The sequence below is a fragment of the Emticicia sp. 17c genome (assembly GCF_037153985.1).
In the GTDB taxonomy this organism is placed as follows: domain Bacteria; phylum Bacteroidota; class Bacteroidia; order Cytophagales; family Spirosomataceae; genus Emticicia.
Genome location: NZ_JBBAYI010000003.1, coordinates 115343 through 173013, shown reverse-complemented (window position 1 = coordinate 173013; position 57671 = coordinate 115343). Strand labels below are relative to the sequence as shown.

Genomic DNA, 57671 nt, shown 5'->3' with positions numbered 1-57671 from the left:
TACTGGCCGAAATAGAAAAACTGGTGACTAATGTTGGCATTATTAATAAAGGAAAAATGCTCTTTGAAGATACCCTTGACGAGCTATTGAAACGCCAGTATCAGACCTCAGCCGTATACTTCGACACCGCTAATAACCAAGCGGCACTGCAACTGATGCACAATAAAAAAGTTGATGCCAGAATTGAAAAAGAAAGAATTGTGGTGCCTCAACTTGCTAAAGAGGTGATAGCCGAGCTTAACCGCGACCTCGTAGCGAATAGTATAGATGTGTATGGTATCAGACCTCTGGATAATGACCTTGAAAGCATTTTTATGAATTTAACCAATAACTGATTATGATAAGCTTTATTAATAGTTTTAAGAGCGAATGGCTCAAAAAAAAAGGTACAGTGGCATTCTGGCTTGTTATTATAGGTAGTTTTTTTATTCCTTTAATCATGACCGCCCGCGGCTTGTTTTACCCCGAAACTTTTGCAGCCGAAGCCAAAAGCTCGTTTTTCTGGCAGGCTGGTATGAACCGGAACTGGCAGTTAATGGCATTTTTCCTGCTACCTATGGGAGTAGTTATGGCTACAAGCCTTATTACACAAATCGAGTTCAGAAACAACACATGGAAACAACTGCACACAAGCCCACAAAGCTATCCGGTTGTTTTTCTGAGCAAACTTTCGGTTATAATTGTAATGTTACTGCAATTTTTCCTGCTTTTCAATGTAGGGATATATCTTTCGGGGGTAATTCCAAGCCTTGTTTATACCGACATTGATTATCCGCAACAAGCCTTTCCGTTTAAAGATTTTCTGAAGGTAACCGCGTTGTTTTTTATAGATTGTTTACCTATTGTTGCTTTTCAATATCTGGTTAGTTTACAATTCAAAAATTTTCTTGTTCCCTTAGGTGCTGGTATTGGTTTACTTATTGCTTCGCTCATAGCCGTACAATGGAAATACGGTTATACAATTCCGTATACATATTGCCCCTATAATTTTCTCGCATTAAGGCCATCTAACGGAGGGGCATTTCCGGCCGTAAATATTCATTATATGGCATTGGCTTATTTTGTGGGCTTTACAATTGTTAGTTATTTATTGTATATTACAAAACGCGAAAAGGGCTGATAACTAAACTTTAGAGAATGATATGAAAAAAATGGTTATTGTTTTTTTGCATATAGGCTACTGGCTATTATATCTGATATTGTTATTTATTATTATGATGTGCCTGTACATAGGAAGCCAATTCAGAACATCACCGTTTTTTTTAGACATCCGATTTGAAATTTTTTTCTCAGCCTTTGCTATATTTCCTGCCGTATTAGGCTTTTATTCGTTCTATAATTTTCTTTTTGATAGATTTTTGCTTCGGCGGAATATCCTTTTACTATTTGTCTTGGGTATTACTTTTTCGTACATAATCAGTTTTATCAGTGCTGCGCTTATCTCTGTATTGCATATATTTAATATTGGCCCCAGTATATTTGGTAATAAACTGAGCGCAGTGGTATCAATAATGACAATAATTGCCATTATTGCAGTATTAAACGGTGGTATGGGCTTATTGGTTAAAGGTTTTATCAGGTGGTACGGCGATTTGAAACTGAAAGAAGAACTGCTCACAAAAAACTTTGAGATGGAACTGGCCTTGATTAAGTCGCAGATTAGCCCGCATTTTTTGTTTAATACACTTAATAATATTGATGTACTTATTACAAAAAATGCGGCAAAGGCATCGGTATATCTCAATAAACTGTCTGATATTATGCGGTTTATGCTTTACGAAACCAAGTCAGAAAAGGTAGATTTGGAAAAAGAAATAGCTTACATTGAAAAATATATCGATTTACAGCGAATCAGAAGGGCTAACCCTAATTTTGTTGAGTTTATTATGGCAGGTGAAACAGGTGGTAAACAAATTTCGCCTATGATTCTGTTACCTTTTATCGAAAATGCCTTTAAACATGCCGATAATAAAAAGAATGAGCATATTATCAGAATCAGAATTGAAACAGATACCCACTTACTTGTATTTGAGTGTGAAAACAAATATTCAGATTCGGCTTTGAAACAAGAGTTCAGTGGTCTTGGTAATGAACTTATTAAAAGGCGTCTGGCATTGCTTTATCCTGATAAGCATACTTTGCTGATAAATAAAAATGCTGAGATTTATTACGTGAAATTAATAATACATATTGATGAAAATTAGTTGTATTCTTGTAGAAGACGAGCCTTTAGCATTAGAGCGGCTTGAAAATTATGTTCAGAAACTACCATTTCTGAACTTACTGGCTACATTCGACAATGCCATTGATGCACTGATTTTTCTGAAAACCCAGCAGGTTGACCTGCTTTTTCTTGATATTAATCTGGGCGATTTTTCTGGCATTAAACTACTCGAAACCAGTAATATTAAAAGTCAGGTAATACTCACAACAGCCTATCATGAATATGCCATTAAAGGGTTTGATTTAAAAGTAACCGACTATCTGTTAAAACCTTTTACGTTTGAACGCTTTGTACAGGCCGTTGAGCGAGTACAACAACACTTCTCTAAAATAGAAGTAGTTAAGCCAGTCATGAATTTTATGTTTATCAGAACTGAATATCGGCTTGAAAAAGTTTTTTTTGACGAGGTTCTTTTTATTGAAGGCAAAGGAGATTACAGGCGGATTCATACACTTACAAAGAAAATCATGACCCTTCAGACTTTTACCGAGTTTGAACAGGAAATTCCACCTTCGGTTATTTGTCGTGTGCATAAATCATATATGGTAGCTATTGCCAGAATCGATTCTATTGAAAAAGACCGTATTCGTATTAATAATATACTTATCCCTATTTCGGATAGTTACAGGCAGGTATTTTATGAAACCATTAATCAGACAACAAAATAACAGTATGGCCCAAAATGTCATTTTATTGTCTGCCGGTATTACATGATTTCTGCTAATTTTGTAGCAGAAATCTAAACAGAATGGCCGCAAAAAAAATAGTATTTATGCTTTTACCTGAGATTCAACTCCTTGATTTGGCAGGAGCTGACCAAGTATTTTATGAAGCTATTTGTTATGGTTCTGACCTCAAAATTGAATATTGCTCTATTGAAAATTCAATCAGTACTTCTACCTTATTACCTATTGGTCAGGTAAAAAGGTTTACCGAAATTGTTTTTCAGGAGGGAGATTACCTGATTATACCCGGAGCTGAAACGTCCTATCTGTTATCAGACGGTTTTCGGGTAAAGAAAGAGTTGTTTGAGTGGCTCAAAATGGCATATATGCAAAAGATAATCCTTTGCTCAATTTGTACGGGTGCTTTTGTTTTAGCATTGGCTGGGTTGCTAGACGGGCGAAAATGTACGACCCACTGGAAACGTACTGCACACTTACAAACACTTTTTCCGAAAACAGAAGTAGTTGAAAATATCTTGTTTATTGAAGACGAACGTATTCTGACAAGTGCCGGTGTAACGTCGGGTATTGATTTGGCTTTGCATATCATCAGTAAACTTGAAGACGATGCTTTTGCGTATAAGGTGGCACGTGAGTTAGTGATTTATATGCGGCGGCAAGGTACACACGCGCAGCAAAGTATATTTTTGCAATACCGTAATCATATTCATTCGGGTATCCATAAAGTGCAAGACTGGCTTCAGGACAACATCAGTCAGAAATCATCATTGCCCGAATTAGCCGAAATTGCCTGCATGAGTACAAGAAACCTGACGAGGGTTTTTAAAAAGGAAACAGGTATTTCAATTAATGATTTTACTACGCTAATCAGAAAAGAAAAAATAAAAGCACTCGTTAAAAACCCTGACATGACCCAAAGCCAGATAGCCCGTCATTGTGGTTTAAAAAGCGAAAGGCAGGTAATAAGGCTAATGAAACAACTCTAGCCTGTAATGTTATTACAAAGATTCTGTAAATTATGAAAAAGCTATTGCCCAAAATAGGGCAGGCTACACTATACATATTATTCTTAAACAGATAACAGCATGAAACGCACTGATATTTTTCCTATGCCGGAATACTTCGACAGGTACATTAATCTGGCCGAAGATACTGATTTGCAAGAGGCTTTAAAAATAAGTCTGGATGAACTGAATTACCTGCCTTTGGACCAATGGAGGCAAATAGGCGACAAGGTTTATGCCCCTGCCAAATGGACAATCAAGGATATTCTTCAGCATATAATCGATACTGAAAGAGTTTTTATGTATCGAGCTTTGTGCTTTGCCAGAGGCGAAACCGCTCGAATGCCATCCTTTGAAGAAGACGAATATGCCCGAAATGCTGCCGGAGTAAATCGCTCATTAGATGACCTGATTGAAGAATTAAAAATAATCAGGGCTTCTGCCATAGCCATGTTTCATTCATTTACGGATGAAATGTTGCTCCAGACAGGACTTTCATTTAAAGGAACATATTCAGTGCTGGCCATTGGGTTTATTATTGCGGGGCATCAACGTTGGCACTTCAATATTATTCAGGAGCGTTATGCTTCGTTGGCTAATGGCTGAAACTGTTCGCACGTGTAAAAGTGCGAACAGGATTTCGTTACGGAATGATGGTTGCAATCACTCTTTTGTATCTGCTTAATGCAGGTTGGCCTTTGTCGCTTACTTTTAAAATGAAATGGATAGTTTGCGGAGTTTCAACCTTAGGGGCTGTAAATGGTACACGATACATATTGGGGGCATACGGGCGAAAACTGATATTGCCCTGATAAGTACCTGCTTCCCGATACTGAAACCAGAAATAGCTCAACGCATCGCCGTCGGGGTCAGTGGTTCCTTTGGCATCCAGAAAAAACTGCTCACCCGATTTTACTGTGATATTTTCAGCATGATTTAGTTTAGGAACAGGCGGATGATTAGCCGCCGTATAAGGTTGGTAGGTCCAGTCCATACGTGCGGCAAAATCATTTTGAAAATCTTCACGCCAGCGCATAATTGTTTCAAGATTGCCAACATAAGTTTTTTTATCAACAGACGACACCAACGAATCATTAGCGTTGGTCCATATAGGGTGGCTTTCGGGTTCTTCCTGATGCGGAACTTTAAAGTACGGGTTGGGCTTGGGTTTTTCAAATACGGGGGTATAAAATTCATACCTACCTCCCCAGCCACCATAATTCGGATGTTCGGGGTTATTAAGTCCATTAGAAATTAACCCTAAAAAAGTAGGGGTGTCTCCTTCCATGCCATAGGCTACATCAGGGTACATGGTTCCTAATACGCTATGCCCTTGTTGAATATGTTCAGTTAACCATTGATTCGAGAAAACCGCATTATTAAACCCTGCCGACTGCGCATTAATACCCCTCCATGTCGCTTTCTCGTAAGTATAACCAGGAGTAACAGTAAAAAATATAGTAGGAAAAGTCTTCCGAATCCACGGATTTGAATCGTCTTGGTCTGAAATCGTATTGACACGTATCTTATCGTAGAGTTTCTGCGCTTCGGTAGTAGATTTGGTCTGCTTTATTTTCCAGAGTGCCTGTGCCAGACAATTACTGCCACCCCACACACAAAACCATACAGGGCGGGAATCGTTTTTTTCTAATACCCTGATAATCCATTCCGAGCCTTCTGAGTCTTTACCTTCACCTACACCTTCCATGCCATATTTCTCAAGCCCTTTTTTTATTCTTGTTTTTAATTCTGCGGCAGTCGGATACCCCCTTTCATGTTTAAGTAAATTGGGTTGTACCTTTCCGTAAGCATCAATAATAGCATGAATGCTTTCTACGGCAGCCCAGTTTTTCTGGTGAATAGAGGTAGTTGCTATTAAGCCTTCAATATCCCATTGATTGGCATAAGTCAGAAAACGAACCATCGACTGTGAGTCATCGGGGTCGGCTTCAATGTCAGTCAAGACTACCACTCTTAATTTTGTCTGATTCTGGGCCATTAATCCAGTTTGTAGAAATAAAATAAAAAGCAAGAAGGATACGTATTTCATGGAGAAGTAAGAGGTAATGTTCATAATAAAATTCAGATTAGGGGCGTACGCGCTAAAGCTATGCTTCTTTCAGGTATCAAAGCTAATACAGGTATTTCAAATAAACCAGTTTTCTTTGCTCATTATAATGGGCTTAATGAAAAGATGTATTGCTTGAGAATCAATAAAGATAAAGACAGATTTTCTAGTAGTAATTTATTAAATATCAGCATAATTTATGATAAGTTTGCCTAAAAAGCTGCCTGTAAATACTTAGTTAGTAGTCAGCGGCCTGATATGTTTAATAAACCCAACCAGAATATGAAAATAAAAACATTTGTTGCTTTTGTTGTGAGTTTAGGTATTTTAGGGTCAGTACAAATGGTTCTCGCGCAGACTCCAGTAAAGCCGCGGACGATTGTGACAACTGATGGCGAACTGGATGATGTGGACTCCTTTATAAGGATGCTGTTATATGCTAATGAATTTAAGCTGGAAGGGCTGATTTATAGTAGTTCTCAATGGCATTATAAAGGTGACGAAAAAGGTACCAGATTTACATCTGAAATGGAGTCTACGGCTAAACGTTATGGAGAAAGAACCGAACTCCGTTGGCCCGGTACCACATGGATGCAAGAGTTATTGCAGGAGTATGCCAAAGTGCAGCCTAATCTTGCCAGACACGCACAAGGATACCCCACCGCTGAGGCTTTAAAGCAACTGGTTAAAGTGGGTAATATTGACTTTGAAGGAGAAATGATTAAAGTAACCGAGGGCTCAGAGTTAATTAAGGATGTATTGTTAGATAATAATCCTCAGCCTGTGTATTTGCAGGTATGGGGAGGCACCAACACAATTGCCCGTGCCTTGAAATCAATCGAAGAAACATATAAAGGGAAGGCCAACTGGTCGCAGATTTATGAAAAGGTATCAAAAAAAGCAATTATATATACTGTTCTTGACCAAGATGCCACCTACAAAAAGTATGTGGAACCTCATTGGCCCAACATAAGGGTTTTTTATAATGCCAACCAGTTCTGGTGTCTGGCCTACCCGTGGACATTCGTCGTGCCTACCGAATTACAGCCATTCCTTAGGGGTGGTTTTATGAGTAAGAATATTATTCATAACCACGGGCCATTACTAGCTAAATATTACTCTTGGGGAGATGGAAAAAAAATTGTAGGTGACCCCGAACATACACAAGGAACGCTCGAGGATATGAATAAAAATAAAATGACGCAGTTTGATTTTATTTCGGAAGGAGACTCGCCTGCTTATTTTCAACTACTGGATGTTGGGCTTATGAACCTTAATAACCCTGAATATGGTGGTTGGGGAGGCAGAATGGTGCAATCAACCACTAATCCGAATCGTTGGGAAGATAACGCTAACCTGACAGATTATAACTACTTTACCAAAAAACAAGATGCGTCATTTCCGCAAACACGCTGGATTGAAGCTCTGCAACTAGATTTTGCCGCTCGTGCCGACTGGTGCATAAAATCTTATAAAGAAGCAAACCACGCTCCTAAAATTACTACCAGAGAAGGAAACATAAGGAAAGTAAAAGCAGGTGAAAAATTAATGATAACGGCTTCCTACACTGACCCTGATGCTAACACTGTGGCTTTCAGTTTCTGGCAATATGCCGAAGCAGGTACGTCACCCGAAAAAGTAAGCATTATACAAAAGCAACATATAGCTCATATTGAAGTGCCGGCTACTGCAAAAGCTGGTGATACTATTCATATAATTGTGGAAGGAAAAGATAACGGAATACCCTCGTTGATTCGTTATCAGCGCGTAATCTTACAGATAGTTGAATAATAAACATGATTGGTCTTTCATTGGGTTATATTGCCCCATGAAAGACCCCAAATCATTCGTTTTTAAGGCTTAAAGTAGGCCATAATTCAGGAATATTTTTTCCAGCGTTAGCCAGTCAACCATCTGACCATTAATTTCTCGGCAAGGTATGAGCGGAATCCCCGTAGCTATATCATCAATAAATACTTCGTTGTTCAGGGCAAAGGTTTTCGGATTAAATGCCGTAGGGTAATATTTTTGCGGAGAATATTCTCTTACAGGTACATGATGGTGTATTAAAAAATCGGTTGCTTCTGTAAAGCTATTATTCGCAAGTTCAATCCGTTTGGTATTCAATATAATATGATGCCCCTTCTCATGAAGTTTACTGATAACTTCAATGGCGTGTGGGTTGAGCATACCTATATGCGGATACGCGTGCTCAACAATAGTCCCATCAAAATCAAGCCAGATGGTTATCTCGTCGTTCATTTGTAATAGTATGGTTATGAACAAATATAACAAAAACCAGACATACGTTAATGGCAGTCTTTGAGAATGGAATAAAACTGAAGCATCTGAAAAATATCATTATCTTGAATAGCCTTTTCGGCATTCTGGATATGGTTCTGTAATTTCAGCGCACCCGAAAGGCCGATATTATCGGGTAAAGACTCATAAAGATTTATAAGGCTCTGGACGCGATTAATTTCGGCAAGAAGCCCGTCGGCCAGACTTAACGACCGATTTGGAGGTTGGATGGAAATTTTCATGCAAAAGTTATTTTAGTTAATAAAGATAGAACCTACACACAGGCAGTTATAATATATCTGCGAATCCATACTCGTATAATTTTAATTTTTCATGAAAAACTGGCATGCTTTCCATGAATCTATCTTTATCTTATAGCAAATTTCTATCCAAACTCAATTAGGCTAACATATTTTTTATCAGGCTTTTACGTATATTGTAGCCACTCATTTAGGCTTTTGCACTATATGTAGTAAAAGAGAATTATAGCTCTCCTTCATAAGCCGAAAAGGCAATTAAGGCGCCGTCGCCTAGTTCAATTTCGTCCCCGAACATTAGCTCATAAGGCATTCCCAAAACCTGTAATTTTAAGGTCGTATTGTTTTCTTTTAAAATTTTTGTTCGGTTATGGCTTTGAGGCAAGCCTCCTTCATCAACATATAAAAAGTATTTTCTAGCCGATTTGTCAAATTTAATAGTAGCATGATTCCGGCTCACCGAAAGGCTTTTATCTCCTTTGGTTTCGTCATACTGAGTGTCGTCTTTCTCCAGAAAAACAATATCATTGATTCTTGTACGGCCCGAATTGAGTCTGGGTCGGTATCCGCGCCCAATCCTGAACTCTATCTTCTGGTCTGGGTTTAGAACATACGTTTGTTGCGAGGCTTGCCCATCAAGTACAATAATGCTAGCAAGGTAGGCTTTGGCAGTATCTTTTAATGCCGACTGGTTTTTCAGAATATCAAGACCAAAGTTGCCTTCCGAAAACCTGCAAGCAGGCAGTGTATCCTGAACAATCACAAATTCAAAAGTCCAGTCAGAGCTAAGCCGAATATAGTTATCGGCTAATTCTTTTTGTAGTATATCATTTTTAAACTTACTTGGTAATTCCTCAAATAATGCTACACGTGTAATTTCCAGTTCTTCGGTAGTTTTACATAAAACATAGAGTTTTAAGCCTGTGCCTATACTTTCTTTTTCATCAATGTATGGTTTGAGAGATTTCAGAATAAACCTGCATATTTCATTGCGTTTTTGTGGGGCAGGGGGCATAGCCGGTGGTTCAATACCTTTTTTGGCGTTAGGGGTTGGTTCCTGACGGGGTGGTGTTTCGATGCCAAAAGATGCTTCCTGCTCATTTTCAGGAACAATATTAAGGATTTTTTTTAGCTGGCTCAGAAGTTTCATGGTAGGTTTATTAAAATGTTCCTAAGTATCCTTTTTGTTTTAAAATGGGGGCTATATGTTCGTTAGCTAGTTTAATAGCCTTAGCTGATGATTCTCCAAGCTCGATTCTGACACAGGTTACAGTATGAGAGTCGCCCGAAGGAGTAGGGGCAAAAAATACATACCATCCGTCATATCGTTTACGACCATTGATTCGCCTTTCGGGTGTACCAGATTTACCAGCTACCTTGCTGATGCTTATTTTGGGGGCTTTCCCTTCTCCATTCGATTGGTCTATCATAAATGATGTTAGTTGTTCGGCATAATCGGTTTCTTTTGCTAAGGCAATGCCAGTGGCTATTTTTTGCTTTATGCCCCCTTTTTGTAGTATGTATCTTGAAGGCTGAAAAATGCCATTATTGGCAATAGTCCCTGCCATACGTGCCAACGAAACAGGCGTAGCCGTAAGTTGGCCTTGCCCCCAAGATAAACCCGAAAACTCGCTGCTGTATTTTTTCTTTCCCTGAAACTTCGTGTAAAAGTCTCTGTTTTTTACAAAAGAAGAGTCAGTCCAATGTTTCAAGAAACTTTCCCGATTTTGTGGCGTATGTGTGTCATGAAAATAATATCCGCCCACGTAGTCGATATTCATACCTGTGGAGAGGTATAAATCGGCCATTTCATTATCAAGTTTATTATCATTAGCTAGCTGTATGAAATAAATATTGCTTGATTCCACAATAGCTTTTCTCATGTCAATATTTGCTTTAGGTTCGTCAGCCCGAATAATATAATCGAATCTATCATAACGAATATCCGAGGCTTTACTACCCAGTTTATTAAAGGCTGCCATTGCCGTTAATATTTTAGCCGTAGAGCCCGGGGCTGTGGCGTAGGTCATTCCTAAATCTCGTTCAGCAATAAGATGATTCAGGTGATAAATTTCTTTTTCTGACAACACCATTTCGTCAGGGGCTTTCAGGTTAGGCAGAGGGTTAATAGCCGAAGCAAGCACATCCCCCGTACTGGCATCTAAAACAACTACCGATACTCTTTTATTTTTAAATTCAGAGCTTTCAATAGCTGCTTGTATTGCCACCTGCAAGGAGGCATCAATGCTCAGTTGTATATCGCGGTTTTTGGCACGTAAAGAAGCTATCTGTTCACTTTCCAGCCCTTCTTTCATCATATCGGCTAATACCGAATAATCGTAGGCTACAACGGTTACTTCTTTACTGATAGGTTTTGAGAAACGGTTTGGTCTGAAACGGGTTGTAATAATTGCAGATTTTTCGGGTTTGGTATCAAAGCCACGTAGTTCGGACAAATGCCTTGCCTCGGCAAAGTATCCGCCTGCCTGCGACCACAGCAATTTGGTGTTAAAGTCGCCCGTCCAGAAGAATGTGTGGGCTTCAAACGGATAATATCTGCTCGCCTTTTTTCGCATCACTTGCGCTAACTGGTCTGAACTCAGCCCCGAATTAAGCAAAGAGTCCTGATTAGCTTTGATGGTTTCTAACGAACTGGTAGCTAAAACCAGATTATTACGGTCATAAATGTTGCCTGCCGCCAGTGCTTTTGTGAAAATTTCGATGCGAGGATTATAACTGTATATAGGTAAACCATTACGGTTCAAGACTCTGGCTGGCTGAACAATATATTTTCTGGAAGAAATAAGCTGAATGTTTAAAAGTTGTATCGTTAAAATGATAACTCCGACAAAACAACTAACAATTGTGGCAAAAATAACTGGGTCATAGTTTGCATGGATGTGCTTTTGCTGAACCTCTGTTGCTTCTAGTCGGGAAACGCCTATTACAATACCCATAGCGGCAAGATTTACAATCAGAGAGACTTTTCCGTAACTCAGGAACGGGACGCTGATACCTGTTAGAGGTAATAAACCTATGGAGCCACAAGCTATAATGAAAAACTGTATACCCAATGATAAAGCAATGCCTGTACAGAGGTAAAAAGCAAAGGGCTGTCCTGCCCGACGGGCATATAAAATAATACGGTGTATTAATATACCAAACAATAAAAATATAGATAAAAGACCAAAAAAGCCTAGTTCTTCGCCAATACTCGGCAATATCATATCGGTATGTGCGGCGGGCATAGTATTGGCAAATCCTTTTCCTGGCCCTTGACCTGCAATACCACCCGATGAGAGTGTCCAGTAAGCATGGGCCAGATGGTCGCCACCGCCACCTTCTACATTGTTATTCCACGGGTTAAGCCACATCTCTTTCCGTTGAGCAAGACGTTCGCCTACTGATGGAATCTTGTCACCAAAGGTAAAAGCTGCAATGATAATCATAAGAATAACAGGAGCTTCGGCAAAGATTGACCACCACCATAACAGCCGCGTGGTCTGAAAAAGCTTTTTGCCTATTAGCCAACCTATGGCTATCACAAGCGTAATAATAGTAGCCAATAGTGGGCTAGGCAGAAACTTCAATAAAAGAGCGTATATCAGCCCAGTGCAGAGTGTAACAATTAAATTACCTCGAGCAATGCTGTAAAAAAACAGAAAAGTGAAACAAACGACCAGAGCAGGGCCCATATCACCCATTTTTAAATAAATCAGAATCAAAGCCAGTGTTCCGGCCAACACACCTATATTGGCCCAGAAACGCCATCGGGCATCGCTTAGGCTTCGGATGTTTTTTTCGTTAGCAGCAAAAAAGCAGGCAAAAAATACCAGTAGAAAATACTTGGTTAATTCGCTTGGCTGAACATCAACTCCTGCAATCGACAAGTTAACTTTTACGCCACTTCCTTCGGGGCCTCTGCCCCAAATCATGACTGTTAAGGCCATTATAAGGCCCAGAGCCAACCATGTAAAGCCTTGTAGCTGATAGGTGTTCTTGTCAATAGTATTGCCCAATTGGCCTTTAAAAAGAGATTTATACCTGACATTGCTTAGTATATCAAAATACCATAAGCGGGTATACCATTTGCTGATTGGTAAATAAGAAACCATCACCATACCTACTAAACCCAAGCCAATACCCCACAGAGTATGATACCCATAGAGGGTGTCTTGTAAAGGGTTTTGAATGCTGAACAGTATCACCAGCGAAATACCCGTCAAGAGCATCAGAATAGCTAGTAGGGTAGCATCTTGAAAAAAACGGGTATAGCTCCAGAAGATATATAAGCCTCCGAACAGACTGAAAAAGATAATAATAAGGTTAAGGTATGCCTGATTAAAAGCCTTTGGGGTACGTACAGTTAAAACTTTGTCGTCTTTAAGCTGGCTGTAAACAGTTGAGCCAATAAGCCTGATTTTATGAGGCTGCCCAATAAAACTAAAGTCAAGGTCTTTGGTAAGGCCGCCGTCGATAGTTCCTTGCCGAGTGCCAAACTCCAGACCGGGTTTAAGAGGAATAACACTGTAAGAAGAATCCTGAGATAAACCTCGAAAAATAAACTTGCCATTGGCATCGGTTCGGGCATATATATTTTCTTCAGGGGCAATTTCGTCGGTCAGGCTCTGGCTGTGTTTCCTTAGTTGTACAAGAATACCTGTCATTGGCTGGCCATCCTCTTTCTGGTGTACTGTTCCACTAATACTTAGGCTTCCGGCCTGACCAACTTCAGACGGATAATGCTTTGGGGACAATAACTCTTGTTCGTAGAGTTTCTCATCAAAGCCCATTCTTTGCCGAGAAACCTCCAAACGACTCTGAAAATCCTTCCCACCTATGGGGCTTTTTATAGCGGTAGGTGCCAGAATCTGGAAATCACGTTTGTTAATAGCTCCGAGGTTTTCAAGTTGTTTATGTTCAGCAACCTTAGCCGATAATGAATCTGCAATGAGCGTAATATCTTTGTCGTCGGGGTAATAATTCCGTAGAATTTTTTTCAGAGCCTCGCTATCTAATCCCTCTGCCAGATTGATTGCGCGCCCTTCGGCATAATCTTGTTGTGTTTTGGCAAGGTTAGGCTGCAAATTAAAATGTAAGCGAATAAACAGAACAAATAAAATACCGATAGCACCTATAATAAGTATATTATTGATTCTGTTAGCTTTTTCAGTTTGATTCATGAATATTTCAGGTGAGTTAGCCGTGGTATGTGAGAAAAATTACTGTTCAGCTTGTAGCCTTTTCAGGTTTCGGGTAGCAAAATCAAATCCTTGTTCGTCGGATAATTTGTAGAGCCTGATAGCTTCGTCAAGGTCTTGCTCTACGCCAAGTCCTTTTTCATAAAGTTGCCCAAGATTGTTCTGGGCATACATATTGCCTTTTTTTACTGCTTTTTTATAAAGGTTTGCGGCTTCGTCGTAATTAAGTTCTACGCCTAATCCTTTTTCGTACATTAAGCCCAGATTATTCATTCCGTTGGAATTTCCCTGATCGGCTGATAAGCGGAATAACTCAACAGCCTTTTCGTAACTTTTTTCGATGCCATTGCCATATTTATACATTAAGCCCATGTTCACCTGCCCGTCAGAGTTGCCTTCGTCTGCCGACTCTCGTAGCCATTTAATCGCTTTTTCATAATTCTTCTTTACGCCATAGCCATTTTTATACATTAAACCCAGTTTGTTTTTGCCTTCGGCATTGCCTTCTTTAGCCGAGGCTAAATAGTATCTGAATGCTTTAGTGAAGTCACGGTTTTTATATGCCTCAATGCCCGCAGCTAAATTGTCGGTAACAAGGGGTGTTGTTTGTGTGGAGGTGCTGGCGGGTTTGGGAGCATTGGCAGTTATTTTCTGATATACAGAAAAAACAATAAACGCAAATACGGCTGCAAAAAGTACCCATACCAGATAATACTCTTTTAAAATATTGACATTTCTGTAAATAGTTTTCTTGATAGGCTCTCCTTTAAGCGTCGATTTATTAGGTTTGTCTTCGGTTATTTTTCTCTTTGGCGAAGGCATTGTTTGTTTATGCGACGAAGCCGTAGAGGGGTTTGCCTGAGCCTGTCCGGCGTCTGACTTCTGAAAATCAACGAACGATTCCGTTAGTTCGTGTTTTAAATCACTAACATCGCTAAGGCGTTCATCGGCTTTTTTACTTAATAGCTTATAAACCAGTTCTTTTAACCTGACCGGAAAGTCTGCTTCAATAGGTGGCGGAGGAGAAGCCATAATTTGGTCCAGAAACTTACGGAAACTCACTTTGTCGCTCTCAAAAGGAACGCGCCCGGTCATACATTCATATAAAACTACGCCTAATGAATAAAAATCAGAGGCTTTGTTTACCAGTTCTGGTGTATCAAACTGCTCGGGTGAGGCATAATCAAACGTCATTAATGATTGCCCCGTAATGGTTTTAGGTTGTTCTCTGATTTTGGCAATGCCAAAATCGGTTAACAAGAAATGCAACTGCCCGTCTGGAAGAGAGCGGTAGAGAATATTTTCAGGCTTAATATCCCGATGTACCACGCCTTTCTCGTGAATGGTTTTTAGTGCGTCGGCTATCTGTAATCCTAAACTGATAATAATATCAATAGATAAAACGCCTTTTTCGTTAAGTACTTTGCGTAAATCGCCGCCCTCAACCAAATCCATTACAATGTAAGGTAGTTTTGCATTTAAGCACACTTCCCTGATAGCCACAATATTAGGGTGTTTAATATCGGTCATTATTCTGGACTCCTGCTGGAAGCGTCTGAGGGTATCGGCGTTGGTTTCAATAGTAAAATGTTTGATAGCTACTAAATCACCGGTTTTTATATGACGTGCCTTACGCACCTGAGCATTTCCTTTACCCAGATTACTAATGATTTGGTATCCGACAAAATTTGTATTGAAACTATCAGTTGGCATAAACTATTTTATTTTTTTGAATACTGGGAATAATCATACCCTAACTCTTTAAGTCTGTCGATGGCCGACTGATAGCCTTGTTCGGCAGAACGCTTGTAATAGCGGAGAGCTTTTGTCATGTCCTGTGCAATTATTACGTTATTATCTATCGACCGACCGTAGTCATAAAATACCCCTAGGTTGTATTCTGCAATGGAATTGCCTTTGATAGCACCTTTTTCAAACCAGTTTTTGGCTTCCAGATAATCTTTACTAACCCCTTCACCAATATCATACATATAACCCACGTAATTTTCTGCATAGCCATCAGAGGACTGGTCAGCAGCATATTTAAAATATTCCAGTGCCTGCGCATAATTTTTTTCTTTATAGTACTGGTCTGCTAATGCGTAATAGTCTACGGCAGCAACGGTATCGATAGGCGTAGCAGTAGTGTCGGCTGCAGCCATCATCGTAGAGTCAACAGCGGTAGAGTCTGCGTATTCACTGTTTTTGTCAGGAACCAATGAAATAATAGTGAAGCCTGCAATAATAATTACGATGGCTATACCTAAAAAAAGCAACAGGTCTTTGTTCTTTTTCTCATTTTTATCGTCGTTAATCACCGTTTGCTGGTTAGGCTTGGGAGGTGGTGGCGTAATTTTGTCTTTAGGTGGTATATATCTTTCTGTATGAGGTGTGTCATCTTTACTAGAAATATCATCAAAGATAAACACCTCAGTTTTGCCAGTGTCACTGCCATCATATTCATCCCATTCAATATCTGCGTTTTTAAGTAACCTTTTCAGGGTCTGAGGGTTATTAATTCTCTTGGTAGCCTGTTTTTCAAGCAAACCATTAATGACTGTTTTCAGGCTTTTCGGAAAGAAACCTTCAATATTTAATGGGGGAGGAGCTAAGGTTTCAATACTTTTACTTAAAGCCCCGATGCCCTTTGAGCCTAACGGAAAAGGCACTTGGCCACTCAGGCATTGGTACAATACTACCCCTAATGAATAGAAATCGGTTGCACCTGAAAGATTCTCAAGGTCATGAAACTGTTCAGGAGAAGCATATTCATAGGTCATCGGCGACTGCCCCGTAACCGTCGAAGGTTGTTCACGTAATTTGGCAATACCAAAATCAGTTAACAGGAAATGAAGTTCATCATTCTGTAATTTCCTGTACATGATGTTGGCAGGCTTTATGTCGCGGTGAATAATGCCTTTAGCATGGATTTCTTTGAGGGCATCGGCTATCTGCAAGCCCAGACGGATAATTGTAGGAACATCAAGCGTTTTTTGTTTTTTCAGAAGGCTGTCTAAGTCGCCTCCTTCAATGAGTTCCATAACTATATAAGGCAGGTCGGCATCAAAATGTACTTCTTTCAGTTTAACAATATTCTTATGGTTAAGGTCAGTCATGATAGCTGACTCCTGTTGAAAACGACGAATAGTGTCGGCATCGGCATTAAATGAAAAATGTTTAATGGCAACCAGTTCTCCCGTATTTTTATTACGGGCTTTCAGAACTCTTGCATTACTTTTGCCAAGTTCGCTTAATATTTCATAGCCAGGAAAATACTGATTAAAGTTTTCTGTTGCCATAAGGGTAAGTGTTTATTGAATGCTGTTACCAGCATAGTATACGGTTTAGTTGTTTAATCTATAAATCTATATTTTTAATGCCTAATGCTGAATAGCTACTGGTTTACTTAAAAATGAAACTCTCATTCTTAAGCGTGTCTTTAGGTACTAAAATGCTTACTTTTTCATTTACCTGACTGAATATTACATCCTGAAAGCGGATTTCTGTATTCTTTTTGGTGCTAAAACCTGTACTGAAACGACTTATTATCAGGTTTTTTAAAAAAAATCTGGTGTTTTCTTCTAACACAAAAGCAACATCAGCTTTGACCGTTACAGGCAATATTACAATTGGTTTGTCTTTTGCAATCAGTTCAAAGGTATCTTTAATGACAACGGGCTGAGCTAAATAAAGGGTGTCGCCCAACTCATTGGCTGATAGTATCAGTTGTTTATTTTTGTTTTTTATTGCATTGACTATGAGCGAATCTAGGTTTATCAATGTTTTTTTTGCGCTTAAAGTATCAGAACCTACTGTTGTGGTAACAGCAACTGCCTGCGCAGAATTAGTAACTTTTGGTGGGTTATTAAGCGACCACACATATACCGCTGCTGCTATAATGGCTACAAGCATGATAATGAGCGGAAGCCGCCAGACATTCTTCTTAGATTTTCTAGATTCAGGTTCAGATACAGGTTTTTCGTTGGTTTGTTTGCGTGCAGAAGTCTTTTCTGTTTCAGGGTATAAGACTTTCACTGAGAATGCGTCTGTTATTTTCTTAGAAGCCGTAGCGGATACAAGACTTTCGTTTTTAGCCAGTACGATTGTTATATTATCTTTTCCTCCGGCTTCGTTTGCAAGCTGAATCAGTTTAAGTACTTTTATCTCTAAATCAGAATGTTCTGCCAGAACTTCACTGATTTGCTTTTGCATGAGCATATCGGTAAGCCCATCGCTACATAATAAAACAATATCTTGCGGCAGAAAATCAGTAGTAGCCGAATCAAGGAAGTCAATATCATCTACTTTATGAATCTGTGAACCTACATCTCTCAGAATTTCATTTCTACGTGGGTGATTCATGGCTTCTTCTTCCGAAATCATGTTTTCATCTTCTCTGATACCCACCAGCGAATGGTCTTTTGTGAGTTTTTCCAAAACTCCGGCTCTGAAACGATAAAGCCGTGAGTCGCCTACATGAACAATATGCAATTTCTGCTTTTCGGTGTCAACAATGGCTGTTGTTAACACACAGCACATATTCGAAAACTTGAAATCTTTTTGTCTTTCTCGGTAAATACTATTATTGGCCTGAACTACGGCCTCTTCAAGCATTTTCAGAGGCTCGCCATTCTGTTTCTCCATGTAAGTTTCAATACTTGCACGGGCAATGTCGGCAGCAGTTTCGCCACCGTAGTAACCGCCAACCCCATCAATAGCTGCCAACAGGGCTATGTTTTTATTAGCCCATATATACTTACAGATAAACTTATCCTGATTATCTTTTCTGTTTTTTCCGGTGTCAGTATTGCCAACAATCCTGAGTTTTTCCATAGCTTATCTGGGCAGTTTTTTAAAATGAGCATATACGACGATACCTGTAAATACCAAAAGTGCAAGCGAGATAACAAAATCAATCATGAGTTTATAGGATTGTTGAACTTTAATAGGTAGGCTATTTTCTGCTGTTGAATGTAAGCGTAACATCGCCGTTCAGAAGCAGTTTGGTTTTTACAAGGGGTAAATCATGCCATACCGGATTGCTCAAGTCTGACTGCGGAAGGAGTTCTTCGTTCAGGCGGGTTTCGTGTCGGCTAAAATTCGTAATCTGGAAAACCTGTCTGGTTTCGTTATACTTAATGCGGGCATGAGGGTTAGACACATACGGAGAGTCAATGAGAAAATAATTGTCAAACTGAGCATTTTCTGGTTCTTTTCGGGCAATTACAATCTCTTTTTCCTTCATTGAATAATTATCTTCCATATCGTTATGGCTGATATGAACATGAATTTCAGCATAAACAGTATCGTGGTTGTAGGTAATTACCTTGTTTCCGTTAGCCTTATTTACAGGCGGACTATCGATGTCAATTTTCATAGCAAATTTGCCATCATTTCGGAAATCGATATGTAGAAAATGGTTAAGGTTAATATCCATTTTCTCATAATAATTAGTCGATTTCTTAGGCTTCATTGTTACTTTAACGGTATTGGTCTGGCTTGGTATGGCATCTTTAAGCCCCGTGATAGTACCTAAAATCATTACGTCTCCCTGACCTATAATTTCGTCGTTGAACTCTACGCCTGGCGCAAACTGAAAAACCCAATTCGAGGCAATCGGTATTACATTCGGATACTTTGCTTTATACTCATTAATTTTTTTGTAAAAACCCTTAACTGCCTCATGCACTAAGGCAATAAAAGTAGGTTGGCGTGATTGATACACGTCAGGATGTAGAATGACAATAAAATTGGCATTAAACAAGAGGCTTTCGCCTAATGATTCTTTCTTGATGGAAGCCTCCAGATTAGTAATTAAATCTTTCAGAATCATTTCGTTGGTTACTTCTGAAATCTTTGATTTTTGGTTTTTTTCCAGACTGGAAGGAATTATTTTCTCCTTAATCACTGAAAATAAGCTCATATCAATAAGTAGTTATGTATATTACGTAATATAGCGCGGAATGTAAATTCTGCAATAGCAAACAAAGTTTATCAATAAAGTCGGGGATAAGTTATAGTAATAGCAAAATGAAAAGAACCACAAGCCAATATTGCTTATTTATGATACATTATTGGGTATCAGTAATATTGCTTTATTTTAATTACACTAACGAGAAAACTTGATGATTGATATACGTATCTCTTTTAAATTTTTCAATTTATTGCTTGAACGGTATAAATTACACTTGAATTTTATTCAAGGAGTAACTATTGAAGTGTTAGCCAGCTTCTGAATTGATAAATATAATAAAAACAATCAGGGAAAATAGCTTTAGCTAGTGTATTTATTTGCTTAATACTTATTCTCTGAAAAAGGTTACGAAGAAATATGCCAATGAAGAAAATTTATTTAGAAATGAATATTTAAACTCATCAAAATATCGGAATCATAAGCGTAGTAAACGAGTTGAAAATAGTAGTAGAGTAATAATTACTCTACTACTATTGGCTGAATAATTTCATCTAATAATTTCGCAAGAACTATTTCGGCGTTCTGTTCGTTAAGCATATCTAAATGCTCACCAAAAAGCTCTATGGGTTCAACTTCTTTAAAATAGGGTTTCCAATGCGCCCCGTTTTTATCAAGCGTAGAGTTGTTACAACCAAAATATAAGAGTTTTCCGGCAAAGTATGAAGGAGTATGAGTGTTATATATATGCCACAAAAAGGTTTGATTATTTTTGATTTTTAATGCTTGGTTGCTGTTCTTCTCAACTTTATGGATAATTCTCTTGATAAATTCAGAATGATTATAAAAAAAATTGATAGTATTATTGAATAAATCGCCTCTTTTGAAAAAAGAAACAGTTTTTCTGAAAAAATCATTAAAAAACGGCTTTTTTCTGTATTTCTCCCTTCCCTCGATAATTCCGATAATACTATATTGCTCAACAGAAATGCTAGTAATAATATGATTCATAATAATAGCACCTGAACAAATACCAAGTATACCTATATTACTTTTGTCAGACTGAGGTATTTGTTGTAATATGTAATCTGTGGCATAAGCTAAGGTTCTGTTATCGGGGTGGGTATCGCTTATTTTCGGATAAGTAATGATTCGTATTGTGGCGTGTTCGGCCAGTTTCTTCAGAAATACCCTTGTGGCTTCTGCAGTGCCATACAATGCAGGGAAAATGTAAATAATGTTTTCGTGCGAGGCCTGTTTCTGGAGGTTTAAACCCTGTAAAAACGTATGAATTTCTTCTGGAGACATTTCTCCATGTATCCAGTCGGTAGGTAAGGTAGTATTAAGGTCAGACTCTAACTGTACCAGAAAATTAACGGCATTTAATGAGTCTCCACCGGCATCTTTCCACCTGATATTTTTATCAAAAGAATGCTCATCTAAGAACTTACTCCATACTTGCCGAAGAGTAGTATAAATGTAATCTTGTTCAGCATTATTTGTCTTATAGCCGGTTTGGGGTGTGCTTACCAGTGCTTCGGCCAGTAGTTTTAATGCTTTGCTATCATTCTTGAAGTTATGTAACAAAGGAATTTCATCTACCTGAATACACCTTTGCGGAATCATGTAAGCGGGTAGTTTTTCGGATAGCCAGTTTTTGAGTATAATTTCAGGTATTTGTGTGTGGCTAATGTAAAAAGCAAACATTGAGTTATGCTTGTCGGTGGTATGCAGTACTACTCCGCAACGTTCAATCGACGGATGGTTCATCAGTATTCCCTCAATTTCGCTGAGTTCAACCCTATAACCATTTATTTTAACCTGATTATCTTTACGTCCCAGAAATTCGAGTAGTCCTTCAGAATTAATTCTGCCTAAATCACCCGTTCTGAAAGTTCTCAGAGTGGTATCATGAGGCTTAATGCTAAACGAAAGAGCAGTTTGCTCGGGATTTTTCCAATATCCTAGTGATATAAACGGGCTACTGACCGTTATTTCGCCAGCCTCACCATCGGGTACAGGTTGGCCTGCTTCGTCAAGCAATTGCATGGTTCGGTCGGCAACTGCATAACCTAACGGAATTAATTCCTGATTAATCACTGTTTCATGGTTAATAAACCATTGCCGATAAATGGTCGCTATTTCTGTGGCTCCTATCCCGACGTACAGTAGGCAGTCGGACTGAAAAAAGCTCTTGTATAAGTCTACATCAGTATTATAAATTCTGTCGCCTGCCAGATAAATAAGCCTCACAGAGCTAAAAGCAGCTTTTTCAGGGTTTAATTTCAGAAAAGTTCTGAAAATATTAGGTATTGAATGATAAATCGTGATTTTTTCCTGACTTATAAAATCATCTAAGTTATAAAAGCCAGTCTTTTTCAGGTTTTTTATTATTAGCGTTGCTCCATTTAATAATGCCCCATAAATATCTCTGATAGCCCCGTTAACACTCGGAGAGTACAGAAGCGTAAGGCGGTCGTTATCTGATAAATGTACCGAATTGGTATACTGCATTACATCATGTAACAGATTGCGCTGGTTCTGATAAACACCTTTGGGAACACCCGTCGAACCAGAAGTGTAAATAATATAAGCTATATTATCGGCTGAGGCCGTAACATTATTAAGTGCGGTATCAGATATAGTTAAATTATCAATATAGATGCTGGTAAGCGTAGTTTCAAATACTGGGGTGTCGGTAGTAGTAATAATACACTTAAGACCAGACTGCTCAATAATTAAACGATTGCGAGCAATTGGCAAATCTATGTCTAAAGGCACATAGGGGCAGCCAGTAGCCAGCGAAGCCAACATGGCAACCGGAAAAAAAACGTTGTTAGGTAGGGCTATGCCTACGGGTTCTTTAGTTGCATTGGTTTTTTGCAAGGCAATGGCTATTGTTATTGCCCATTGATATACTTCCTGATAGGTAAGCTGTTGGTTATCACATTTCAGCGCAATTTTGTCAGGGTTTCTCTGAACAACTTCACTAAAAAGCTGGAAAACAGGCTTATTAAGCCACGATTCTTCAAATTTTCTGAAACGGATACTAACAGGCCCTTGAAAATCTAGTTTCATTTTAATACATAGTTTTTAGAGACACTCATCCATTTCAAAATACTTTCTTCGGGGAAATCGAGCGGCAAAACACAGCCTGCGGTAATCATATTACCCGGTGTAGTCTGGGCAATTAAACGGTGCATTTCGTGGTCATGCTGGCATTTTTCCATCTCTGAAGCTGGTAGCCCTACTAATAATCTGGATGCGTATTTCTTTAATACTATTGGCGAAATAGTTATTTCAGGGGTATATTCATAATGAATAAAACAATTTGACGGGATACTGCCCAAAGAGAGGTAAACATCGGCCCCGTGAATATGAAAAATATTGTAGAGCAGATTTTTACAGGCATTAAGACACCGTTCGTCAGAGTCTTTACCGAATTTTTCATATAATTCAGGTGTTAAGGCTCCGTGTCTCATGTGTTGTGTAACAAAATAAATACCTTGTGAACCTGCCTCTATTAACTGGCCGATAACATATAGCGTATTTTGCGTAATTTGCTCAATTCCTGCCAGTACTTTGTCGGGATATTGCTGTATATGCTCCAGAAAAATAGGTAAGCCAGCTATTTGTATAGCCTGCGAAACAGGGCAAAAAACGGTTGACATCACAGGCGTATTATCGGTTTTTTGCTCATATACAAGTTGGCATGCACCCACTATTTCCTGCATTAACGCAGGTTGTTTTTTAGAAAAATCAGGAAGCGTAAGCCAGTTGTCAGGTGTGTTGATAACCGTCTTTTTAATGATTCGACGGCCCAGGAAATCACCTTCCCAAGCATCAGTTATGCCATGGCATACTGCCTGCCAGCTACCTGCGGGGGTAATTTTGATGAAATCACAGTTGAATTTTTTTTGGAAATTCAGGGTTTGCTTGGCTAGCAGTTCTGCTTTTTGGTCAGCAATCGGGTGATGCTTCCAGAAAGAGACAAGCCTTTGCGTGTGTAAAGTTTCTTGATTTAGAAAAGCCATTTAAGTAATTTTTGAGTCCCAGTATAATAAATACTGAATGTATTGGTGTGATTACAAAGGAGTACAAATCTATATAAAAGCCGCTGTAATACAGATTTATAATGCTTAAAAAAAAATTAACGAATAATAAATGAGGTAATTTCAACGATGAATATCCTGACCAAAAACGTGTTCTTGATGAAAAATATAGTGTATATACGTATGGTAAAATCTTACACGGATTCCTGATTTGTCAGGTCATTAAACAAAATTCCTAAATATTGGATACTTTCAAATGTTAGGAAATAATAGCCTGAACCGAAAAAGTACCTGATTTTTAAGGTACAAGGCTAATAAGTTAATGCTTATTTCGTATTTAAATAAAAAATCAGGGCTCGTCAATTTGCTCTGAAAGACAAAATAAAAATTGATAACATTTTTTCTGTATCGTTTGACTAATACTAGTTTATATATTATTTTAAACCCTGAAAGTAATACCTACCCTGATGTTAGCAGAATTATATTACCCTTCGTCGCTAGAGGCCAGAGAATTAGATATATATCTTGCCGATGGCTGGTTCAGGATGGGACAAGCAATTTTTACGACCAATTTTCTGAAATTCAAAGAAGTACTTTATAGTGCTATCTGGTTACGTGTTGATTTGAATACTTTTGAAGCTTCGTCAACACAGCGTAAACTCCTGAAAAACAACGCAAAATTTAGCGTCAGTATTCGGAAGGCTTATATAGATGATACCAAAGAAGCACTTTTTCTAAAATACCAGAGTCATATATCTTTCGATACCGCTCCGAATCTGCAACAACTGCTTTACGGAAACGGGCAAAATGATATTTATGAAACGCTGGAAATCTGTATTTATGACCAAGATAAACTAATAGCCTGTGGTTTTTTTGATTTGGGCGAAACTACCTCGGCGGGTATTTCATGCTTTTATGACCCTGAATATAAAAAATATAGTCTGGGGAAATATCTGATGTATTTGAAGATGGATTTTTCTCAGAAAAAAGGGCTTGATTTTTTTTATCTGGGTTATTTCGCTCCTGGCTATCCATTGTTTGATTATAAACTGGATTTATCTAAAAAATCGCTGGAGTACCTCGACCTTGCTACGGATGTATGGTTGCCCATAGACCAATTCAGCTACGATACTATTCCGCTGGATATAATGATTTCCAGATTGAAAGGGCTGGAAGATTCGCTAAAAACAGTTGGAATAAATAGTGCGTTTCAGTATTATGATTTTTTTGACGCCGACTTAATTCAAACACTGAACGGATTACGGCTGTTCGATTTCCCTGTTATTTTGTTCTGCTTTGGCGTAAATCCGCACAACCCGATGGTAGTTTTCGACCTCAGAGACGAGCAATATCATTTAATTAGCTGTCATAGTGTTTATGAAACCATGTTCAAGGCTACCGAGAGCAATCGTTTTAATACGCATTTATTGCAACTGGCAAAAGTATTGTTTTCGAGTAAGTCAGCCGATACCATGGCAAAAGTTATTGCAACTGCCCTTCGGAAAAACACAAGAGGCGAGTTTTTTGTGCTTGATACCAGCCTTATCAATCAAGGGTTATAACTCTTAAAGTCAAATCAGGCATACTTGTCTTGCTGTGTGGCACATAATTTTAGCTTTATTCGGTAGTCATCACATCTAATAAAGCTAAAATTATGAAAACTAAAATACACATTTTTTTTGGTGTTGCATTAGTGTGCCTGTTTACCAACATACGGGCACAGGTTCCTGTGTCAGACCTTAGGCTTGAAAATTACAAATATCCTTTTCCTGTAAGTTATATTCAGATTGCCTCGCAGAAACAACACTACGAAATGGCATATATGGATGTAAAACCTGCAACACCCAATGGAAAAGCCATATTATTACTGCATGGCAAGAATTTTAACGGAGCATACTGGCAACAAACCGCCGAAGCCCTTACCAAAGCAGGGTATAGGGTAATCATGCCTGACCAGATAGGCTTTGGTAAATCATCCAAGCCTTTGTATTTCCAGTATTCGTTTCATGAACTCGCTAAAAATACCAGACTAATTCTGGATAAACTTGGCATCACCAAAATTAGTGTTTTAGGGCACTCTATGGGTGGTATGCTGGCCGTTCGTTTTGCTTTGATGTACCCTGAATTTACTGAAAAATTAGTACTTGTAAATCCGATAGGTCTTGAAGACTACAAACTCAAAGTGCCTTATCAGTCTTTAGATGAAGCCTATCAGAAGGAACTCAAACAAACCTACGAATCGATGAAAAAATACCAGATAACCAACTATTATGGAAATCAGTGGAAGCCAGCTTACGAGCAATGGTTAAAACCCATAGCAGGTTGGACACGCAACAAAAATTATCCGATTATTGCTTGGAATACCGCCCTTACTTCCGATATGATTATGACACAACCCGTAGTGTATGAATTTGAGCAGATACAGGCACGTACTTTACTGATTATAGGGCAAAGAGACAGAACGGCTATCGGGAAAGACACAGCCCCTGAACCCCTGCGAGCTACTATGGGTAATTATCCTGAGTTGGGTAAACTTGCGCAGGCACATATAAAAAACAGTAGATTAGTCCCCATCGAAGGCGTCGGCCATTTACCACATATCGAAGCATTCGATTCATTCATTCAGCCTCTTCTAGAATTTCTAAAAGAATAATTGCCAATAGCCTTTCTGTGGCTGTTGGCAGTATAAAGGGTAAATAAACATATTGTTAATAATTCCTTTTCTAAAGCCAGAAAAGGAATTATTACTTTTATATTTACAACCTGAATTTTATACCCAACTCACCCTGATATATTGTTAAACCACTGTTATGGAGACAAGAAGAGAATTTATTCAAAAAGCAGCTATTTTGGCAAGTGGTACCGGTTTAGCCGGAATGTTGCCTCCCGTTATTCAGAAAGCATTGGCTATTGACCCTAAAACTGGTAGTACCTATCTGGATGCCGAACACGTGGTAATACTTATGCAAGAAAACCGCTCTTTCGACCACTCTTATGGTACCTTGCAAGGAGTACGCGGTTTTAATGACCCTCGGGCTATTTCGCTGCCTAATAAGAATAAAGTCTGGTTGCAGTCAAATGCTGCTGGTGAAACTTATGCGCCTTTCAGACTTGATTTAAAAGATACAAAAGCAACTTGGATGAGTTCGTTGCCACACTCATGGGAGAATCAGGTCGACGCACGCAACGAAGGTAAATACAACAAATGGCTTGATGTAAAACAGTCGGGCAATAAAGATTTTAAGCGAATGCCTCTAACTATGGGGTACTACGACCGTGAAGATATTCCGTTTTATTATGCTTTAGCCGATGCTTTTACGGTTTGCGACCAGAATTTTTGCTCTTCGCTGACAGGCACAACGCCTAACCGCTTGTATCTCTGGACGGGTACTGTGCGTGAAGAACCTAACGAAAACTCAAAAGCTAATATCAAGAACGAAGATGTAGACTATGACAGATGGGCCCGTTGGAAAACTTTTCCGGAGCGTCTGGAAGAAAATAATATTTCATGGAAAATCTACCAGAACGAAATCAGTTTATCAACTGGGCTTGAAGGAGAAGAAGACGCATGGCTCGCTAATTTTACTGATAACCCAATTGAATGGTTTGAGCAATATCATGTGAAATTTGCACCCGAATATTATCAGTATCTCCAGAAAATGGAGAAAGTTCTGCCCGATGAAATTGCTGCATTAAAAACTAAAATAGCTGCTTTGCCTGCCGGAGCAACAGACATTGAAAGGCTCAAAAAAACATTAAGCCAGAAAGAAGAAGAGTTAGCAACAGCAAAAAAAGATTTACAAGAATGGACGCCTGAGAACTTTGAAAAACTTTCGGAGTTTCATAAGAATATTCACAAAAAGGCTTTTTCTAACAACAGAAAAGACCCACATTACCATGAACTGACAACTTTGGAGTATGACGATAACGGAACTAAAAGACAGGTGGCTGTTCCGAAAGGTGATGTGCTTTATCAGTTTCGGGAAGATGTAAACACAGGCAAACTGCCACAGGTATCATGGATTGTTGCCCCTGAAAACTTCTCTGACCACCCCGGCGCACCGTGGTATGGCGCATGGTATTTATCTGAGGTGATGGAAATCCTGACAAAAAATCCTGAGGTATGGAAAAAAACAATTTTTATATTGGCTTATGACGAAAACGATGGCTATTTCGACCACGTTCCTCCGTTTGTTGCGCCAAACCCGCATAAACCACACACCGGAAAGGTATCAGAAGGTATTGATGCTGGCGTTGAGCAAGTAAGTTTAGCACAAGAGCTAAAACGTAAACGCATTAACCCTGAACGTGACTCAAGAGCCAGCCCGATTGGTTTAGGTTTCCGTGTACCTTTGGTCATTGCCTCTCCATGGAGCAGAGGCGGGAATGTTTGCTCAGAAGTATTCGACCACACGTCTATCTTGCAGTTTCTGGAAAAATTCCTGAGCCATAAGACCGGAAAATCTGTAAAAGAAACAAATATCAGCCAATGGAGAAGAACCATCTGTGGTGACCTTACGTCGGTTTTTGAGCCTTACAATGGCGAAAAAATAAAACTACCTGTGTTTGTGCAAAAGGAAGCCTTTATTAAGACTGTTCATAAGGCTAAATTCAAAAATTTGCCTTCTAATTTTAAAGCACTGAATCCTACCGAAATAGCGCAGCTAAATCAAGGTAATGATTTAGGTATTTTACCTAAACAGGAGGCCGGAATCAGGAAGTCATGCCCTATTCCTTATCAATCGTATGTAGACGGAAAACTAGGGGCCGACAAAAAAACATTTACCATTGATTTCCATGCGTCTGATGAAATATTTACTAAAAAATCAGAAGGAACACCATTTATTGTGTATGCACCTGAGAAATTTGCTATTCGTGACCAGAATAACCAAAAAACTGGCTATGAAGACGTAAGAACTTGGAACTATGCCGTTGCTAATGGAGATACCCTGACAGATAGCTGGAGTCTGGATGATTTTGAAAATCAGCAATACCATCTTAATGTATATGGGCCTAATGGTTTCTTGAGAGAGTTTATCGGAAATGCTGCCGACCCATCGGTTAGTATTACCTGTGAATATCAAAGGCTTAAAACCGACAAAAAGAAACTTACAGGAAATATTGAGCTAAAAATCAAAAATCTTGATACACAAAAACCAGTTACCATCGAAATAACTGACCATGCCTATAAAAATGGCAACCATACCAAAACCGTAGCAGCAGGAGCAAGCTCAACCGTTGTGCTAGACCTCGGTAAAAGTTTTGGCTGGTACGATTTCAGCGTTAAAGTAAAAGGAAATACAACATTTGAAAAACATTATGCCGGTCATGTCGAAACCGGAAAACCAAGTTTTACTGACCCCGCTATGGGAAAAGTAATCTGACCATTTTAGGTTAGAGGTATATTGCAACAGCCATGAGATTACTCATGGCTGTTTTTTATGATACTCGCTGAAACTTTCCGTTTTATCTATATTACTTACCCTGAATTGATATAATCAGATTATTTATGTACTTTGTGAAGCAAAATACAATCATCTAAACAAACTACTAAAGTATATGAAGAGTCTGGTATTCTTGTTATTAGTATCAACCTCGATTCCGTTATTTTCTCAGAAATTTTCTGCTACCGAAGTAAATCGCTTTGAGCAACAAGCCCAACAGGTAACCATTATCCGTGATAACTGGGGGATTCCGCACATTTATGGTAAAACCGATGCCAATACCGTTTTTGGTTTATTGTACGCGCAATGTGAAGATGATTTCAAACGTGTAGAAATGAATTATATCGAAAAACTAGGACGTATGGCAGAAATAAAAGGAGAGGCAGAACTCTACAACGATTTGCAGATACGCTTGCTTATTGATACCACCGAAGCCATAGCAGATTACAACAAAGCAGAGCCGTGGCTAAAGAAATTGCTGAATGCTTATGCCGATGGTATTAATTATTATTTATATAAGCATCCAGAAGTAAAACCTGCGCTCATTACTCGTTTTAAACCGTGGTTTCCGCTGTTATGGACAGATGGCAGTATAGGGGCTATCAGTACGGCCGATGCCACCATAAGCGAATTAAAGAACTTTTATTCGGGCGATAAAGTAACCTATACCGATGCCCCCAAAGACCCTGAAATGCAGACAGGCTCAAATGGCTTTGCGGTTTCGCCGTCCAGAACGGCCTCGGGTAATGCCATGCTTTATATTAATCCGCATGTAACGTTCTATTTTAGGCCAGAGGTACAGGTTGTAAGCCAAGAAGGGCTGAATGCTTACGGAGCCGTTACTTGGGGGCAATTCTTTGTTTATCAGGGTTTTAACCCTTATTGTGGCTGGATGCACACCTCAAGTGCCGTAGATGTAGCCGATTTATACGCTGAAAAAATTGTAAAAAAAGGTGATAAACTTTTTTATGAATATGATAAACAACTAAAGCCCGTAAAAGAAAAGAAAATTGCAGTTCGGTTTTTACAGGGTGGGCAGTTACAAACCAAAGTTTTTACTACCTATTTTACACACCACGGCCCCGTAGTAGCCAAAAGAGACGATAAATGGATGAGCCTGAAATCTTTTAATCGTTCTATGGTAAGCCTTATACAAAGCTGGAAACGTACTAAAGCAAAAGGTTTCGACGACTTCAAGAAAGTGATGGACCTGAAAGCTAACACCTCGAACAATACCGTTTTTGCCGATAACAAAGGAAACATTGCTTACTGGCATGGTAATTATATTCCGGTAAGAGATAAAAAACTTAATTGGTCGAAACCAGTAGATGGCACTACAAGTGCCACCGAATGGAAAGGCTTACACACAGTTGACGAAACAGTACATTCGTATAATCCGGTAAATGGCTGGTTACAAAACTGTAATTCTACACCTTTTACCGTAGCCGGAATAAACAGTCCTAAAAAAGAGAATTACCCCGCTTACATGGCACCTGACGGAGAGAATTTCAGGGGTGTAAACGCCGCCAGAGTTTTAGAAAATACCAAAGACCTTACTGTTGATAAACTCATAGCGGCGGGCTATGATAACTATTTGTCAGCTTTTGAAGTATTAGTGCCTGCATTGGTAAAATCTTTCGAGAAAAATGTTTCAACCCAAGATTCCCTCTATGTTATTTTAGCTGAGCCTGTTGTGGTGCTTAAAAACTGGGATTATCGTACCTCCGAAAGCTCGGTTCCTACTACGTTGGCCATTGAATGGGCGCAGAAATTAGGTGGTGAAATACAAAAAATTTATATTGATGAAGGTGAAGCCGACCAAGTAACACGAACAAAAAAATTTGCCGAAGTGGCCACTCCAGCGCAGTTGCTCAGTCCGTTGGTTCAAACCATAAAAGAACTAAAAAACAAGTTTGGTACATGGCAAAAGCCTTGGGGCGAAATTAACCGTTTTCAACGCATAAGCGGAGAGATTCAAGGCAAATATGATGATGCACAAGAAAGTATTCCGATGGGATACGCTTCGGCACTTTGGGGAATGCTGCCATCATACAATAGCCGTACATACCCGAATACTAAAAAAAGATATGGTGTGAGCGGTAATAGTTTTATTTGTGCCGTTGAGTTTGGGCCACGCATTAAGGCTAAATCGTTGTTAGCTGGTGGAGAAAGCGGCGACCCCGCCTCAAAACACTTTAAAGACCAAGCCGAAATGTATACTAAAGGCCAGTTTAAGGATGTACTATTTTATAAAGAAGATGTGTTAAAGAACGCTGAAAAAACATATCATCCGGGTCAATAACACAGGTGCTTTAAACAAGTAAGGGCTTTTCTAGTTGAGAAAAGCCCTTACTTGTTTTTAATAGTTAACACCCCTTTAAATAATTAGTGGTTTAAGCAAATTTATCAATTCATTGAAATCGCTTGGTTTAGTAATGAAATCATAAGCCCCGAGTTGTTTTGTCAGACGTATTGTGGCGGGGTCGGCCGAGGTCGTAAAGATAATAATGGGTATCTGCAAAAGTTTTTCTTGTTTTTTAATATAACTCAAAAACTCTTGCCCAGTCATAAGCGGCATATTAAGGTCAAGAAAAATCACTTCAGGTTTTACTTCTCCTGAGGCTAGTTTCTCTAATGCTTCTCTGGCTGAATTAATATAATGATATTTAACAGAAGAGGAAATCTGCTGAATAGCAGTCATAAATATTTCCTGGTCATCATCGTCATCGTCAATTAATAAAATGTTGTTAAAAATCATTCGATAAGTAAATTAAGCTTGTTTTATTAGTGCTACTCAGCAACAACATTTCATATTTCCGAACTAAATATATAATAGTGTTAGTACTACGTAGGTAAATGAAATAATACGATTTTTGATTGAACTTGATTTCTAATACAAAATTAACGGATTCGAACAATATTTAATGATTATTACAACCTTTTATTCGTTAATTCTTCATAAAACTAGCTTTTAACGAATCGGTCATGATAATTATTACACCTTAAGCACTTGTTCAAAATGATTACTGGAAAACTAATTAATTCAGAAAGCAATGAACAATCAGCCAAGATTTGTTTAAAATAACTATAACCTAAATACCCCCATATTGGGTGACATTCCGAAAATTATTAAATTCGTAAATTAGCAGTTCAATTCTGGCTTATGTTATCACGACTGTTTATTATTGGGTTTTTGCTCAGTTTCCGATTAATGGCTATTCCGACCCTAGACCAGATAGGTTTAAAAGAAGGACTAAGCCAAAGTGAGGTTCGTACAATTCTGCAAGACAAAGAGGGCTATATATGGTTTGGTACGCAAAACGGCCTTAACCGCTACGACGGCTCCCAGATACAACATTTTTATAACAATCCTTTTGAAAAAAATACACTTTCAAGCGACGACGTTACCTTCTTATATGAAGACTCAAAACAAAAAATATGGGTTGGTACAAAACACGGGCTGAACAGTTTTAACAAGGTTTCTAAAGACTTTGAGCGTTATACCGACTTGTTCGGAAAAAACAAACCCGACTACACCTATATAGTTACAGGCATAGCAGAAGACCAGCAGAAAACAATATGGGTTACTACTTATGATGGTCTCTGGCGTTTAATACCCAAAGGCAACACTTATAAGGCTATTCATTTTAAGTACGATTCGACCAATATTAATGGTTTGCCAAGTTATGGTGCAGGATACATAGTGAAAGATAAAAAAGGAAACCTATGGATTACTACCCGATACGGTTTGAGTAAAATTGTTATCAAAGATACATCCAAGCAACCCGAACAGCAGGACGTAACTTTTACACACGTTAAAAATTCTGCACAAGAGTTTTATAAAAAACTGAATTTTCCGATACAAAGAATTTTTTGTGATGCCCAGAATAACCTCTGGATAGCCGCACAGGAAAAACTGTTCAGGCTCAACCTAAATACTTCTGAACTCTCCGATTTTTCAGAACAATTGGCAGAAACCAATGCTTTTATTTCGTCAGTAATTGTAGATAGGTTTGGCACTCTATGGCTTGGTACTATTGCCAGAGGGGTATTTCGTTATCAGTTGCAAGGTAAAAAACTTGAACTCATCGAACACATTACAGAGGATGCACTTAGTAAAAAAGGCTTGAAAAGCAGTACAATCTTTTCAATTTATGAAGGGAAGGAAGCCAACGAAGACATTATCTGGATTGGTACCCGCGAAGCAGGTGTGCATGTGTTCAGTCATTCAAAAAATAGCTTTAAGCAGTGGGATAAAATTCTTGCCAAAGAAAATTCGAGCGCAGCAACTTCGGTTTTCGGAATATGTAAAGATAGCTTTGGCGATGTATGGGTAGGCACCTATGAGGGCCTTTTCAGGATAAATGCACATAGTAACAAGCATAAGAAATATCTTTTCAGTAATATTAATAATCGACTGAATGCCCATCAGGCAATTTTTGAAGATTCCGAGAAAAACCTTTGGGTGGGTAGCAATGAAGGAATATTTAGGTATAACAGAACAGCCGACAAGTTTTATAAATTTCCTATTCCGAAAATAAAAGACCGAGAACCCGCCGTAATGAAGTTTCTGGAAGATAAAAATCATTCTTTATGGATAGGAACCGGAGGCTATTTAATGAACATAAAGGGTAAAACTGTCAGGACTTTCGATAAAACACCCGAAGGAGATATGCTTTCGGTAGCTGCGCTGGAAGAAGATAACAAGGGCAACTTATGGATTGGTACTTACAATGGCTTAGTGAAATTTAACCTGAAAACCGAAACTTTTAAAACTTATAAAAGTGACCCCAATCAGCCTAAAAGCCTGATTAACGACCTGATATTGTCGATACTCTACGATAAAAACGGGCAACTTTGGGTAGGAAGCCCCAAAGGACTCAGTAAACTGGTTATCGAGAACGGGAAGGAAAGTTTTGTGCATTATACCGAAAAAGACGGGCTGCCCAATAGCTTTGTTTATGCTACGCTGGCTGACGACAAAGGAAGAATCTGGATGAGTACCAATAATGGGATTTCGTGTTTTGACCCAGCCCATAAAACCTTTCAGAACTATTCATCTGACGATGGGCTGTCTAATCGGGAATTTAATTCAGGGGCGTATTTTCAAACTAAAAGCGGAGAAATATTCTTTGGTGGCTTGGGTGTAATGGTTAGTTTTCATCCTTTGCACATGACCAGTAACAAGCACTTGCCCAAGACTGTAATTACCTCGTTTATGAAGTTTGAAAAAGAGCAGAATCTGGATAGCTTACTAATGAAAGATGGTAAAATACATCTGAATTATGATGAGAATTTTTTCGCCTTTCGTTTTGCTTCGCTCGATTATACGAACCCCGAAAAAAACCAGATTGCCTACAAACTCGAAAACTTTGATAAAGACTGGGTATATTATGGCACACGCCGTTATATTAACTTTACTAATTTAAGGGCTGGCAACTATCTACTCAAAATTAAAAGTGCCAATAATCAGGGTTTCTGGAACGAAAAAGACATTTTAGCTATTCCGATTTCGATAGCACCGCCTTTCTGGCAAAAATGGTGGTTTTACCTGCTTTCAGCATTTGTATTAGGTACAATAATCATGACTATTTATCGGAGTAGGGTGAATCGTATTCTGGAAATAGAACGGGTAAAACTGGAAGAAAACGAACGTGTACGCAAAATTGCAGCACAAGATATGCACGACGAGTTCGGAAATTCATTAACGCGGATTTCGCTGCTAACGGAGTTAATTAAAAACAAACTGAAAAAAGCCGAAAGCGAAGAAGCATTGGTGCTTTTGTCAAAAATCGGAGATAACGCCAGTAGGTTGTATCAAGGAACCAAAGATTTTATCTGGGCTATTAATCCTGAACACGATAATATGTTTGAGATTGCCATCAGAATTAAAGATTTTTGTGACGAAATTCTGGACAACAGAGATATGCGATTTATTTGTGAGGGTATTTCGGAGACTTTTGCCAATATTAAATTGCCTATGGGGGCTAGTAGGCATCTGGTAATGCTGTTCAAAGAAGCAATCATGAATACCCTGAAACATGCCAATGCAACCGAAGTAAAACTTAATTTCAGGATTGATGGCAAAAAACTCTATATCTGTTGGCAGGATAACGGCATTGGTATTCAGGCTAATAAACCTAACAATGGCAACGGATTGGGTAATATCAGAAGCCGTGCAGAAAAAATTGGAGCATTAGTAGAGATTATCTCAAAAAACAATGAAGGAACAACCGTGAAATTAATCATCGACAAAATAAAAATATGAGCTACCAAAATACAAACCTTATCAAAATCTGCCTGGTAGAAGATGATAATATTATTCGAGAGGGATTTGTAACGCTTCTGAACGAAAATCAGGGCTTCAAAGTAGTAAGTGCTTATAATAATTGTGAAGATTTCCTGAAGAATGTTCAGAACGATAAGCCTAATGTAGTCTTGATGGATATCGAACTGCCCGGTATGAACGGAATTGAAGGCATTGAGCGTACAAAAAAGTTATATCCTCATGCACAGATTATGGTAGTGACGGTCTATGAAAACGATGATTTAGTGTTTAAAGCATTATGTGCTGGGGCAGGAGGGTACCTTACCAAAAATATGCCCTCTCAACGGCTTGTTGAAGCCATCAGGGAAATAATGAATGGCGGAGCACCCATGAGTACTAATATTGCCCGATTGGTGGTTGCCTCTTTTCAGAAAAACCATAATTCGCCGCTTTCTTCGAGAGAAACAGAAGTACTTGAGTTATTATCAAGAGGAAAAAGTTATTCTAATATAGCCGAAGGTTTATTTATTGATAAGGAAACCGTAAGAACCCACATCAAAAATATCTACTGGAAACTGGAGGTTCATTCAAAAGCCGAGGCCATTGAAAAAGCAATGAAAGAAAAACTCATATAGACTCTTTACAACTTTTTAAGCCTTACTTTTTCTTTTTAAATTTACAGTAAATTAACCAGACCACCCTGTATGATTATAAGAAAAAAAGAACACTGGTTTAAGATGCTTTTTGTGTGGCACGGCTCGGTATTGCCACAATTACTGCCACGGCTAGGTTTATTATTCGTTTTATCTTTAGCAGTTGTATACCTGCACGGGTACATCTTCTCGTTTAAAGTGCCACTCAATTCAACGCCATTTGCTTTGTTTGGTTTTGTGTTGGCACTTTTTCTGGGGTTTCGTAACAATGCAAGTTATGAGCGTTTTAGTGAAGGCCGTAAACTCTGGGGGGCTTTGCTCAATCATGCCCGTTCGTTAACTAGGCAAGCCATAAGCCTTGTTAACCTCAAAACAGGTAATCCTGAGCTAATAGAATTTGTGCAGCTGCTTAATTCGTTAGCCTATGCGCTAAAGCATCAGTTAAGAGGCACAGACCCACAGGCAGACTTGGAAAACCATCTTACCCAAAAGCAATTAGAAGTATTGGCCGACACACAATATAAGCCAATTATACTTATCAGCCTTTTGTCTGAGTGGGTTCAAAAGGCAAAGGCCGAGCATAAGATAGATTCTATTCAGCAATTGCAGTTTGAAGAAAACCTAAATAAATTAACCGACGTTGTTGGTGGATGTGAAAGAATTATATCGACGCCGATTCCGTATAGCTATCAGGTTTTATTACATCGTACTGTTTATATATACTGTTTTTTATTACCGTTTGGGCTGGTTGATAGCCTGTTGTGGCTTACACCATTTATCGTAGTTTTTATTGCTTACACTTTTGTAGCCTTTGAAGCAATAGCCGACGAAATTGAGGAGCCATTCGGGGTGGAAGCAAACGACCTTGCGCTTAATAGTATGTGCCAGAAGATAGAAACAACATTGTTAGAAATGATAGGCATTCATGCGGTTAGTATTCAGGAATCAGGCAGACAGATTATTGACTAATAAGGTTAATAAAGCTGCGTTATCCGAATACGCTTGTATTAATAGATAAAATTTCATGTTGATAAAAAAAGAAAGCTTAGTTTATCAACATGAAATAATTATACATTATGGTAATATTTGAATAGGGGTTTTATAATTTACTTACCCGATTTATCATTTGATAGGCTTGCACCTTGCCAGAGTTAGAAAAAACCTCAATTATGCCACTGTTTTTGAAGAACAGACACTTGCGTGTATCTCCGGTAAAATTTAGTCCGCTTTCTTCAAAACTCATCGATTTGAAGTTTCCTTTTCCATTCCCAAGTAACAAAACTCCTCTCGAGGCATCCTGCCTGCCCTGATGTGCTTCGTTTGCAAAAAAATTACCCCCTAAAAGTAAATCCATGTTTCCGTCATGGTTATAGTCTTCCGGTATTATAGAGAAAACAGGCGACTGTTGCGCTTGCCACGGTAGCGGTGTAAGCTGAAACCCTCCCTTGCCATCGTTAAGGGCTAGACAACTTCTTAGTTCGTACGCTTCTTTTCTCATAGCCCCTTTTTTATCAGCATCACTAAAAAGTTCATCAAACAGCACAGTTGAGTAATCTTTGAAATTGGTGAATCTTTTGCGGAAAGTATTGATTTGTAAATTCAGGTTTTCGCGGGGGAGCACAGGCACCAATTGCTTTTGAATATACTGCCCCATAATAGGGTCTATTCTGTTATTGTTATCAAAATCTTTGGCTAACATAACAATTGGTTGTTGCAGTGTAGCTTTATAAAAAGAGTTTAAACCTTCGTTGCCAAGCACAAGGTCGGGGTAGCCATCTTTATTAATATCGGTTGTTTGAATAGTATTCCACCAACCTTCTGTATGTGATTCTTGATATAGGCTTAACTTGCCTTTGTTGTTTTTAATAATGATAAGAGGCATCCATTCTCCGACCAATACCAATTCCTGATACCCATCTTTATTAATATCTGTTGCTGCGGCATCGCAAACCATACCGGTTTTTTGAAGAAAAGGTGCTACCTGAGCACTAACATCAGTAAAATTACCGTGGTCATTCCTGAGAAGATAGCTCCGAGGTTCAAACGGATATTGGTTAGGTAAAATACGCCCACCTATGAAAATATCAAGGTCATTATCGTTATCAATATCGATACTTACAATAACTTGGCTACTAACATTTAGTGTCGGAAAGTTGGTTGCAGGTTTGAAATGACCTTTGCCGTCGTTTAGCCATAGTTGTGGCTGAAAAGCCTCTGGTACATCTAAAGACCGCTCGCAACTTCCGCCAGCAAAAATCAAATCTTGGTCGCCATCTTGGTCGGCATCAAAAAAATGGATGGCACCTACTTCCATATTTTTGCTTGTAGCAATCTCTTGCACTTTTCTGAACCTGCCTGTTTTTTCCTGAATAAAAATCTGTGTTTCATTGCCCAACAGCGACCCTCCAATGGCAAGGTCATCAAGCCCGTCGGCATTAATATCGGCCTGTGCTACCGCTGGGCTTCCTTTCGAAAGCATCTTATGTAATGAAGCCGTCTGGTTAAAATCAACAAAGTAAGCCTCCTTATGTTCAAAATCAAGGGTTCCGTTAATGGCCTGAAAAAGTTTATCAGGCATATTTTCAGGCTCATTTTTTTCGTTAGCGTCTGAGTATTTCAGCGTTAAATGATGGGTTAGGCTATCAATGCTATATTTTTTCTCGATTTTACCGTCGGGCCATGTTACAATCAGCGAATCAATTTTGGGCGATTGCCCCATGCCAATTAAAATTTCATCAGGCATCGATGAAAGATAACCTCTGGCAGGGTAATTTTCAAAAACAAGAGATTCGCTGCCTACCCATGCACTTATTTTAGCACCCAAACCAGCTTTGTTGCTGGTACTACCTTCAAAATTTACTTTTAAGCTATGGTTTTTGGTTTGGGTTTCTGAAGAATTTTTAAAAACAGAGGCTTCGCTATCAATGTTATTAATAATAAGGTCGAGGTCACCATCATTATCAAGGTCGGCATAGGCAGCACCATTGGCGTACGAAAGTTCATTTACACCCCATTTTTCGGATACATCTTCAAATTCAAGATTATTTTTATTGCGATAAGCATAATTTTTCAACGGAATTTCCGGCACTTTTTCCATTAAATTCCTACGATTTTCTGCCCTTGATTTATCAGAGCCAAACATATCTTTGTTACGGTAATAATTGATAAAATCAAGGTCAGTTACGTTTTTCCGGTAACCATTCGATACAAAAATGTCTTTCAGCCTGTCGTTATCTAAATCACAAAGCAGGGTAGACCAACTCCAGTCGGTTTTAGCCACACCAGCCAGCAGGCCATTTTCACTGAATTGAGGGATACCGTTATCATTGCCAACATTCACTTGCAGCATATTTCGCATATACTGTAATTGGTAGTTATATGGTGCATGAATACTCATTTCCTTTTTATCATAATCGGGTTTCCCAAGCATTTGTTTTTGTCTTGCATTTTCTTCGGGTAGCATATCCAGTTGAAAAATATCTATTTTCCCATCCTGATTCATATCGGCGGCATCAATGCCCATACCCGACAAAGCGGTGTGGCGGGTGGCTGTTTTTATCACATTTTCAAATTTGCCATTACCTTTATTTAAATAAAGTACATCCGAACTCAGGAAATCATTCGAGCAGTAAACATCTGGTAAGCCATCATTATTGAAATCAGATACTACTACGCCAAGCCCCAGACCTTCATAAATAATACCAGCGTCTTTCGATACATCTTTATAAACCGGATGCCCGTTGGCCAGCCCATAGTTTTGAAATAATTTACTGGTAGACGGGTGCGAGCCATCATCGATAGAGGGCCTCAGATAACTGGGATTTTGTGTGTCAGGCGAGGTATTCAATAAAAACATATCGAGGTCACCATCCATGTCATAATCAAAAAAAGCTGCTTGGGTTGAGTACCCTGCATAGTCGAGGCCATAAGCTGCGGCCTCTTCTTTAAAAGTTGGAGAGGCTGTTTTTTGATTAATAAATAACAGGTTTTGTGTTTTGCTCATTGATTTATGGTAAGCCACCGAAACATAAATGTCATCCCAACCGTCGTTGTTAATATCTACTATCGAAACACCGTTGCACCAGCGGTCTGTGTTAACACCTGCTTTGGTGGTAATTTTTTCAAACCTGAGTTGCCCTTTATTGAGATATAGTTCGGAACTGACCTGATTACCCGTCAGAAAAATATCTTCGAGGCCATCATTATTGAAATCTGCAACCCCTACGCCGCCGCCATTATAAAAATTAGTAAAGGTAAAGGCATTCAAGGAGTCGTTGGCGTTAAGGGTATTAACGAAATCAACCCCTGTACTGGAAGCAGGTAGTTTTTCAAACAGTTTTGCGGAATCTTTCTTGCATCCGGCTATAAATAATAGGCAAATTGGAATAATAAGGATAGGTTTCATAATAGGTAAAATAGAAATAGGCTGTGATTTTAATTAAATATTTCAAGAAAAACTCAGCTTACTGTTAAAATAATACTAGTTAATAAAAAAAAAATCATATTTAGTTTTTTTTCACATTATTATGTGTACATTTGACACATAATTGTTTGTGTTAATCTGACACATATCAAAATTATTAAAAAAAAGTAATAAATAGTTCTATTCTTACAATTTATTTTAACTTTTCAAAAATGAAGGTAAACAATTACAAACCGACCATCCAGCGCGGTTTATCACGCAAGTCGATACGACTGTTGCTGTTTTTTTTATTGTCTTTATTTTCAGCAGGTACACTGATGGCACAGGTCAGAGGTGTAGTCAAAAATGAAAATGGTGAGGCATTTCAAGGAGTGAACGTTTTGATTAAAGGCGAAACCAAAGGCACAATAACCGATGCCAACGGCCGCTACGAATTAACGGCTTCGGGCGAATCAACCCTAGTATTTAGCTTTTTAGGGTATAAATCGCTTGAAATTAAAGTAAGAAATCAGAAAGAAATAAACGTTTCTTTAGAAGTTGATGATGCTTTGATGGAAGAAGTTATCGTGGTTGGATACGGAACCCAAAAGAAATCATCGCTTACAGGGGCAGTATCTTCGATTACAAATAAAGAATTATCTACCCAGCCTGTTATCAGTGCTACACAAGCCATGCAAGGGCGTGTGGCTGGGGTATCAATTGTGAACAACAGTAGCCCGGGAGCCGAGCCAGTGGTGCGTATCAGAGGCGTAGGCTCTATCAGTTTGAACCCTAACCCATTATATGTAATTGACGGCGTTCCGGCAGGAGGGTTAAATACCATTGCGCCAACCGATATTGAATCAATCGAAGTATTGAAAGATGCCAGTGCCTCGGCCATTTATGGGTCACGTGCGGCTAACGGTGTAGTACTCATTACTACCAAAAAAGGAAAATCAGGAAAAATAAGTGTTAATCTTGATTCGTACGTAGGTACGCAGTCAGTATGGAAAACTCTTGACCTACTCAATAGCGAAGAATATATAAAATACGGAACAGCCCTATTAACGGCATCAGGGCAGCCTATCCCTGGCCGTTTTTCGGCAATGAATACGCCCATTTATAATGGTGCTTCAACAACCTTTGCACAAACTCAAACCGACTGGCAAGATGTAATGTTTAGAAGTGCACCTATCTATAACACTCAGTTGTCTTTATCAGGCGGAACAGACAAATCAAGATTTTATCTGTCTTTAGGAAACTTCAAGCAGAATGGGGTGCTTCCGTATACTGAATATGGTCGCCAGAGCATAAGATTAAATTCTGACCACAATATTTCAAAATTCATTACTATCGGCCAGACCATGATGGTATCATCAGATAAACGTATAGCCGAAAGAGATGCAGGTGGCAGAAGTTTAATAATGAACATTATGCGTATGGTGCCTTACTGGCCTGTAAGTGACCCAACCAAGCTTGGTGGTTATAGCACAACCGCTCAGGGGCTTGATGCAACTGACCCCGAAAACCCTATGCGTATTGTGGCTCAGGAACAAAAAGACCAGATTGACCGCTCTTTCAAGATGTTAGGTACATTATATGCCGAAGTAAAGCTATTTAACTGGCTGAAATACAAATTTACTATGGGTGGCGACTACTCAAGTTCAATTTTTACAGGATTTGTACCTATTTATAACGATGGAAACCGTAGCCGCCAAACGGCTGAGCTTTCTCAGAACAGAGGGCAGTATTTCTCTTCAATCTTTACTAATCAGTTAACTTTTGACAAAACCTTTGGCAAACATTATATTAACGCTACGGGAGTTATTGAAAGACAAAACGCCAGATTCAGATCTATTAACCTTACTGGCCAAAGACCTGACAATAACATAAAAGAGATTCAGGGTGCTGCTAATATCAATGGTAATACTTCAAGCTCAGAAAACACACTGATTTCGTATGTTGGCCGTTTAAACTATGAATACAACAACAAATATTTATTAGGTGCTTCAGTACGTCGCGATGGCTCATCGAAATTTGCTCCCGGCAAAAAATGGGGAACCTTCCCTTCGGTATCGTTGGGTTGGAGAATCAGCGAAGAAGCCTTCATGAAAGAACTGACAGCAGTTTCAGAATTAAAAGTTAGAGCAAGTATAGGGGTAACAGGTTATAACTCAATTGGTGATTATGACTGGCAACCGTTGATTTCGGCCAATAGTACCAATTACTCGTTCGGAAATGCCTCACAGTTAGGCTCATATTTCAATAGTCTGGGTAATACAGGTTTAAGCTGGGAAGAAACCACTATGAAAAACATCGGGTTAGATATTTCGTTATTCAATAACAAAATTACCCTTTCAACAGAACTATACTCACGTAAAACAGATGGTCTTTTGCTGAGAGTTCCTCTGCCAGATTCAGAAGGATACTCAAACAGCCCACTTGCCAACGTAGGTAGTATGCAAAATAATGGTTTTGAGCTAGCGTTAGGTTACCATATTAACAAAAAAGACTTTAAGTCAACAATTACGGGTACTTTCGATTTAGTAAGAAACAAAGTGTTGAGTCTGGATACACCAAATGCCACAATCAATGCTGGTAATAATGCCGATTTCGGAGGGTTTGATATAACCCGTACAGAAGCTGGCCATCCATTCCAGTCTTTCTATGGCTGGCAGGTTGAGAAAATCTTCCAGAACGAAGGTGAGATTGCTGCTGCTAATGCTGCTGATGGAGACTCTAAAACACCGTATCAGAATGAAATGACCAAACCTGGTGATATTAAATTCAAAGACCTGAACAATGACGGTAAAATTGATGCCAACGACAGAACTTATCTTGGTAGCTATCTGCCTAAATTCTCTTATGGTTTAAACTATTCAGGAACCTTCAAGAATTTCGATTTTGCTATCTTCTTCCAAGGCGTTTATGGCAATAAAATCTATAACGGTACAAAGGTTATCGGTCAGGGAATGCTAAGATTATTTAATGCAACTACCGATGTACTTAATGCCTGGACACCAAGCAATACCAATACAGATGTACCAAGAGCCGTTAGTGGTGACCCTAACCAGAATGCAAGAACCTCAGACAGATTTATTGAAGATGGCTCATACCTGAGATTAAAAAATCTTACCATTGGCTATACTTTGCCAACTGAGAAGATTTCAAGACTTACCAACAACGTGCTTTCTAAAGCAAGAATTTATGTGACAAGCCAAAACCTGTTAACCATTACAAAATATACAGGCTATGACCCAGAGATTGCTTCCAGAAATAATAACTTACTTACCAATGGTGTAGACTACGGTATGTATCCACAAGCACGCACGCTTACGATTGGTTTAAACCTTGGTTTTTAATTTAAAAATTGCCAAAAAAAGATTTAAAAGACTTCGAAATGAAAAAAATATTATTTCTTTCAGGCTTCTTTAGCCTGGCCACCGTTATGAGTTGCGACGACTCTGTGCTGGATAAAGTAAATCCGAATGGTGTAACTTTTGAGACTTATTTTACAAACGATAACGAACTTGTTGCAGGGGTAAATGCCGTATATGCTACTGTACAAGGGTTTGGGCTTGCCGCCAGAGAATGGTTCTTTGTGCATGACCTACGCGGCGATGAAATGGCTACTGGTGGTGGGCAGCTTGAAACGCCTCGTAACCAGTTGCTTATTGGGGTAAACGACCCGGGTAATTCGGTGGCTAACTCGGTCTGGACTGGATGGTTCAGAACAATCCACAGAGCCAATGTGGTACTCGAAAGCGCCAATAAAACAGGTGTTACTTTCTCGAACGATATCAAGAACCGTGTAACCGGCGAAGCGAAATTTTTGCGTGCATGGGCCTATTACGAACTGGCTACTTTATGGGGTGGAGTTCCGCTTTATACCGAATACGTTAAGTCGGTTGCAGGAGCAAAACCAAGAGCAAGCCAGCAGGATGTTTACAAACAGGTAATTGATGACCTGAAAGCCGCAGAAGGCTTATTGCCTGCTACGTATGCCGCAAGCGAGTACGGAAGAGCCACCAAAGCAGCTACGCAGGTGCTAATGGCACGTACTTATCTTCAGTTAGGAGACTATAACAGTGCCAAAACCGAATTAGAGAAAGTTGTAAGTTCGGGGCTTTATAAAATAGTTGATAACTACCTTGACCTTACCAATGAAGAAGGCGAGTTTAATGCAGAATCGATATTTGAGGTGGTATTTTCCCCTTCTAACGGTGCATTTAACTGGAGTGGCCCCGACGGTGACGGAACCAGCGCGCAGGAAGAAACTATCAGAACACAGGAATACTCACCTATTGGCTGGAGAAACCTTATTCCGTCTGACAAAATGATTGATAACTATGAAAGAACAGAAAAAGGCGATACCAAAAACGACCCTCGTTATGATATGTCTTTCTGGAAGGCCGGTGATAAATTTAATAATGGAGCTGATGTAATGATGGATGAAAATGTTCAGGGAAATTCATCAAAACGTGATGGTAAAACATTTAAAATCAGCTGGAGAAAATACTCGGTTCTTTATAAATCAAATTCGGGTTTTACAACAAGCGGTATCAATATGAGAGTAATGCGCTATGCAGACGTTTTGTTGATGCTAGCCGAATGTGAAAATGAACTTGGAAACTCGGCCAGAGCTATTCAATTGATGAATCAGGTAAGAGCCAGAGCATCAGTAAATATGCCGCCTTACCCAACCAAAAACTATCCGTGTGACTCAAAAGCAAGTGTGTTTGCAGCAATTCAGCATGAAAGATATGTAGAACTGGCTGCCGAACAGATTCGTAACTTTGATATTATCAGATGGAGAAAAAATAAAAAACAAACCACAGAGCCAATTTCGTATTTTGTGGTAAATAAACACGAATTATTGCCACTTCCTCAAACAGAAATAGACAATAATCCGAACATTGACCCGAAAGACCAGAATCCTGGCTATTAATTCAGATATTACTCATAGGCCGTTGAAAAGCGGCCTATGTTTATTGCAATCCTGCCAGAACATAGTATTTTTTCTTCCAGATACATTCTTGTAATCATTAAATAAACTTCCCTGAACACTTATGCAGCGTTGTTTCGAGTAAAGTTTTATAGCCACTTAGGTAAGCTCATTACTGAGTTTAGATTGAAAATTTAAAACTATTTCTTTTTTTCTTACAATTAATTTGGGCTATATATAATATTAACTATATTTGTGTATAAATGACACATATTTTTTTACCCAAAACAAAAGTTTTAAGTATCAGAAAAATATGTCGAAAATAATAAACCAATTGTTTAAACTTAACCAACTTGTCTGATACGCCAACAAGCAAAAAAACTTGTTAGTGTATAAACCTAAACCTATAAAATCAGCAATGATAAATACTATATCCAGATATTTGTCCATTACGCTTTTATGCTTGGCCATTGGTGTGGCTAATGCACAAACAACTTTAGTTAACCCTATTCTAACGGGTTTTTATCCTGACCCAAGTATCGTAAAAGTTGGGCCAGATTATTACATCGTAAACTCAACGTTTTCATACTTTCCGGGTTTGCCAGTTATGCACAGCAAAGACCTTAAAAACTGGAAGCAAATCGGAAATGTAATAGACCGCCCCTCACAGCTTGACTTTATGGGCGAGCGCATGACACGTGGTCTTTTTGCGCCCGCTATCAGTTACTACAAAGGAACATATTATGTGACCTGCACAGATATAGACCATGACGGTAACTTTGTAGTAACGGCTAAAAATCCGGCAGGCCCATGGAGTAACCCCGTGAAAATTCCAGAAGTACGTGGCATTGACCCCTCAATTTATTTTGATGAAGAAGCCGATAAAGCCTATATTATTTATAATAGTGATGCCCCAGACAGAAAACCATTATATTCGGGGCATAGAACTATCAGAATGTATGAATTTGACTACCAGAACCTTAAAGTGATTGGTGAAGAAAAACAATTGGTAAATGGGGGAGTAGATATTACCAAAAAACCTGTCTGGATAGAAGGCCCGCATATTCTGAAACGCTTTGGCTGGTATTATTTATATGCTGCTGAAGGTGGCACATCAGTGAACCATTCTGAAGTAATCTTCCGCAGTAAATCTGTATGGGGGCCTTATGTGCCCTATGAAGGCAATCCGATTCTGACACAAAGAGAATTGCCTGCCGATAGAAAAGACCCCATAACATCGGCTGGCCATGCCCAGTTTGTTGATGGCCCCGATGGTAAAATGTATTGTATTTTTCTGGCCGTACGCCCTTATGAAGGTGACTATTATAACACAGGCCGAGAAACATTTATAGCTCCTGTTACATGGAAAGACGAATGGCCTATGATTGAACATGGCGAAAAAGCTATTGCGTACAGCTACCAGACCAATATTAAGGAAATGAAACCAAAAGGAGCTTTGCCACAAGCGGGCAATTTCCAGTATACGCTTGCTTTTGATAAAGGTCTTGACCCTTCGTTGCTATTTATGCGCACAGTTGACAGCACCTCATTCAAAACATCTAAAGCGCAGGGGTTAACTTTAAAACTTAAACCCGAAACAATTTTAGAATTTGGCAATCCGTCATTTGTCGGAAAACGCCAGCAACATCTTTACAGTACGGCAGAAACAGAACTGAGCTTTACGCCAGAATCTGCCAGTGAGAAAGCAGGTTTGGTTATTTTTCAGGACGAACGACATTTCTATTTCATAGCAAAATCTAAAAATGAAGGCAAAGAAGTAATACAGTTGTTTAAAAGCCAGCCCAAAGAAAAGTCGATGGAGCTACTTACAGAAGTGCCACTTGGGTCAGGTTCTGCCAGAGTTCATTTCAGAATTAAATCAGAAGGGGCAACATATAGTTTTTATTACTCGACCGATGCTAAAAACTGGCAATTACTGAAAGAAAAACTGGATGGCAAGTTTTTAAGTACCAAAGAGGCAGGCAGTTTCATTGGCTGTGTATATGGCATGTATGCAACTTCGTCTGGCGAAAAATCTACAAATAGTGCCTCATTTAAGTTTTTGAAGTACAGCGGTAACGACCCCATGTTGAAATGAAAAAAATAGCGGTATTAATAATATTTTTTGGCGAAATTGCTCTACAAACAGCCCTGGCACAAGGAGGTAAAGCAAAAAATCCTGTCATTTTTGCTGATGTCCCCGATATGTCAATGATTAGGGTAGGTAAAAATTATTACATGAGTAGTACTACCATGCACATGAGCCCGGGCGTGCCTATTATGAAATCGAACGATTTGGTTAACTGGCAAATGCTCGGCTACGTGTACGATACCCTCGCCAATATTCCAGCTTTAAACCTTACAGACGGAAAAGGTACTTATGGGCGTGGTTCATGGGCCAGTTGTATCAAATACCATAAGGGCCTTTATTATGTAACTACATTTGCGCAAACCACAGGTAAAACACATATCTATACCACAAAAAATATCGAAAAAGGGCCATGGAAAGCTGTCTCTTTTGCTCCAAGCCTGCACGACCATACCTTATTTTTTGATGATGATGGCCGTGTGTACATGATTTACGGCAATGGTAAACTGAAAATAATTGAATTAAATGCCGAGGTATCTGGCATAAAAAAAGGAGGACTCGACCAGACTATCATTGAAAACGCTAGCGCGCCAGCAGGAACAAATATTATGCTTGGAGCCGAAGGCTCGCAGCTATTCAAGGTAAATGGTAAGTATTATTTGTTCAATATTGTATGGCCCAAAGGCGGAATGCGCACGGTACTTGTGCATCGAGCTGATAAAATCACAGGGCCTTGGGAGGGAAGAGTAGCCTTGCAGGATTTAGGCGTAGCACAAGGTGGGCTTATTGACACACCCGATGGTCGTTGGTTTGCCTATTTGTTTCGTGATTTTGGTGGGGTAGGCCGTATTCCTTATCTGGTACCTGTAAAGTGGGAAGATGGCTGGCCTGTGCTGGGCGAAAACGGCAAAGTACCCGAAACACTTGATTTACCTGCCAGTAAGGGGTTGATTCCGGGCATTGTGCATTCAGATGAATTTACACGTAAACAAGCAGAACCCGCCTTGCCTTTAGTGTGGCAATGGAACCATAACCCAGATAATACACTATGGTCTGTAACAGAACGTAAAGGATTCTTACGGCTCAAAACAGGCAGAATTGATACGTCATTTGTACTAACCAGAAATACACTTACCCAAAGAACAATTGGCCCTGAATCTTCGGGGTCAATTTCCCTTGACCTTTCAAATATGAAAGAAGGAGACTTTGCCGGTTTAGGGTTATTACAAAAAAACTATGGCCTTATAGGAGTTAAAATCGAAAATGGGGGTAAATCAATCGTAATGGTGAGTGCGAATACTGGCAAGCCCATCGAAATTGAAAAAATTCCTATTACACAACAAACTATTTATTTAAAAGCCGAGTGCAATTTCAGCAATCGGACAGACTTGGCTCATTTTTATTACAGCCTCGACGGCCAATCATGGAGTGGTATCGGAGAACCCCTGAAAATGCCTTATACAATTCCTCATTTTATGGGTTATCGTTTTGCCTTATTCAACTATGCAACCAAAAACATTGGTGGTTTTGCTGACTTCGATTATTTCAGAATTACAGATACTATCTCAAAACCAAGTAAATAGATTCCCTAGCCACTTAAAACTATGAAAAGAAACTTTTTTTATCTGCTATTACTCAGTCTGCTATTTCAGAGTACGGTAACTTTCGCTCAAGACCCTAATTTTCATATTTACCTCTGTATCGGTCAGTCGAATATGGAAGGAGCTGGCCGCATAGAAGCCCAAGATACTATCGATATTGATAGCCGTTTCAGGATACTCGAAGCCCTCGACTGCCCCGAAATTAACAGAGTAAAAGGACAATGGTATACAGCAAAACCACCCTTATGCCGCTGTAAAACAGGGCTTTCACCTGCCGATTATTTCGGGCGCATGATGCTTGAGAATATGCCCCGCCAACAATCGTTGGGTTTGGTTCATGTTGCAGTAGCAGGAAGTAAAATAGAAATTTTTGATAAAGTAAAATATCAGGCTTATCTGGACTCTTCGGCTAAAGATAAACCATGGATGATAAACATGGCCAAACAGTATGGCGGTAACCCCTACGAAAGATTAATTGAAATGGCCAGAATTGCCCAGAAGTCTGGTGTAATTAAAGGTATTTTACTGCATCAGGGAGAGTCCAATACTGGCGATAAAACATGGCCTGTGCAGGTGAAAAAGTTATATGATGATATACTGGCTGACTTAAATTTGGCTCCTAATTCTATCCCTCTACTAGCAGGCGAAGTAGTTGGAGCCGACCAAGGAGGTAAATGTGCCAGCATGAACGAAATCATTGCTACGCTTCCTCAAACCTTGCCAAAAGCCATAGTTGTTTCGTCAAAAGGCTTGCCCGCCGTGCCTGACAAACTGCATTTCAATAGTGCAGGAGTACGTATTTTTGGTAAAAGATATGCTACTGCTTTAATGGCATCGCAGGGCAAAAAAATAGGAATTGATGAAAGCATCATAATTCCTTCAAAAAATCCGGTTTCAGCCGAAACCAACGCACCTGAAACCGAATACCCCAAAGTAGACGAACTAGGCAGAGCTATTTTCAGGATAGAAGCACCTAATGTGCAGAAACTGCAAGTAGATTTAGGGAAAAAATATGATATGGCAAAAGACGATAAAGGTGTGTGGACTGTTACAACCGAACCGCTACAACCGGGCTTTCATTATTATTATCTGATTGCTGACGATTATCGTTTTTCTGACCCCGCCAGCGAATCTTTCTTTGGTATTGGCAAAATGATGAGCGGCATAGAAATTCCGGCACCAGATCAGGATTTTTATCAGCCCAAAAAAATACCACATGGACAAGTAAGAGAAAACTATTTGTACTCAGAGACGATGGGCCGATACGAAAGGTTTTTTGTGTACACCCCGCCATCTTACGATAAAAATACCAAAGAAAAATTTCCGGTGCTTTATCTGCAACATGGAATGGGTGAAGACGAACGCGGTTGGGTAGAGCAAGGAAAACTGAGTATCATTCTGGATAACCTGATTGCTGAAGGCAAGGCTAAACCTATGGTAATAGTTGTGTCGGACGGAGGCACAGGCGGTATGTTCAGACCCAAACCAACCGAAGATATTAACGAAGCGCGTAAACAATTCGGAGCAAAATTTACCCCGATGTTGTTAAACGAAATCATTCCTTATATAGAAACTAATTTCAGAGTTAAAACCGACCGCCTCAGCCGTGCTTTGGCGGGGCTTTCGTGGGGGGGGTATCAGACATTCCAGACTGCGTTACCAAACCTTGACAAGTTTGCTTATATAGGCGGCTTTAGTGGGGCTGGTCTTTTCAATGTGAATACCGAACTCAAAACAGTTTATAATGGTGCATTTGCCAATGCCGATGAGTTTAATAAAAAAGTGAAGGTGTTGTTTTTAGGCATTGGCGAGAGCGAAGGCCAACGAACCAAAGGCTTAAGCGATGCCTTGTTAAAAGCAGGAATTAAAAATACTTATTATGAGTCTCCGAACACAGCACATGAATGGCTCACATGGCGTAGATGTTTATATGAGTTTTCGCAGATGATTTTCAAAAACTAATTTCCTCTTACCTAACTTATCTGAAACCATGAGAAAGAAAATCGGCTATGCTATACTTGTTTGGCTGTTGGCAATCAATTGTGTTTTTAGTCAGCAACCCACACCTGTTAAAGTCAAAGATGGGCTCTTACAGGGCTATCTAGAAGACGGCCTTACAATTTATAAAGGCATCCCATTCGCAGCCCCGCCTGTGGGTGATTTACGTTGGCGCGCACCACAACCCGTTGCCAAATGGGAAGGAGTTAAAAACGTTACACAATTTGCACCAGCTCCTTTTCAGGGAGGAAATCCACCATCAGGAAAAAGCGAGGATTGCCTTTATCTGAACATCTGGTCACCGGCAAAAAAGGCAACAGATAATTTGCCTGTATTAGTCTGGATTTATGGTGGCGGATTTAGCTTTGGGGCTACCTCTGAACCCACCTACACGGGTGAAAACCTTGCAAAAAAAGGCGTAATTCTGGTAAGTATCGCTTATAGAGTTGGACAACTTGGTTTTTTAGCTCACCCCGAATTAAGTGCCGAAAACACACATCATGTATCGGGTAACTATGGTTTGCTTGATATGATAGCGGGTTTACAATGGATTCAACAAAACATAAAGGCATTCGGTGGAAACCCTAACAAGGTTACTATCTTCGGAGAGTCGGCAGGCGGAATAGCCGTAAGTATGCTTTGCGCTTCACCTCTTGCCAAAGGATTGTTTCATGGTGCAATTTCACAAAGTGGCGGCTCGTTTGGGCCGTATCGTAGCACTACTTATCCGGGCGAAAACCTGAAAACTTTATCCTTTGCCGAAAAACAAGGGCTTGAATTTATGGAAAAAGCCGGCGCACATAGCTTGGCTGAATTAAGAAAAATGCCTGCCGACAAATTGCCAATGGGTTTTGGTATGCCCGGAGCTTGGCCTATTATTGATGGGTATGTAATTCCAGACGACCAACATACCCTTTACCAGAAAGGGCAGTACAATCAGACTCCAATCTTAATTGGTTATAACTCTGATGAAGGCGCAAGTTTTTCGCCTCCTAAAACTCCTCAGGAATACCACGACGGTGTAAAAAAACGCTATGGGAAATTTGCAGATGACCTCATAAAAGCCTATCCTGTTGGCGATGCCAGTGTTCCTAAAACTGCTCGAGATTTGGCACGCGATGCCGCTTTTGGCTGGCATACTTGGAGTTGGGCAAGGTTACAGGTACAAAATAGTAAATCAAAAGTATATTATTATTATTTTGACCAGCACCCCGATTTTCCGGCTGATTCACCTCGCTATGGGTATGGTTCTCCACATGGCCAAGATGTTGGTTTTGTGTTCGGGCATCTGAATGCTTCAAGCCCTAATAGTACGCCTACGGATGCAGCGCTATCAGAAACAATTATGAACTACTGGACAAATTTTGCCAAATACGGTAATCCTAATGCAAATGGAGTACCTGAGTGGGAGCCTTTCGATAACAATAAGCCGAGGGTCATGTATTTTCAACAAAAAGCAGTAATGGGTAACGTACCCAGCGAATCGGCGTTAAAAATACTTGATAGTTATTTTGAATGGCGAAGAACTCCAGAAGGTAAAGAATGGGCAAAATAAATAACAACTAATAAGGTTTTCAAAAAATATGAGTAAGAATACGAAAGTAATATTTAATATTTTGCTTTTAAATGCAATAATTTCATTGGCTTTTTGCCAAGTTAAAGCACCTGAGCCATTTGGGCCAATACCTAGCCCAAATCAACTTCGTTGGCAAAAAATGGAATACTATGCTTTTATTCATTTTTCAATAAATACTTATACCGATATGGCTTGGGGTTTGGGTAATGAAGATCCCAATTTGTTTAATCCGACAAAACTTGACTGCAGGCAATGGGCCAGAATCTGTAAAGAGGCAGGTATGAAAGGCATTATTTTTACAGCTAAGCATCATAGCGGCTTTTGCTTATGGCCCTCTAAATACACCGATTATTCTGTGAAAAAATCACCGTGGAAGAATGGTAAAGGAGATGTCGTAAAAGAAATGGCCGATGCTTGTAAAGAATATGGGCTTAAGTTTGGTGTTTACCTGTCTCCGTGGGACAGAAACCACCCCGATTACGGAAAACCCGCTTATATCACTTATTTCCGCAATCAGCTAAAAGAACTACTTACAAACTACGGAGAAGTATTTGAAATATGGTTTGATGGGGCCAATGGCGGTTCTGGCTACTACGGAGGTGCTAATGAAACCCGTAAAATAGATGCCAAAACCTATTATGATTGGCCAGAAACTTATAAACTAGTGCGCAAACTTCAACCCAAAATCGTGATATGGAACGATGGGGGAGATAGGGCCGATTTACGCTGGGTTGGTACTGAAGCAGGATACGTAGGAGAAACAAACTGGAGTTTACTGAATTCGACAGGAGATGTGCCTGAAGAAATGCTTCGCCATGGTTTGGAAAACGGAAATGTATGGGTGCCCGGCGAGGTAAACACATCTATACGACCTGAATGGTTTTATCATGAGCGAGAAGATAAAAAAGTAAAAACACTGCCTCAGCTAATGGATACCTACTATCATTCTGTGGGTCGTAATGCCACTCTTTTACTCAACTTTCCTATTATGCCTAACGGGCTTATTCATGAAAAAGATGAAAAAACAGTACTAGCTTTTGCAAAGGCTACTAAAGAGGCATTTGCGCTTAATATTGCTAAAAATGCTCGTGTTATTGCTTCAAATGTACGTGGGGGAGACCAAAATTTTGAGGCAAAAAAGGCAATAGATACAGATAAAGAAAGCTATTGGGCTACCGATGATAACATCAGAAAAGCATCAATTACCCTGCAATTCAATAAAAATGTTTCTTTTAATCGCTTTCTCGTACAAGAGCCTATCAGTTTGGGTCAACGTGTTAAATCGTTTAGTGTTGATGCTTACATCAACGGAAATTGGAAAGAAATTGCCCGCGAAACAACCATTGGCTATAAGCGTATTCTTCGCTTCCCAACTGTTGAAGCCTCTCAGGTACGTTTAAATATTCTGGATGCTAAGAGTTGTCCCCTGATATCTAATCTGGAAATTTATGATGCCCCTCTCATTCTTACACTGCCAGCTATCACCCGTGACCAGTCGGGGCTTATCCATATTAAAGCTAGTGATTCAGAATCAGAACTCTATTATACCATGGATGGAAGCATACCGGGGCCAAATAGCACCAAATATATTGACCCTATACCAACGAGCGATGGTAAAACGGCCATTAAGGCCATAGCTTACAACCCTTTTACCAAACAAAGTAGCATAGCAAGTGAAGAAAAGTTTGATATTTCACGCAGGGATTGGAAAATTATTAATACCACCCAATCGGCAGCCTATCAGGTACTTGATGGTAATCCGTCAACCTCATGGCATCAGGGCAAAAGCCAGCCTGTGGATTTAATAATTGATTTGGGCAAACAACAAAACATCGAGGGTTTCAGGTATTTACCCGACCAGAATTGGTGGGCCGAAGCCAGTATTATTACTGACTATCAGTTCTTTGTGTCTACCGATAACCAAAACTGGAAAATTGTGAGCGAAGGAGAGTTTTCTAATATAAAAAATAATCCATTCTGGCAAACTAAAACTTTTGCGTCTACACAAGCAAGGTTTATCAGATTGCGCTCAATAAAAACTACGCAGGAAGGGGCAGCCTCAGGTTATGCCGAGGTAGATATTATAACTAAGTAAAATGCTGATAAAACATTATTTTCTATCATGACAAAGAAACTTATTGTAGTTATTTTAATCATTAGTGCTTTTGTGGCTAAATCACAGCCCAATGCCAAGCCAATAATTATTTCGCCAGAAGTTCATGCCGACAATAAGGTTACGTTTCGTTTGTATGCCCCAGCAGCCAAAGAAGTAAAGCTGAATACGCAGTTTGAAAAAAATCCTGTGTCGATGAGTAAAGACGAACGAGGTGTCTGGAGTATTACGCTAGGGCCAGTAAAGCCCGATATGTATCCTTATGCTTTTAATATAGATGGCATTCAGGTGGCTGACCCTAATAATTCATCTATTTTTCCGAATGAGGGTTTTCAGAATAGCCTCGTAGAAATTACCGGAAGTTCGCCTTTGGTCCATACTATTCAGAATGTCTCACATGGCACTATCTCTTACCGTTACTATCATTCTTCTGAGTTAGGTACGCGTCCGGTTGTAATATATACACCTCCGGGCTACGAAGCTAATCCTAAGGCCTTTTATCCGGTGCTTTATTTACTGCATGGCACTACTGATACAGAAGAAACTTGGACCAAAGTAGGCAGAGCAAATATTATTCTGGATAATCTTATTGCAGAAGGAAAAGCTAAGCCTATGATTATTGTTATGCCTTATGGGCGAGCTTATCCGGTTATCAGTAAATCGTCGGGAAGCCTACGGAATTGGGATAACCTGCAAGAGTTCAAGAAAGATTTCTTCAATAACCTCATGCCTTTTATTGAGAAGAATTACAGAACCATAAATGATAAAAACAACCGTGCTATTGCCGGCTTTTCGGGTGGAGGAGGAACCACTTTATACTTCGGGTTGAACAACACCGACAAGTTCGCTTATGTTTGCGGTTTTGCTCCCGGAATGCTCAAAAATGAATTTGATAGAAATAATGAGGTAGCATTTAGCAATCCTGAACAAGTAAATAAAAACCTAAAATTATTCTGGATAGGAGTAGGCAAAGAAGATGGTTTATATGGTGTAAATCAGGAATTTATGCAGGTACTTGACCAGAAGAAAATTAAATACGAAAACCTTGTGTCGGACGGGGGGCATACATGGATGAACTGTAAACTATATTTATCAACTATTGCTCAGAAATTATTCAAATAATTAACAAGATTCAACCAAAAGCCACAGATATGAAAATTAAATCAATCATTCAGTTTTTAGTGCTTTATGCCACAGTATCAATACCCTGTATTGGCTGGAGCCAACCACCCCGAGGGCCTTTAGTAATTTCGCCACAAGTAAATGCCGATAAGTCGGTTACCTTTCGTTATCTGGCTCCACTGGCAAGCGAAGTAAAACTAAGCGGACAATTTTTAAAGGCACCCATTGCTATGGTAAAAGATGCGCAAGGTATCTGGTCGGTAACAACTGAAGCCGTAAAACCAGATATTTATCCATATAGTTTTCAGGTAGATGGGGTTACTGTGATGGACCCCGCTAACGTAGCTTTTTTTCCGAACGAACGTTTCAAGGCTAGCCTTGTTGAAATTCCCGACGATAAGCCTTCGGTGTATTCAGTAAGAGACGTACCTCATGGTACTATTAGCTACGAGTATTACCCTTCTGTTGAGGGTTCGACAGGAACATTAGTTGTGTATACACCTCCGGGCTACACAAAAGAGCAAGCCAGAAAATACCCCGTATTTTACCTCATTAGCGGTACTACTGATACCGAAGAAACTTTTTATAAAGTAGGCAAGATAAATTTTATTCTGGATAACCTCATTGCCGACGGCAAAGCTAAGCCAATGATTGTTGTTATGCCCTATGGGAATCCTGCTGCTCGTATAGCCGAACAAAAAGGTTTGCCAAAGCCTGCCGATATTATGAACCGCGATAGTGAAGATGCCGTAAAAAGAGCCAAATTTTTTGAGACAGATTTAATCACCAACATTATCCCTTATATCGAAAAAAGTTACCGTACCCTTAATAACCGTGACAACAGGGCTATTGCGGGTTTTTCTCGTGGAGGGGGCCAGACACTAAGAGCCGCCTTTAATAATATGGATAAGTTTGCTTGGGTTTGCAGCTATGCCTCTTATATATCGCCCGCTGAAATGGATAAAGGGTTTAGTCATATCGGAAACAATGCCTCAGAAACCAATAAACAGTTAAAACTATTGTGGTCAGGTATCGGAACCGACGATTTCCTGTATAAAGGCACTGTCGAATTTGAAGATTACCTCAAAGCTAAAAAGGTAAACTTTAAAAGCTACGTAACAGACGGCGGGCATACGTGGATGAACGTAAAAAAATACCTTAACGAGACCCTCCCTTTATTATTTCAATAAAATATTGATAGCAATGACTATGAAAAAATATATTCTTTCAGGAGCCGTGGCATTATTGGCAGGTGTGTCATTAATGGCTCAGCAAAGACCGCCTGCCATTAGCTCACCAGATGTGCATCCAGATAATAGTGCCACATTCAGGTATTTCTCTAAAAAAGCGCAGAGGGTCACACTGTCAGGCGAATTCCTCAAAGCCCCTGTTTCTATGACAAAAGATACATCAGGAATATGGTCTGTAACTATACCCAACATTACGCCGGATATTTATCCTTATAGCTTTTATGTAGATAGTGTGCAGATAGCCGACCCCAACAATACCTTCATTTTTGCAAACGAACGCTTCAAACGTAGCATTGTAGAAATTCAGGGTAGTACCCCACTTGTACACGCCTTGCAGAATGTACCACATGGTAAAATTCATTATCAATATTATAATACTAAAGTGTTGGGCCGTACCAGAGACTTGCTGGTGTATACACCACCTAATTTCGATGCCAGTGGTAAAACAAAATATCCGGTACTTTACCTTATTCATGGAGGTTCTGATACCGAAGAAACATGGACAA

At 39.4% G+C, this 57671-nt stretch carries 37 protein-coding genes (2 of these 37 running past the window's edge); 24 read left to right on the top strand and 13 right to left on the bottom strand.

Annotated elements, in window-relative coordinates; genetic code table 11:
• The 6 genes from WAA15_RS08515 to WAA15_RS08490 form a co-directional block, all read left to right on the top strand.
• Positions 1-335 carry the final stretch of an ABC transporter ATP-binding protein gene (locus WAA15_RS08515; RefSeq protein ID WP_337042303.1) on the top strand. The gene continues 571 nt to the left of window position 1, outside the view, so only the last 335 of its 906 coding nucleotides appear in the window; its start codon lies beyond the left edge, outside the window; it ends in the stop codon at positions 333-335.
• 2 nt (positions 336-337) lie between these two features.
• Complete coding sequence (locus tag WAA15_RS08510; RefSeq protein ID WP_337042302.1) at positions 338-1120, top strand: ABC transporter permease; 783 nt, start codon at positions 338-340, stop codon at positions 1118-1120.
• A 22-nt stretch (positions 1121-1142) separates the two neighbouring features.
• Entirely contained in the window at positions 1143-2204 is a 1062-nt protein-coding gene (locus WAA15_RS08505; protein WP_337042301.1) for a sensor histidine kinase, read from the top strand.
• Positions 2194-2892, top strand: coding sequence for a LytR/AlgR family response regulator transcription factor (locus WAA15_RS08500; RefSeq protein WP_337042300.1), 699 nt, complete (start codon positions 2194-2196; stop codon positions 2890-2892). The genes WAA15_RS08505 and WAA15_RS08500 overlap by 11 nt, the downstream gene beginning before the upstream one ends.
• Positions 2893-2972: 80 nt before the next feature.
• Positions 2973-3896 (top strand): GlxA family transcriptional regulator, encoded by a 924-nt coding sequence (locus tag WAA15_RS08495; RefSeq protein WP_337042299.1) that lies wholly within the window; start codon positions 2973-2975, stop codon positions 3894-3896.
• Positions 3897-3995: 99 nt separating this feature from the next.
• Positions 3996-4520: a DinB family protein gene (locus tag WAA15_RS08490; protein ID WP_337042298.1), complete on the top strand. Its 525-nt coding sequence runs from the start codon at positions 3996-3998 to the stop codon at positions 4518-4520.
• Positions 4521-4557: 37 nt separating this feature from the next.
• On the opposite strand, the gene WAA15_RS08485 is transcribed toward WAA15_RS08490, so the two are convergent.
• Positions 4558-5964, bottom strand: a complete 1407-nt coding sequence (locus WAA15_RS08485; protein ID WP_337042297.1) for a DUF1593 domain-containing protein — start codon at positions 5962-5964, stop codon at positions 4558-4560.
• A gap of 300 nt (positions 5965-6264) precedes the next feature.
• On the opposite strand from WAA15_RS08485, the gene WAA15_RS08480 reads away from it, so the two are divergent.
• Complete coding sequence (locus tag WAA15_RS08480) at positions 6265-7773, top strand: DUF1593 domain-containing protein (RefSeq protein ID WP_337042296.1); 1509 nt, start codon at positions 6265-6267, stop codon at positions 7771-7773.
• Between the two features lie 69 nt (positions 7774-7842).
• On the opposite strand, the gene WAA15_RS08475 is transcribed toward WAA15_RS08480, so the two are convergent.
• The 10 genes from WAA15_RS08475 to WAA15_RS08430 form a co-directional block, all read right to left on the bottom strand.
• Positions 7843-8244, bottom strand: coding sequence for a hypothetical protein (locus WAA15_RS08475; protein WP_337042295.1), 402 nt, complete (start codon positions 8242-8244; stop codon positions 7843-7845).
• Positions 8245-8291: 47 nt separating this feature from the next.
• Positions 8292-8525 (bottom strand): hypothetical protein, encoded by a 234-nt coding sequence (locus tag WAA15_RS08470; RefSeq protein WP_337042294.1) that lies wholly within the window; start codon positions 8523-8525, stop codon positions 8292-8294.
• 241 nt (positions 8526-8766) lie between these two features.
• Positions 8767-9690 (bottom strand): FHA domain-containing protein, encoded by a 924-nt coding sequence (locus tag WAA15_RS08465; protein WP_337042293.1) that lies wholly within the window; start codon positions 9688-9690, stop codon positions 8767-8769.
• Between the two features lie 10 nt (positions 9691-9700).
• Positions 9701-13723, bottom strand: coding sequence for an FtsW/RodA/SpoVE family cell cycle protein (locus WAA15_RS08460; RefSeq protein WP_337042292.1), 4023 nt, complete (start codon positions 13721-13723; stop codon positions 9701-9703).
• A gap of 39 nt (positions 13724-13762) precedes the next feature.
• Complete coding sequence (locus WAA15_RS08455; protein ID WP_337042291.1) at positions 13763-15454, bottom strand: serine/threonine-protein kinase; 1692 nt, start codon at positions 15452-15454, stop codon at positions 13763-13765.
• An 8-nt stretch (positions 15455-15462) separates the two neighbouring features.
• Entirely contained in the window at positions 15463-17040 is a 1578-nt protein-coding gene (locus WAA15_RS08450) for a serine/threonine-protein kinase (protein ID WP_337042290.1), read from the bottom strand.
• 103 nt (positions 17041-17143) lie between these two features.
• Positions 17144-18574: a PP2C family protein-serine/threonine phosphatase gene (locus tag WAA15_RS08445; protein ID WP_337042289.1), complete on the bottom strand. Its 1431-nt coding sequence runs from the start codon at positions 18572-18574 to the stop codon at positions 17144-17146.
• 121 nt (positions 18575-18695) lie between these two features.
• Complete coding sequence (locus WAA15_RS08440; protein ID WP_337042288.1) at positions 18696-19664, bottom strand: FHA domain-containing protein; 969 nt, start codon at positions 19662-19664, stop codon at positions 18696-18698.
• A gap of 510 nt (positions 19665-20174) precedes the next feature.
• Positions 20175-22730: a non-ribosomal peptide synthetase gene (locus WAA15_RS08435; RefSeq protein ID WP_337042287.1), complete on the bottom strand. Its 2556-nt coding sequence runs from the start codon at positions 22728-22730 to the stop codon at positions 20175-20177.
• Positions 22727-23686, bottom strand: coding sequence for a uroporphyrinogen decarboxylase family protein (locus WAA15_RS08430; protein WP_337042286.1), 960 nt, complete (start codon positions 23684-23686; stop codon positions 22727-22729). Before WAA15_RS08430 ends, WAA15_RS08435 begins: the two co-directional genes overlap by 4 nt.
• Before the next feature lie 485 nt (positions 23687-24171).
• Between WAA15_RS08430 and WAA15_RS08425 the strand changes: the two genes are divergently transcribed.
• From WAA15_RS08425 to WAA15_RS08410, 4 genes are all read left to right on the top strand, one after another.
• On the top strand, positions 24172-25266 hold the full coding sequence (locus WAA15_RS08425; RefSeq protein ID WP_337042285.1) for an arginyl-tRNA--protein arginylyltransferase: 1095 nt from the start codon (positions 24172-24174) through the stop codon (positions 25264-25266).
• A 92-nt stretch (positions 25267-25358) separates the two neighbouring features.
• Positions 25359-26357, top strand: a complete 999-nt coding sequence (locus tag WAA15_RS08420) for an alpha/beta fold hydrolase (RefSeq protein ID WP_337042284.1) — start codon at positions 25359-25361, stop codon at positions 26355-26357.
• A gap of 157 nt (positions 26358-26514) precedes the next feature.
• Entirely contained in the window at positions 26515-29088 is a 2574-nt protein-coding gene (locus WAA15_RS08415) for a phosphocholine-specific phospholipase C (RefSeq protein WP_337042283.1), read from the top strand.
• 175 nt (positions 29089-29263) lie between these two features.
• A complete protein-coding gene (locus WAA15_RS08410) occupies positions 29264-31450 on the top strand; it encodes a penicillin acylase family protein (RefSeq protein ID WP_337042282.1) in 2187 nt (728 codons plus the stop codon).
• 75 nt (positions 31451-31525) lie between these two features.
• Here the strand turns inward: WAA15_RS08410 and WAA15_RS08405 are convergent, their stop codons facing one another.
• A complete protein-coding gene (locus WAA15_RS08405) occupies positions 31526-31906 on the bottom strand; it encodes a response regulator (RefSeq protein WP_337042281.1) in 381 nt (126 codons plus the stop codon).
• Between the two features lie 405 nt (positions 31907-32311).
• Between WAA15_RS08405 and WAA15_RS08400 the strand changes: the two genes are divergently transcribed.
• The 3 genes from WAA15_RS08400 to WAA15_RS08390 all read left to right on the top strand — a co-directional run bounded on the left by WAA15_RS08400 (position 32312) and on the right by WAA15_RS08390 (position 37038).
• Positions 32312-35416, top strand: a complete 3105-nt coding sequence (locus tag WAA15_RS08400) for a ligand-binding sensor domain-containing protein (RefSeq protein WP_337042280.1) — start codon at positions 32312-32314, stop codon at positions 35414-35416.
• Positions 35413-36051: a response regulator transcription factor gene (locus tag WAA15_RS08395; RefSeq protein ID WP_337042279.1), complete on the top strand. Its 639-nt coding sequence runs from the start codon at positions 35413-35415 to the stop codon at positions 36049-36051. Before WAA15_RS08400 ends, WAA15_RS08395 begins: the two co-directional genes overlap by 4 nt.
• 69 nt (positions 36052-36120) lie before the next feature.
• Positions 36121-37038 (top strand): bestrophin family protein, encoded by a 918-nt coding sequence (locus tag WAA15_RS08390; RefSeq protein WP_337042278.1) that lies wholly within the window; start codon positions 36121-36123, stop codon positions 37036-37038.
• 130 nt (positions 37039-37168) lie between these two features.
• Here the strand turns inward: WAA15_RS08390 and WAA15_RS08385 are convergent, their stop codons facing one another.
• Positions 37169-40474, bottom strand: coding sequence for a VCBS repeat-containing protein (locus WAA15_RS08385; RefSeq protein WP_337042277.1), 3306 nt, complete (start codon positions 40472-40474; stop codon positions 37169-37171).
• A gap of 230 nt (positions 40475-40704) precedes the next feature.
• Here WAA15_RS08385 and WAA15_RS08380 point away from each other — a divergent pair, with 230 nt between their 5' ends.
• From WAA15_RS08380 to WAA15_RS08335, 10 genes are all read left to right on the top strand, one after another.
• A complete protein-coding gene (locus WAA15_RS08380) occupies positions 40705-43833 on the top strand; it encodes a SusC/RagA family TonB-linked outer membrane protein (RefSeq protein ID WP_337042276.1) in 3129 nt (1042 codons plus the stop codon).
• A 38-nt stretch (positions 43834-43871) separates the two neighbouring features.
• Entirely contained in the window at positions 43872-45419 is a 1548-nt protein-coding gene (locus WAA15_RS08375) for a RagB/SusD family nutrient uptake outer membrane protein (RefSeq protein WP_337042275.1), read from the top strand.
• Between the two features lie 415 nt (positions 45420-45834).
• Positions 45835-47514, top strand: a complete 1680-nt coding sequence (locus WAA15_RS08370) for a glycoside hydrolase family 43 protein (protein ID WP_337042274.1) — start codon at positions 45835-45837, stop codon at positions 47512-47514.
• Positions 47511-49088, top strand: a complete 1578-nt coding sequence (locus tag WAA15_RS08365) for a glycoside hydrolase family 43 protein (protein ID WP_337042273.1) — start codon at positions 47511-47513, stop codon at positions 49086-49088. Before WAA15_RS08370 ends, WAA15_RS08365 begins: the two co-directional genes overlap by 4 nt.
• Positions 49089-49109: 21 nt before the next feature.
• Positions 49110-51068, top strand: a complete 1959-nt coding sequence (locus WAA15_RS08360) for a sialate O-acetylesterase (protein WP_337042272.1) — start codon at positions 49110-49112, stop codon at positions 51066-51068.
• 28 nt (positions 51069-51096) lie between these two features.
• Entirely contained in the window at positions 51097-52659 is a 1563-nt protein-coding gene (locus tag WAA15_RS08355; protein ID WP_337042271.1) for a carboxylesterase/lipase family protein, read from the top strand.
• Positions 52660-52819: 160 nt separating this feature from the next.
• Positions 52820-54775, top strand: a complete 1956-nt coding sequence (locus tag WAA15_RS08350) for an alpha-L-fucosidase (RefSeq protein WP_337042270.1) — start codon at positions 52820-52822, stop codon at positions 54773-54775.
• 27 nt (positions 54776-54802) lie between these two features.
• Positions 54803-55915: an esterase gene (locus WAA15_RS08345; RefSeq protein WP_337042269.1), complete on the top strand. Its 1113-nt coding sequence runs from the start codon at positions 54803-54805 to the stop codon at positions 55913-55915.
• A 29-nt stretch (positions 55916-55944) separates the two neighbouring features.
• On the top strand, positions 55945-57105 hold the full coding sequence (locus tag WAA15_RS08340; RefSeq protein WP_337042268.1) for an alpha/beta hydrolase: 1161 nt from the start codon (positions 55945-55947) through the stop codon (positions 57103-57105).
• Between the two features lie 19 nt (positions 57106-57124).
• Positions 57125-57671, top strand: the 5' portion of a protein-coding gene (locus WAA15_RS08335; protein WP_337042267.1) for an esterase. The gene runs 533 nt beyond the window's last position; 547 of the gene's 1080 nt are visible here — the first part of the coding sequence; its start codon is at positions 57125-57127; its stop codon lies beyond the right edge, outside the window.

Excerpts from the sequence above, each read along its gene's own strand:
- WAA15_RS08510 (WP_337042302.1), top strand. The coding sequence starts at position 338 with ATGATAAGCTTTATTAATAGTTTTAAGAGCGAATGGCTCAAAAAAAAA.
- WAA15_RS08505 (WP_337042301.1), top strand. The coding sequence starts at position 1,143 with ATGAAAAAAATGGTTATTGTTTTTTTGCATATAGGCTACTGGCTATTA.
- WAA15_RS08500 (WP_337042300.1), top strand. The coding sequence starts at position 2,194 with ATGAAAATTAGTTGTATTCTTGTAGAAGACGAGCCTTTAGCATTAGAG.
- WAA15_RS08495 (WP_337042299.1), top strand. The coding sequence starts at position 2,973 with ATGGCCGCAAAAAAAATAGTATTTATGCTTTTACCTGAGATTCAACTC.
- WAA15_RS08490 (WP_337042298.1), top strand. The coding sequence starts at position 3,996 with ATGAAACGCACTGATATTTTTCCTATGCCGGAATACTTCGACAGGTAC.
- WAA15_RS08485 (WP_337042297.1), bottom strand. The coding sequence starts at position 5,964 with ATGAAATACGTATCCTTCTTGCTTTTTATTTTATTTCTACAAACTGGA.
- WAA15_RS08480 (WP_337042296.1), top strand. The coding sequence starts at position 6,265 with ATGAAAATAAAAACATTTGTTGCTTTTGTTGTGAGTTTAGGTATTTTA.
- WAA15_RS08475 (WP_337042295.1), bottom strand. The coding sequence starts at position 8,244 with ATGAACGACGAGATAACCATCTGGCTTGATTTTGATGGGACTATTGTT.
- WAA15_RS08470 (WP_337042294.1), bottom strand. The coding sequence starts at position 8,525 with ATGAAAATTTCCATCCAACCTCCAAATCGGTCGTTAAGTCTGGCCGAC.
- WAA15_RS08465 (WP_337042293.1), bottom strand. The coding sequence starts at position 9,690 with ATGAAACTTCTGAGCCAGCTAAAAAAAATCCTTAATATTGTTCCTGAA.
- WAA15_RS08460 (WP_337042292.1), bottom strand. The coding sequence starts at position 13,723 with ATGAATCAAACTGAAAAAGCTAACAGAATCAATAATATACTTATTATA.
- WAA15_RS08455 (WP_337042291.1), bottom strand. The coding sequence starts at position 15,454 with ATGCCAACTGATAGTTTCAATACAAATTTTGTCGGATACCAAATCATT.
- WAA15_RS08450 (WP_337042290.1), bottom strand. The coding sequence starts at position 17,040 with ATGGCAACAGAAAACTTTAATCAGTATTTTCCTGGCTATGAAATATTA.
- WAA15_RS08445 (WP_337042289.1), bottom strand. The coding sequence starts at position 18,574 with ATGGAAAAACTCAGGATTGTTGGCAATACTGACACCGGAAAAAACAGA.
- WAA15_RS08440 (WP_337042288.1), bottom strand. The coding sequence starts at position 19,664 with ATGAGCTTATTTTCAGTGATTAAGGAGAAAATAATTCCTTCCAGTCTG.
- WAA15_RS08435 (WP_337042287.1), bottom strand. The coding sequence starts at position 22,730 with ATGAAACTAGATTTTCAAGGGCCTGTTAGTATCCGTTTCAGAAAATTT.
- WAA15_RS08430 (WP_337042286.1), bottom strand. The coding sequence starts at position 23,686 with ATGGCTTTTCTAAATCAAGAAACTTTACACACGCAAAGGCTTGTCTCT.
- WAA15_RS08425 (WP_337042285.1), top strand. The coding sequence starts at position 24,172 with ATGTTAGCAGAATTATATTACCCTTCGTCGCTAGAGGCCAGAGAATTA.
- WAA15_RS08420 (WP_337042284.1), top strand. The coding sequence starts at position 25,359 with ATGAAAACTAAAATACACATTTTTTTTGGTGTTGCATTAGTGTGCCTG.
- WAA15_RS08415 (WP_337042283.1), top strand. The coding sequence starts at position 26,515 with ATGGAGACAAGAAGAGAATTTATTCAAAAAGCAGCTATTTTGGCAAGT.
- WAA15_RS08410 (WP_337042282.1), top strand. The coding sequence starts at position 29,264 with ATGAAGAGTCTGGTATTCTTGTTATTAGTATCAACCTCGATTCCGTTA.
- WAA15_RS08405 (WP_337042281.1), bottom strand. The coding sequence starts at position 31,906 with ATGATTTTTAACAACATTTTATTAATTGACGATGACGATGATGACCAG.
- WAA15_RS08400 (WP_337042280.1), top strand. The coding sequence starts at position 32,312 with ATGTTATCACGACTGTTTATTATTGGGTTTTTGCTCAGTTTCCGATTA.
- WAA15_RS08395 (WP_337042279.1), top strand. The coding sequence starts at position 35,413 with ATGAGCTACCAAAATACAAACCTTATCAAAATCTGCCTGGTAGAAGAT.
- WAA15_RS08390 (WP_337042278.1), top strand. The coding sequence starts at position 36,121 with ATGATTATAAGAAAAAAAGAACACTGGTTTAAGATGCTTTTTGTGTGG.
- WAA15_RS08385 (WP_337042277.1), bottom strand. The coding sequence starts at position 40,474 with ATGAAACCTATCCTTATTATTCCAATTTGCCTATTATTTATAGCCGGA.
- WAA15_RS08380 (WP_337042276.1), top strand. The coding sequence starts at position 40,705 with ATGAAGGTAAACAATTACAAACCGACCATCCAGCGCGGTTTATCACGC.
- WAA15_RS08375 (WP_337042275.1), top strand. The coding sequence starts at position 43,872 with ATGAAAAAAATATTATTTCTTTCAGGCTTCTTTAGCCTGGCCACCGTT.
- WAA15_RS08370 (WP_337042274.1), top strand. The coding sequence starts at position 45,835 with ATGATAAATACTATATCCAGATATTTGTCCATTACGCTTTTATGCTTG.
- WAA15_RS08365 (WP_337042273.1), top strand. The coding sequence starts at position 47,511 with ATGAAAAAAATAGCGGTATTAATAATATTTTTTGGCGAAATTGCTCTA.
- WAA15_RS08360 (WP_337042272.1), top strand. The coding sequence starts at position 49,110 with ATGAAAAGAAACTTTTTTTATCTGCTATTACTCAGTCTGCTATTTCAG.
- WAA15_RS08355 (WP_337042271.1), top strand. The coding sequence starts at position 51,097 with ATGAGAAAGAAAATCGGCTATGCTATACTTGTTTGGCTGTTGGCAATC.
- WAA15_RS08350 (WP_337042270.1), top strand. The coding sequence starts at position 52,820 with ATGGAATACTATGCTTTTATTCATTTTTCAATAAATACTTATACCGAT.
- WAA15_RS08345 (WP_337042269.1), top strand. The coding sequence starts at position 54,803 with ATGACAAAGAAACTTATTGTAGTTATTTTAATCATTAGTGCTTTTGTG.
- WAA15_RS08340 (WP_337042268.1), top strand. The coding sequence starts at position 55,945 with ATGAAAATTAAATCAATCATTCAGTTTTTAGTGCTTTATGCCACAGTA.